Source organism: Flavobacterium sp. (assembly GCF_036782315.1).
Taxonomy (GTDB): domain Bacteria; phylum Bacteroidota; class Bacteroidia; order Flavobacteriales; family Flavobacteriaceae; genus Flavobacterium.
Map to the genome: position 1 here is coordinate 1 of NZ_DAIPZK010000002.1, position 57671 is coordinate 57671.

47 protein-coding genes (1 of these 47 running past the window's edge) are annotated in these 57671 nt (G+C 32.1%); 25 read left to right on the forward strand and 22 right to left on the reverse strand.

Annotated features, from left to right (window positions below; translation table 11 throughout):
- Positions 1–164: 164 nt before the first annotated feature.
- Together V7P59_RS01840 and V7P59_RS01845 are read right to left on the reverse strand one after the other, a co-directional pair.
- Positions 165–3182 (reverse strand): gliding motility-associated C-terminal domain-containing protein, encoded by a 3018-nt coding sequence (locus tag V7P59_RS01840; protein ID WP_333808113.1) that lies wholly within the window; start codon positions 3180–3182, stop codon positions 165–167.
- 7 nt (positions 3183–3189) lie between these two features.
- The gene (locus V7P59_RS01845; protein ID WP_333808115.1) at positions 3190–3603 is read right to left on the reverse strand and encodes a hypothetical protein; all 414 of its coding nucleotides are present in this window, start codon (positions 3601–3603) and stop codon (positions 3190–3192) included.
- A 157-nt stretch (positions 3604–3760) separates the two neighbouring features.
- On the opposite strand from V7P59_RS01845, the gene folE reads away from it, so the two are divergent.
- The 4 genes from folE (at position 3761) to lgt (ending at position 7669) form a co-directional block, all read left to right on the forward strand.
- Positions 3761–4432, forward strand: coding sequence for a GTP cyclohydrolase I FolE (gene folE / locus V7P59_RS01850; RefSeq protein WP_333808117.1), 672 nt, complete (start codon positions 3761–3763; stop codon positions 4430–4432).
- 347 nt (positions 4433–4779) lie between these two features.
- Positions 4780–6264 (forward strand): cysteine--tRNA ligase, encoded by a 1485-nt coding sequence (gene cysS / locus V7P59_RS01855; RefSeq protein ID WP_333808119.1) that lies wholly within the window; start codon positions 4780–4782, stop codon positions 6262–6264.
- Between the two features lie 46 nt (positions 6265–6310).
- Positions 6311–6568: a membrane protein insertion efficiency factor YidD gene (gene yidD / locus V7P59_RS01860; protein ID WP_333808121.1), complete on the forward strand. Its 258-nt coding sequence runs from the start codon at positions 6311–6313 to the stop codon at positions 6566–6568.
- A 168-nt stretch (positions 6569–6736) separates the two neighbouring features.
- On the forward strand, positions 6737–7669 hold the full coding sequence (lgt, locus tag V7P59_RS01865) for a prolipoprotein diacylglyceryl transferase (RefSeq protein WP_333808123.1): 933 nt from the start codon (positions 6737–6739) through the stop codon (positions 7667–7669).
- 46 nt (positions 7670–7715) lie between these two features.
- On the opposite strand, the gene V7P59_RS01870 is transcribed toward lgt, so the two are convergent.
- The 11 genes from V7P59_RS01870 to V7P59_RS01920 all read right to left on the reverse strand — a co-directional run bounded on the left by V7P59_RS01870 (position 7716) and on the right by V7P59_RS01920 (position 23482).
- On the reverse strand, positions 7716–7967 hold the full coding sequence (locus V7P59_RS01870) for a hypothetical protein (RefSeq protein ID WP_333808125.1): 252 nt from the start codon (positions 7965–7967) through the stop codon (positions 7716–7718).
- Positions 7936–8175, reverse strand: coding sequence for a hypothetical protein (locus V7P59_RS01875; RefSeq protein WP_333808126.1), 240 nt, complete (start codon positions 8173–8175; stop codon positions 7936–7938). Before V7P59_RS01875 ends, V7P59_RS01870 begins: the two co-directional genes overlap by 32 nt.
- Positions 8176–8255: 80 nt before the next feature.
- Positions 8256–11183: a protein translocase subunit SecDF gene (gene secDF / locus V7P59_RS01880; RefSeq protein ID WP_333808128.1), complete on the reverse strand. Its 2928-nt coding sequence runs from the start codon at positions 11181–11183 to the stop codon at positions 8256–8258.
- 301 nt (positions 11184–11484) lie between these two features.
- The gene (gene mdh, locus V7P59_RS01885) at positions 11485–12417 is read right to left on the reverse strand and encodes a malate dehydrogenase (protein ID WP_333808130.1); all 933 of its coding nucleotides are present in this window, start codon (positions 12415–12417) and stop codon (positions 11485–11487) included.
- Positions 12418–12444: 27 nt separating this feature from the next.
- Complete coding sequence (locus tag V7P59_RS01890; protein WP_333808131.1) at positions 12445–13452, reverse strand: DUF6588 family protein; 1008 nt, start codon at positions 13450–13452, stop codon at positions 12445–12447.
- The gene (gene gyrB / locus V7P59_RS01895) at positions 13445–15385 is read right to left on the reverse strand and encodes a DNA topoisomerase (ATP-hydrolyzing) subunit B (RefSeq protein WP_333808133.1); all 1941 of its coding nucleotides are present in this window, start codon (positions 15383–15385) and stop codon (positions 13445–13447) included. The genes V7P59_RS01890 and gyrB overlap by 8 nt, the downstream gene beginning before the upstream one ends.
- Positions 15386–15645: 260 nt before the next feature.
- On the reverse strand, positions 15646–17262 hold the full coding sequence (gene asnB / locus V7P59_RS01900) for an asparagine synthase B (protein WP_333808135.1): 1617 nt from the start codon (positions 17260–17262) through the stop codon (positions 15646–15648).
- Between the two features lie 234 nt (positions 17263–17496).
- Positions 17497–17946 carry a hypothetical protein gene (locus tag V7P59_RS01905; protein ID WP_333808137.1) on the reverse strand — a complete coding sequence of 150 codons (450 nt, stop codon included), beginning with the start codon at positions 17944–17946 and terminating at the stop codon, positions 17497–17499.
- Between the two features lie 102 nt (positions 17947–18048).
- Complete coding sequence (locus V7P59_RS01910; protein ID WP_333808138.1) at positions 18049–18588, reverse strand: hypothetical protein; 540 nt, start codon at positions 18586–18588, stop codon at positions 18049–18051.
- Positions 18589–18658: 70 nt separating this feature from the next.
- Positions 18659–20416, reverse strand: a complete 1758-nt coding sequence (locus V7P59_RS01915; protein ID WP_333808140.1) for a TonB-dependent receptor — start codon at positions 20414–20416, stop codon at positions 18659–18661.
- Positions 20417–20470: 54 nt separating this feature from the next.
- Positions 20471–23482, reverse strand: a complete 3012-nt coding sequence (locus tag V7P59_RS01920) for a tetratricopeptide repeat protein (RefSeq protein ID WP_333808142.1) — start codon at positions 23480–23482, stop codon at positions 20471–20473.
- A gap of 188 nt (positions 23483–23670) precedes the next feature.
- Here V7P59_RS01920 and V7P59_RS01925 point away from each other — a divergent pair, with 188 nt between their 5' ends.
- Genes V7P59_RS01925 through V7P59_RS01940 form a run of 4 tightly spaced genes read left to right on the forward strand, consistent with a single transcriptional unit; the run spans position 23671 to position 26912 of the window.
- Entirely contained in the window at positions 23671–24354 is a 684-nt protein-coding gene (locus V7P59_RS01925) for a cell division ATP-binding protein FtsE (RefSeq protein ID WP_333808143.1), read from the forward strand.
- Positions 24354–25250, forward strand: a complete 897-nt coding sequence (locus tag V7P59_RS01930; RefSeq protein WP_333808145.1) for a glycosyltransferase family 2 protein — start codon at positions 24354–24356, stop codon at positions 25248–25250. The genes V7P59_RS01925 and V7P59_RS01930 overlap by 1 nt, the downstream gene beginning before the upstream one ends.
- Positions 25243–25974 carry a class I SAM-dependent methyltransferase gene (locus V7P59_RS01935; RefSeq protein WP_333808147.1) on the forward strand — a complete coding sequence of 244 codons (732 nt, stop codon included), beginning with the start codon at positions 25243–25245 and terminating at the stop codon, positions 25972–25974. Before V7P59_RS01930 ends, V7P59_RS01935 begins: the two co-directional genes overlap by 8 nt.
- Positions 25975–25976: 2 nt before the next feature.
- The gene (locus tag V7P59_RS01940; RefSeq protein ID WP_333808149.1) at positions 25977–26912 is read left to right on the forward strand and encodes a glycosyltransferase family 2 protein; all 936 of its coding nucleotides are present in this window, start codon (positions 25977–25979) and stop codon (positions 26910–26912) included.
- On the opposite strand, the gene V7P59_RS01945 is transcribed toward V7P59_RS01940, so the two are convergent.
- From V7P59_RS01945 to V7P59_RS01955, 3 genes are all read right to left on the reverse strand, one after another.
- Positions 26903–27775 carry a class I SAM-dependent methyltransferase gene (locus tag V7P59_RS01945; RefSeq protein ID WP_333808151.1) on the reverse strand — a complete coding sequence of 291 codons (873 nt, stop codon included), beginning with the start codon at positions 27773–27775 and terminating at the stop codon, positions 26903–26905. The genes V7P59_RS01940 and V7P59_RS01945 overlap by 10 nt on opposite strands.
- A gap of 113 nt (positions 27776–27888) precedes the next feature.
- The gene (locus V7P59_RS01950; protein WP_333808153.1) at positions 27889–28293 is read right to left on the reverse strand and encodes a sugar 3,4-ketoisomerase; all 405 of its coding nucleotides are present in this window, start codon (positions 28291–28293) and stop codon (positions 27889–27891) included.
- Positions 28271–29089 carry a glycosyltransferase family 2 protein gene (locus V7P59_RS01955; protein ID WP_333808155.1) on the reverse strand — a complete coding sequence of 273 codons (819 nt, stop codon included), beginning with the start codon at positions 29087–29089 and terminating at the stop codon, positions 28271–28273. The genes V7P59_RS01950 and V7P59_RS01955 overlap by 23 nt, the downstream gene beginning before the upstream one ends.
- Positions 29090–29161: 72 nt before the next feature.
- Between V7P59_RS01955 and V7P59_RS01960 the strand changes: the two genes are divergently transcribed.
- Complete coding sequence (locus V7P59_RS01960) at positions 29162–30325, forward strand: glycosyltransferase family protein (protein WP_333808157.1); 1164 nt, start codon at positions 29162–29164, stop codon at positions 30323–30325.
- On the opposite strand, the gene V7P59_RS01965 is transcribed toward V7P59_RS01960, so the two are convergent.
- Genes V7P59_RS01965 through V7P59_RS01980 form a run of 4 tightly spaced genes read right to left on the reverse strand, consistent with a single transcriptional unit; the run spans position 30284 to position 34221 of the window.
- Positions 30284–31555 carry an O-antigen translocase gene (locus tag V7P59_RS01965; RefSeq protein WP_333808159.1) on the reverse strand — a complete coding sequence of 424 codons (1272 nt, stop codon included), beginning with the start codon at positions 31553–31555 and terminating at the stop codon, positions 30284–30286. The genes V7P59_RS01960 and V7P59_RS01965 overlap by 42 nt on opposite strands.
- A complete protein-coding gene (locus tag V7P59_RS01970; protein ID WP_333808161.1) occupies positions 31556–32128 on the reverse strand; it encodes an acyltransferase in 573 nt (190 codons plus the stop codon). It lies immediately after the preceding gene.
- On the reverse strand, positions 32129–33247 hold the full coding sequence (locus V7P59_RS01975) for a DegT/DnrJ/EryC1/StrS family aminotransferase (protein WP_333808162.1): 1119 nt from the start codon (positions 33245–33247) through the stop codon (positions 32129–32131). It abuts the gene before it with no gap.
- Positions 33244–34221, reverse strand: coding sequence for a GNAT family N-acetyltransferase (locus V7P59_RS01980; protein ID WP_333808164.1), 978 nt, complete (start codon positions 34219–34221; stop codon positions 33244–33246). The genes V7P59_RS01975 and V7P59_RS01980 overlap by 4 nt, the downstream gene beginning before the upstream one ends.
- A 110-nt stretch (positions 34222–34331) precedes the next feature.
- Between V7P59_RS01980 and V7P59_RS01985 the strand changes: the two genes are divergently transcribed.
- The 16 genes from V7P59_RS01985 to V7P59_RS02060 all read left to right on the forward strand — a co-directional run bounded on the left by V7P59_RS01985 (position 34332) and on the right by V7P59_RS02060 (position 57190).
- A complete protein-coding gene (locus V7P59_RS01985; RefSeq protein WP_333808166.1) occupies positions 34332–36119 on the forward strand; it encodes a gliding motility-associated C-terminal domain-containing protein in 1788 nt (595 codons plus the stop codon).
- A 98-nt stretch (positions 36120–36217) separates the two neighbouring features.
- Positions 36218–39241 carry an amidohydrolase family protein gene (locus tag V7P59_RS01990; protein WP_333808168.1) on the forward strand — a complete coding sequence of 1008 codons (3024 nt, stop codon included), beginning with the start codon at positions 36218–36220 and terminating at the stop codon, positions 39239–39241.
- Positions 39242–39243: 2 nt separating this feature from the next.
- Positions 39244–40536 (forward strand): amidohydrolase family protein, encoded by a 1293-nt coding sequence (locus V7P59_RS01995; RefSeq protein ID WP_333808170.1) that lies wholly within the window; start codon positions 39244–39246, stop codon positions 40534–40536.
- 63 nt (positions 40537–40599) lie between these two features.
- Positions 40600–41391 (forward strand): TrmH family RNA methyltransferase, encoded by a 792-nt coding sequence (locus tag V7P59_RS02000; protein WP_333808172.1) that lies wholly within the window; start codon positions 40600–40602, stop codon positions 41389–41391.
- A gap of 84 nt (positions 41392–41475) precedes the next feature.
- Positions 41476–43695: a RelA/SpoT family protein gene (locus V7P59_RS02005; protein ID WP_333808174.1), complete on the forward strand. Its 2220-nt coding sequence runs from the start codon at positions 41476–41478 to the stop codon at positions 43693–43695.
- A gap of 91 nt (positions 43696–43786) precedes the next feature.
- Positions 43787–44974, forward strand: coding sequence for an erythromycin esterase family protein (locus tag V7P59_RS02010; RefSeq protein WP_333808175.1), 1188 nt, complete (start codon positions 43787–43789; stop codon positions 44972–44974).
- A gap of 134 nt (positions 44975–45108) precedes the next feature.
- On the forward strand, positions 45109–45546 hold the full coding sequence (locus V7P59_RS02015) for a Fur family transcriptional regulator (protein WP_194094624.1): 438 nt from the start codon (positions 45109–45111) through the stop codon (positions 45544–45546).
- 31 nt (positions 45547–45577) lie between these two features.
- On the forward strand, positions 45578–46849 hold the full coding sequence (locus V7P59_RS02020) for an adenylosuccinate synthase (protein ID WP_333808178.1): 1272 nt from the start codon (positions 45578–45580) through the stop codon (positions 46847–46849).
- A gap of 117 nt (positions 46850–46966) precedes the next feature.
- Positions 46967–48661, forward strand: coding sequence for an OstA-like protein (locus V7P59_RS02025; RefSeq protein ID WP_442902408.1), 1695 nt, complete (start codon positions 46967–46969; stop codon positions 48659–48661).
- Positions 48662–48671: 10 nt separating this feature from the next.
- Positions 48672–49862 carry an aspartate aminotransferase family protein gene (locus tag V7P59_RS02030; RefSeq protein ID WP_333808183.1) on the forward strand — a complete coding sequence of 397 codons (1191 nt, stop codon included), beginning with the start codon at positions 48672–48674 and terminating at the stop codon, positions 49860–49862.
- A 165-nt stretch (positions 49863–50027) separates the two neighbouring features.
- On the forward strand, positions 50028–51422 hold the full coding sequence (locus V7P59_RS02035) for a tetratricopeptide repeat protein (protein WP_333808185.1): 1395 nt from the start codon (positions 50028–50030) through the stop codon (positions 51420–51422).
- A 57-nt stretch (positions 51423–51479) separates the two neighbouring features.
- Positions 51480–52448, forward strand: coding sequence for a DUF368 domain-containing protein (locus V7P59_RS02040; protein WP_333808187.1), 969 nt, complete (start codon positions 51480–51482; stop codon positions 52446–52448).
- An 86-nt stretch (positions 52449–52534) separates the two neighbouring features.
- The gene (locus V7P59_RS02045) at positions 52535–53290 is read left to right on the forward strand and encodes a shikimate dehydrogenase family protein (RefSeq protein ID WP_333808189.1); all 756 of its coding nucleotides are present in this window, start codon (positions 52535–52537) and stop codon (positions 53288–53290) included.
- A gap of 406 nt (positions 53291–53696) precedes the next feature.
- Positions 53697–55580 carry a DUF349 domain-containing protein gene (locus V7P59_RS02050; RefSeq protein WP_333808191.1) on the forward strand — a complete coding sequence of 628 codons (1884 nt, stop codon included), beginning with the start codon at positions 53697–53699 and terminating at the stop codon, positions 55578–55580.
- A gap of 162 nt (positions 55581–55742) precedes the next feature.
- Complete coding sequence (locus tag V7P59_RS02055) at positions 55743–56396, forward strand: hypothetical protein (RefSeq protein WP_333808193.1); 654 nt, start codon at positions 55743–55745, stop codon at positions 56394–56396.
- Between the two features lie 167 nt (positions 56397–56563).
- Positions 56564–57190 carry a hypothetical protein gene (locus V7P59_RS02060; RefSeq protein ID WP_333808194.1) on the forward strand — a complete coding sequence of 209 codons (627 nt, stop codon included), beginning with the start codon at positions 56564–56566 and terminating at the stop codon, positions 57188–57190.
- A gap of 12 nt (positions 57191–57202) precedes the next feature.
- On the opposite strand, the gene V7P59_RS02065 is transcribed toward V7P59_RS02060, so the two are convergent.
- Together V7P59_RS02065 and mazG are read right to left on the reverse strand one after the other, a co-directional pair.
- Positions 57203–57490, reverse strand: a complete 288-nt coding sequence (locus V7P59_RS02065) for an antibiotic biosynthesis monooxygenase family protein (protein ID WP_333808196.1) — start codon at positions 57488–57490, stop codon at positions 57203–57205.
- 177 nt (positions 57491–57667) lie between these two features.
- Positions 57668–57671 carry the final stretch of a nucleoside triphosphate pyrophosphohydrolase gene (gene mazG, locus V7P59_RS02070; RefSeq protein ID WP_333808198.1) on the reverse strand. The gene runs 770 nt beyond the window's last position, so 4 of the gene's 774 nt are visible here — the last part of the coding sequence; its start codon lies beyond the right edge, outside the window — the gene reads right to left on this strand; it ends in the stop codon at positions 57668–57670.

Here is a 57671-nt window from a genome sequence, read left to right on the forward strand (position 1 = left end):
ATTCATAACACTCATGTTATACATATATTGCGTATAATGTGGATCTTGCTGGGCATGTAAATCAACCGAAAAGGCTATTGCTCCTAAAGCTACTAAAAATAGTTTCTTCATTATATTTATTTTTTAAAACAAGCTAGGCTTATTAACTCTTTATTTTACTTTTATTAATGTTCTCTATTAATGTAAATCCAACCCGTTTTGGTTTCTAAGTCAGTGAAATCAATTACATAATAATAGGTTCCGTCTGGCAATTCATTTCCACTATCAGACTGACCACGCCACTCATTTTCATAGTTAGATTTAGAATATACTTTGGTTCCGTATCTATTAAAAATTTCAACTTTTTTAATGTTGTAATTTGATAAGTCCCAAGTATCATTTTTTCCATCACCATTTGGAGAAATTCCTTTAGGAATAGAGCAAAGTTGAACATTTACATTAGCAGTATCAGAAAGAGCTAATGAACAATTTCCATTACTTATATTAGTCAATTCAATTGAAACAGTAGAGTTTGAACTTACTGATTGTACACTTGCTAAACCTTGTGCATTTAATGTTACCGTTTGAACACTTCCTCCATTAATAGTATAAGATACAACATTATTAGCAGCTCCATTAATTTGGAAAATTGCTGTTTCACCAGAACAAATAGGAGAATTAGCAACTGATAAAGTTGGTGCGACTGGACTAGTCAATACATTAGAATTAGAGAAAGAAGCTGATGCAACAGATGTACATGTACCATTAAAAGAAGTTACAGTGTAAGAGGTACCTATTGTCATACCCGAAATTACACCACCTGCACCAACCGTTGGTCCAGCTGGATTAAAAGTATAAGTGTAAGTTCCATTATAATTAGATATTGTAGAACTTCCAGCCACAAGACAAGTAGGAGCTACAGAAGTAATAGTTGGTGTAGCAGGTACAGCTAACATTGCATTAATGGTAAATGAACTTGAATTTGCAGAAGCACAACTTCCATTACTTGCAGCCACAACATAATTTACTCCCACTGTCATACCTGAAACAACACCACTAGTATTAACTGTTGGACCCGAAGGAGTAAACACATAAGTTAAACCAGCAACGTAATTAGATATAGTTGCCACACCATTTGAAGAACATGTAGGTGAAGCAATAGAAACTGTTGGAACAGCAGGAAGTGATAAAACTGCAGCGTTACTGAAACTAGCAGAAGATGCAGAAGAACATGTCCCATTATTTGAAACTACTGTATAATTAGTGCCTGTAATCATTCCTGTAATTGCACCACCTGCACCAACAGAAGGTCCAGCTGGAGTAAAAGTATATACTAAACTTGCATTATAATTAGAAATAGTACTCGATCCATCTACTGAACATGTAGGTCCTACAGTGGTAATGGTTGGAGTTGCTGGAGTTGGCAACATTGCATTTATACTAAATGTAGCAGAAGCAGTTGAAGAACAATTACCATTAGATGCTACAACCGTATAGCTAGTTCCAACTGTCATTCCTGAAATAACTCCTGAGCTATTAACAGTAGGTCCTGTAGGTGTAAAAACATACGATAAGCCAGCATTGTAGTTTGTAATTGTAGCCACCCCGTTAGAAGTACATGTTTCTGCAGAAACTGAAACCGTAGGAGTAGTTGGCGTAACCAACATTACGTTATTAACAAAACTTGACGATGAAGCTGAAGAACAAGTTCCATTAGTTGCAACTACGGTATAGCTTGTTCCAACTACCATTCCGGAAATTTCACCACCTGAGATCACTCCTGGTCCTGATGGGGTAAATACATAAGTAACTCCACTATTATAATTTGAAATTACACTTGAACCATCAGCAGAACAAGTTGGTGCAATTGAAGCAATTGTTGGAACTGCAGGAACTGCAACCACATTAATAGTACCTACTTGATTTGCATTCACGGTACAACCCTCTGTTGTTACTGTGTAATTAAAACTTCCAGTTTGAGTAGGTGTACCACTAATTGTAAAAGTATTTGAAGCATAATTTGTGGTCAAACCTGTTGGTAAACCAGTAACTGTAACACCAGTTGCGCTTCCACTTGTTGTGTAAACTATATTTGTTATAGGTGAGCCTTGACAAATTATCTGATTATTTGTTCCTGAAGCAGAAGTAAGTGTTAATGAACAAGTAGGTGGTGTACAACTTACAATTATATCAATTGTATCAAAGTTACCACATGCTCCAACACTAATCTCAACTCCTATAGTAGTACTAGAATTAGTAGTGTAAGCTGAAGGATTTGTAATTACATTACCAAGACTATCATAGTATGTAAAAGTATAACTTGTAGGATCATAAGGTGCTACTAAAGCAGCCTGATATGATGTTAAATCGAAAACGGGATTACACTGACCAGCAGGGCTACTTATTGGACCTACGGGATTAAAGGGCACAGAAACTCCAAATTGCACTTCAACGTCATCAATTGCAATATCAGAACATCCTGGCCTAGTTACGCTAACTCTCCAAGTACCACTTTGATTAACTACAGTTGTATTTGTTGATGTTGTGTATTGAAAAACACCATTTCTAAACCAAGAATAAACTGGTGATCCTGGTACAGAAGGTGCTTGTAAGAAATTTGCTGTCAAAGTAACATTGGTTGCAGCACCACACAAGATTCTATCAGGGCCTAAATTAACACCACAAACAATACTACAACTTAAGGCTCCTGTACCCCCTGTTTGATTTAAGGTATATGTTCCTACCTGACCTGAGAAATTTGTTACTAATAACATGTAGTACTGACCAGCTACCGCATTTGGAATTGTAAAATTCTCAATAGCAGCGGTTGAATAACTACATGCTACAACATTATTTGCTCCCGTATAACCAGGAGAATACAATGCTAAATTGTTACAAATACCATTTAGAGAGTTAAAAGGACCCCATAAAATGAAATCAACATCAATTCCTGCTCCAGTACTAGTTCTAATTTGTGATAATTGAAAATTCATATTTCCAGAAGTACCAACTTGCATGTAAAACCACGCTGGATTAGGAGTACTCCCAAGACAGCCCAAGCTACCAAAACTTGCCACACCAGTAGTATTATTAAATGGCCCTTGATTACCTGAACACATTGCAGCTGCATTGGCACAAGTAGAAGATTGACCAAAAGAATAACCAAAACTTAATATAAAGATTATTTTTAATAGTAATTTCATGATTCCACTATTTTAGAAATGAGAAGTAAGACCAATTAGAAACTTTTGTTTCGTTATTTTCTGTAACAACTAATCTCCATTTGAAACATTTTGCTCCAACTTGAACGTGAATTAAATCACGAGTACCTTTAGTTGTAAAGTTTTCTTTGTTTAAAACCTTAATAGTTTCTTTAAAATCAGATGCATTTTCACCATTGAAGCAATCATATATGGTAACCACTTCAATAGAAACATTTTTTTTATTTAAATTAAGAGTTGAAAAATCCCAAGTGATTTTGGCATTATTAATAAAACTTAATTTGGAATCTTGAACACTCTCAACCTTGATTCCTTTTAAAATAGGGGATTTGTCATCTATTTTGGACTGTGAAAATCCAAAATGGAACAAAAACATAATACTTAAAAGTAAAAATTTTTTCATTTTTATAGTTTGATAATTAATTAATAGAATCACAAATTTAACAAAAATTTAAAGCTGTGCACTTTTTTTTTAATAATTAACATTTACAAATTATTTTTAAAGTTTATTATTTATCTTTGCATCACTTTTAAAATTGCTATCAAAACTAATTAGTAAAATGACACAAAACGAGGATTTTCAGGACGAAATAGGAAACGATCATATTGCAACAAGTGCACAAACTCCATTGAGAGAAGATGCGTTTGCTATTTCTGATGATGAAAAAATTGAATTGATTAAAAAAGATGTTGAACATATATTAAACACTTTAGGTTTAGATTTAACCGATGACAGTTTGAAAGGTACCCCTAATCGTGTTGCTAAAATGTTTGTTAAAGAAATATTTGGAGGTTTAAATCCAAATAAAAAACCTGGTTCGTCTACTTTTGATAATAAATATAAGTATGGCGAAATGTTAGTTGAAAAAAACATTGTAGTGTATTCAACTTGTGAGCATCATTTATTACCTATTGTAGGTCGCGCTCATGTGGCTTATATTTCTAATGGGACAGTTGTAGGTTTATCTAAAATGAACCGAATTGTAGATTACTATGCAAAACGTCCTCAAGTACAAGAGCGTTTGAATATTCAAATTGTTCAAGAACTTCAAAAAGTTTTAGGAACTGAAGATGTAGCTTGTGTGATTGATGCAAAACACTTATGTGTAAACTCTAGAGGAATTCGCGATATTGAAAGTAGTACAGTTACTGCTGAATTTGGTGGAAAATTCAAAGAAGATAAAGTAAGAAGAGAGTTTTTGGATTATATTAAATTGGATACGCAGTTTTAGGCTGGATGTTGGATGCTGGAAGATGGAAGTTTTGGATAAACTTTGTTTAGAGATTGCCTAGGATTAGGAGATTCCTTGCAAGCTCGGAATGACAATCCCGAAGCTTCGGGACAGAAAACTTGAAACCTGAAACTTAAAACAATACAATAATCGACAACTGAAAACTGAGACTGTCAACTCAAAACTAAAAATAGCCCTGATAGTAATGAAAAGCCCACAGCAATAAAAATATAGTTTTTGTTGTTTTAAAAATGCGACCCAAGAAGCACTTTTTAAAACTTATAAAAACAGATTTTTTTGCGAGGACTTGTAATGAATAACAGGAATAGCTTCAAAAAAATAGCATAATGGAATTATACAAAAATCAAACGTTAAAAATATACAACACGCTTTCGGGTGAGAAAGAAACCTTTACTCCTATTCATGAGGGAAATATTGGAATGTATGTTTGCGGACCAACGGTTTACAGCAATGTGCACTTAGGAAACGTACGTACGTTTATGAGTTTTGATGTGATTTTTCGTTATTTACAACATTTAGATTATAAAGTAAGATACGTTAGAAACATTACCGATGCAGGACACTTAACCGATGATGGTGATGTGGATAACGACCGTTTTGTGAAACAATCGCGCTTGGAGAAATTAGAACCTATGGAAATCGTACAAAAATATACGGTGGATTTTCATAAGGTTTTGGATACGTTTAATTTTCTTCCGCCTACGATTGAACCAACAGCAACGGGACATATTTTAGAGCAAATTGAATTAACTCAAAAATTGATTGATACTGGATTTGCATACGAAAGCAACGGTTCGGTTTATTTTGACGTATTTGCTTACAACCAAAAAGGGATGAATTATGGCGAATTGAGTAACCGTAACATCGAAGAACTTTTTGCCAATACGCGCGACTTAGACGGCCAAAACGAAAAGAAAAATCCGCAAGATTTTGCCCTGTGGAAAAATGCATCTCCAGCACACATTATGCGTTGGAACTCCCCTTGGGGTGAAGGTTTTCCAGGTTGGCATTTAGAGTGTACAGCAATGAGCACGAAATACTTAGGCGAAACATTTGATATTCATGGTGGTGGAATGGATTTGAAATTCCCGCATCATGAGTGTGAAGTAGCGCAAGGAAAAGCTTGTAACGGACATTCACCAGTGAATTTTTGGATGCATACCAATATGCTAACCATGAATGGTTTGCGCATGAGTAAATCGACAGGAAACTATATTCTTCCAATGGAATTGGTTACAGGTGAAAACACGTTTTTTGAGAAACCATTCCAACCGAATATTGTACGTTTTTGTTTCTTACAAGCGCATTACAGAAGTGTTTTAGATATTTCGAACGATGCGATGTTAGCAAGTGAAAAAGGCTATTCTCGTTTAATGGAATCGTACAAATTAATTCCGATGTTGAAAGCTAGTACTATTTCTACTTTAGATATTGCAAGTTGGAAACAAAGTTGTTATGATGCGATGAACGACGATTTTAACACGCCTATTTTAATTGCACAATTATTTGAAGGTGCGCGTTTCATCAATTTGGTTAACGACGGAAAAGAATCGTTAACTGCGGAAGACATTCGACTTTTAGAAAAAACGATTTCAAGTTTCTTGTTTGATGTATTAGGAATTAGTAATGAAGGGTCAGGAAATTCAAATACCACTGAAAAATTAAGTGGTGTTGTTGAAATGTTAATTGGCATGCGAAACGAAGCAAGAGCGAACAAAAACTTTGCTTTATCGGATCAAATTCGTGACCAATTGTTAGCGTTAGGTATTCAATTAAAAGACGGAAAAGAAGGAACTAGTTTTACCTTTTAACAATACAAAGAATCTCAATTGAGGTTCTTTTTTTTAATCATTTTTTATGTGTAGCCAACATCAATCGAAATATCCGAAAACTCTAAAACAATGGTTTGTTTATCCATTTGTTTTATTGGTTCGATTTTATCAGGTTGGGATTTCACCTTTTACACCGGCTACTTGCCGTTTTGAACCTACGTGTTCTACTTATACCACTCAGGCGCTGCAGAAACATGGTTTGTTTAAAGGCGGTTGGTTGGCTTTGAAACGTATTTTTAGTTGTCATCCTTGGGGAAGAAGTGGGTATGATCCTGTGCCTTGATTCCTTCAATCTGTGTTCCTGATTATTTGCTTCAGCTTTCAAGTTTGACGTTGAATTTTGTCCCGAAGCTTCGGGATTGATATTGTTTTTGAAAAATTTCTTATCGGAATTTTAACAAGTTTCCCAATAATAATATTTATTTTTACACTTTAATCAGAAACAAAAATTATGATTCACGCACTCAATATGGTTTGGAATCCTTCAGAAGGAATTGATTTAGGATTTTTCATGTTACGTTTTTATAGCCTTTCTTGGGTATTGGCTTTTGGATTAGGTTGGTACGTTATGAAACCTATTTTCGTAAGAGAAAACGAATCAATCGAATCTTTAGATAAATTATTTGTATACACTTTGGTAGCAACAATGCTTGGCGCAAGATTAGGACATGTTTTATTTTATCAATCTGAATTATTTCACGAAGACCCATTAAGTATTTTATTGCCAATTAGTACAAAACCAACTTTACATTTTACAGGCTTTGCTGGATTAGCAAGTCATGGAGCAGCAATTGGAATCATCATCACCATGTTTTACATCCAAAGAAGAGTTATCAAACGTTCGTTTTTATGGATTTTAGACCGAATTGTAATTCCTGTTTCTTTAGGTGCGATTTTTATTCGTTTAGGGAATTTCTTTAACTCTGAAATCGTAGGAACTGAAACTACATCTGCTTTTGGAATTAAATTTTTAAGAGACAAATACAGTCCGAATGATGCGATGCAATTAACACAAATAGGAGATAAAAATGAAGCTTATCAAGCGATTGCTACAAACCCACAATTTGCAGAATATTTAGCTGCTGTAACACCAAAACATCCAGCGCAATTGTACGAAGCCATTTGTTATGTTTTTGTTTTTGCTATTTTAATGTTTTTATATTGGAAAACCGAAGCAAGAAACAAAGCGGGTTACTTATTTGGGTTGTTCTTAATCTTACTTTGGTCGATTCGTTTTGTGGTAGAATTTGTTAAGGAAAGTCAAGGCGGTTTTGAGCAATATACCCTATTTAATGCACTTTCAACAGGGCAATGGTTGAGTATTCCGTTTATTCTTATTGGATTTTACTTTGTATGGAAAGCGAAAGTGGTTAAAGAGGCTTAATTAGATTTATATATATCTAAAGCGGTTAGAAATTCTAACCGCTTTTTTATTTTTGTTTTTCAAAAACAATTCCTACTCCTAGAATATTTGGCAAATAAGGTCCCGCAAAATTGCTTTTAACTGCGACTTTATATTTTCCTTTTTCTAGCTTTTCAAATGTTTTTACGGTTTGAAAAAGATCGCAAATATCACCCGAACAATCACCAATATCTTTTCCAGATTCATCAGTAAATTTCATTGTTACAGATAGCTTTTCCGAATTACCATCAGGAGTTGTAATTTCGACTTCTAAAGGCACTTCGTTGAATTGAAAACCCCGAGTGTCCCAAGTGAAGTTTCAACTCACAAACGTCTTCAGATTGCTTGTTTTCGAACTCAAATGATTTCACATCGCTAGCTTCCCAACGATTATCTGAAAAATCACGATTGAACTCATCGTATAATGCATTCATATTACAAGAAGTTAGAGCCAACACAAGAGCAATTAAAATCAGTTTAGCTTTCATAAGTTATCATTTTAGAAATATAAATATAAAAAAAGTCCTGACATAAATCAGGACTTTCTTATATCATGTAAACTAATTGATTAGTCTTCTTTTTTGAATTCAGCCATTTTACGACCTTCTTTTTCACCAATTGCATCAGCCATAACCGGAGTTGCCACAAATAATGAAGAATAAGTTCCTACTAAAATACCTACTAAAATAGCAAATACGAATCCTCTAATAGTTTCTCCACCAAAGATGAAGATAGCAATTAACACAACCAATGTTGTTGCAGAAGTATTAATCGTTCTACTTAAAGTAGTATTTAATGCTTTATTTACTAATCCTTTGAAATCTGGTGATGAGTTATAATCTAAGTATTCACGAACTCTATCGAAAACAATTACGGTATCATTCAACGAGTATCCAATTACAGTTAAGATTGCAGCAATAAATGCTTGGTCAATTTCCATATTGAATGGTAAGAATGAATATCCGAAAGAGAAAATTCCTAATACAATAATTACGTCATGAGCAACCGCTGCCACAGCACCAAAACCAAACTGCCATCTACGGAAACTAATCATTAAATAAACAAACACCACAAATAATGATCCTAAAACAGCCCATAAAGAGTTTGTTTTAATATCTTTTGAAATCGTTCCTGTTACTTTTGCAGATGATAAAATACCAATTTGTTTTCCTTCATATAAGTTAGCAAACTTGTCATAAGATAAATCAGCAGGTAAATATTTCTTTAAACCTTCATATAACTTTTGGTTTACTTCTTTATCTACTCCTTCAGCTTCGTCTTCAATTTTATATTTAGTAGTAATTTTTAACTGATTATTATTACCATAAATTTTAGCTTCAGCGCTACCAAAAACAGCTACTAAATCTTTTGTAACTTCTGGAGCAGAAACCGCTTTATCAAAACGTACTTGGTAAGTTCTACCTCCAACGAAGTCAACACCTTGGTTCAATCCTTTTGTTACTAATGAGAAAATACTCAATACTATTAAAAGACCTGAAACTACATAAGCTATTTTCTTTTTACCTAAGAAATCGATGTTTAAGTTTTTGAACCAGTTTTTAGTTAATGATGTTGAATAAGCTAATTTTTCATTTTTACTTAAACTCCAATCTAAGAACATTCTTGTTACAAAAACTGCTGTAATTACAGAAGTAAAAATACCAATTAATAATGTTGTTGCAAAACCTTGAATTGGTCCAGTTCCAAACACTAATAAAATGATTGCAGTAATTGCTGTAGTAACGTTAGCATCAATAATTGATGACATTGCCCCTTTCCAAGTAAATGCATAATCAGTAGCTTCTTGTACTGATTTACCATTATCTAACTCTTCTTTTGCTCTTTCAAAAATAATTACGTTAGCATCTACCGCCATACCAATTGTTAATACGATACCTGCGATACCTGGTAATGTTAATACAGCACCAAAACTTGCTAAAGTTCCAAAAATAAACAAGATGTTTACTAATAACGCTAAATTAGCATAGAAACCAGTTTTACCATAGTAAACTACCATCCATAATAATACTAAAGAGAATCCGATAATGAACGATAACATACCATTATCAATTGCTTCTTGACCTAATGATGGTCCTACTACTTCCGACTGAACAATTTCAGCAGCAGCGGGTAATTTACCTGCTCTTAAAATGTTTGCTAAGTCTTTAGTTTCTTCAATTGTAAAGTTTCCAGAAATTTCTGATCTTCCACCTGTAATTGCTCCTCTACTTACACCTGGTGCAGAGTAAACGATATTGTCTAATACAATTGCAATTGCGTTTCCTTGTTGAGAAACAGCTCCTGTAATTTGTTCCCATTTTCTTGCTCCATTACCGTTCATTTGCATTGAAACAGCTGGTTTACCTAACTGATCAAAAGTATCTGTTGCATCAACAATTACACCTCCACTTAAAGGTGCTACATTGTCTCTTGTTCCTTTTAATGCATATAAATCTGTAATATCTGGGTTTTTCTCATTGGTTTTACCCCAAGCAAATCTAATGTTAGTTAAATTAGCAGGTAATAAAGCTTTGATATCAGCTCTTTTTAAGTATCCGTTAATAACAGCAGTATCTTTAGTAGCAAATGTTCCAATGTGTGGAGCACCTTGCTGACCTGGCGCTAACATTTTACCTAAAAAAGGACTGTTTTTTGATGCAGTTGTATCTGCTTTGTCTGTTAACAAAGAATCAATTGAATTTGTTTTTGCAGGAGCAACTTTAGCAGCAACTTCTGTTTTCTTTAATGCATCTTCAACAGACATTAAATATTGTCCAACTTCTTCAATTTTATAAGTTTCCCAAAACTCTAACTGAGCTGTACTTTGTAGTAATTTTTTAATACGATCAACATCTTTAGCACCTGGTAATTCTACTAAAATTCTTCCAGAATTTCCTAGTAATTGAATATTAGGTTGCGTAACTCCAAACTTATCAATACGCTCTCTTAATACTTTGAAAGCACTTTCTACTGATTCTTGAACTTTTTTCTTGATAATTGGCTCAACTTGTTTGTTGGTCATATCAAATTTGATAACCTCATCTAAGTTTCTGTTTCCAAAAACATCTGCATCAGCTAATTTTAAATTTGCAGCATTAGCAGCTTCAAAAAAAGCATCAATGAAATCTTGATTTCCTTTTTGATTTGTTTTTGCATCAGCAAGCGCTTTGTTGAAAGCTGGGTTTTTAGAATTATTAGCCAATCCTTTTAAAACATCTTTAACTGAAATTTGAAGAATTACGTTTAATCCTCCCTCTAAGTCAAGACCTTTGTTGATTTGTTGTTCTCTAACTTTGTTATAAGTAAATCCAAATATTGGATAAACTTCTTCTTTCCCGATAGAATCTAAATAACGTAGTTCTTTAGCGGTATCACCTTTTGCAAAAGCTTTTGCATCAGAAACTACACTATTCGCTACGAATGTAAAAGAAAGCTGGTATGCACATACCAAAGCAAAGATAATTGCGAAAAATTTAATAAGTCCTCTATTCTGCATTATTCTAAAATTTATTTATTCTATTTTATAAAAACGGACAAATATATAATTTACAATAGGATTAAGCAATTTTATTTTGGATTAAAATAGCCTTTTTGTAGAAGTTTCATCAGAAAACCTTATTAAACACTAATAATGAATCACTTGTAAGTGCGTATTCCATTTCAAATTCTAATAATTAATTAGTAAAAAATCATAAAAACAGCCTTGAAAATCATCTTTAAACCATTTTTAAAAAATAGCAATAACAAAAAAAAACTGCCAATTTCTTGACAGTTTTTTAATTTTATTTGGATTAAAATTATAACACCGATTTTAAATCAGCATTCATATTACGAACTGCATCTGCACTTTTTGCAAATAATGCTTTTTCAGCATCATTTAATTGTACATCAACAATTTTCTCAACACCATTTTTACCAATAATACACGGTACTCCCATACAAATATCTTCTTGCCCGTACTCACCTTCTAAGAATACTGAACAAGGAATCATACGTTTTTGATCGTTTAAGATACTATCTACTAAATAAGCAACAGAAGCTCCAGGTGCATACCAAGCAGAAGTTCCTAATAAACCAGTTAAAGTAGCACCACCTACCATAGTATCAGCAGCTACTTTATCTAACTCAGCTTGAGATAAGAAATTTGAAACTGGAACTCCGTTGTAAGATGCTAAACGCGTTAATGGAATCATAGTTGTATCACCGTGACCACCAATCACCATCCCTTGGACGTCATTAGCTGGTTTGTTTAATGCTTTTGATAAATAGTATTTGAAACGTGAACTATCTAAAGCACCACCCATTCCAATTACTCTATTTTTAGGTAATCCAGTTGCTTTTAAAGTTAAGTAAGTCATAGTATCCATTGGGTTAGATACTACTACAATAATTGCATTTGGAGAATGAGTTAATACATTATCTGCTACCGATTTAACAATACCTGCATTGATTCCGATTAATTCTTCACGAGTCATTCCTGGTTTTCTTGGAATACCTGATGTAATTACTACTACATCACTTCCAGCTGTTTTAGAATAATCTCCTGTTGTTCCGCTTAATTGTGTGTTGAATACAGTTGTTGTAGCACATTGCATGATATCCATCGCTTTACCTTCAGCAAAACCTTCTTTGATGTCTACTAATACTACTTCGCTTGCGATTCCTCTGTACGAAATAACATCTGCACATGTTGCACCTACGTTACCCGCACCAACTATTGTTACTTTCATTTTGTTGTGTATATTAAAATTGTTAAATTAAAATTGATATTGTACTCCAATATTTCCGTTGACAAATTTACCAAAAGCAATTGAACTTTGCAGATAAATTTTGCTTATTTGGTATCTACCTGAAATTTCTCCTAAGACATTGGTTTTATCTTTTGCAATTCGCTCTAAAAGTCCATTAATTACATTTTGAATTGGAATTACCTCTTCTATCGACCCTTTTTCGCCACTAACTACATATTCAAATGAACTGTGATTTACAATAAAATTCCCTATCAACTCAAAACGCTTGAATTCTTTTGAAGCACTAAGTTGAAAATGAAAGGTATCTACCAATCCATTCAAATTATTGATTCCTAAATTCCCGTAAGCTGTATTAATATCTAGAAAATCAAAACTGATATCTTCTTTAGAATAGATAGCAGCAGCTGAAAAATAAATATTTTTAGCTTCAACCTTTGGAAGATACTGACTAAAATTATGTTTTAAACCGAAACCATAGACTTGGTAATTACCTTTTTTCAATTTGGTTTTTGTAGAATATCGAGCGATAAATTCAAATCCGTAAGGCAATTCGATTCCACCTTGCAGATACGGATAAATTACCGTTTCTTGATTAATACCTTCAGGAGTTTTCAAACGAATTTGTTCCCCTCCTAATTCTCCAACCAAATACACTTGATTATCATTTCCTAGAGCCGTTGGTACAGTCGCAGAAGTTGCCCCTTCAATCTCAAAAAATTGAAAATCGGAATTTTGAATTTGAAACGTTCTATCCGCTTTTGGAACAAAAAAAACATTCGTATGTAAACCCAAATTCACATCCCATTTTTTTCGTTTCTTAGGCGACATCACCCAAGCCGCTGATGCTTGATAAACGGCTGCATCTGTAGCCGGAACTATGTATTGTTCGGAATACAAAAGGGCATCTGACAACAGATACCCTATTTGTTCAATTTCTTGAGGCGTTTGAGCCTTACTTTTTTGCGTAAAAAAGAAAGCTGCAACGAATCCTATTATAACAACTGATTTACGCATCAATTTTAGCGTAAGCAGCATTTTTCTCAATAAATTCTCTACGAGGTGGTACTTCATCACCCATTAACATAGAGAAAATTCTATCCGCTTCTGATAAGCTATCGATAGTTACTTGGCGTAACGTTCTGAAATCAGGATTCATGGTAGTTTCCCATAATTGCTCTGCGTTCATCTCTCCAAGACCTTTATAACGTTGAATTGCAGCACTTCCACCCATTCTTTCGTTAGCTAAATCACGTTGATCGTCACTCCAAGCGTATTCTTTTTTGTTTCCTTTCTTCACCATATATAAAGGTGGAGTTGCAATATAAACGTGTCCGTTTTCAATTAACTCTTTCATATATCTAAAGAAGAACGTTAAAATCAAAGTAGCAATGTGAGAACCATCAACATCGGCATCACACATGATAACTACTTTATGATATCTTAATTTTGATAAATTTAAAGCTTTACTATCTTCTTCTGTTCCAACTGTTACTCCTAAAGCGGTGAAAATATTACGAATCTCTTCATTTTCAAATACTTTATGTTGCATCGCTTTTTCTACATTCAAAATCTTACCACGTAATGGTAAAATTGCTTGAAACGCTCTATCACGCCCTTGTTTTGCAGTTCCACCTGCCGAATCTCCCTCGACAAGGAAAATCTCACATCTTGCTGGATCTTGTTCCGAACAATCCGATAATTTACCAGGTAAACCTCCACCGCCCATAACGGTTTTACGTTGTACCATTTCACGCGCTTTCTTAGCCGCATGACGAGCTTGAGCTGCCAAAATTACTTTTTGAACAATGATTTTTGCGTCGTTTGGATTTTCTTCCAAATAATTTTCAAGCATTTCAGCTACCGCTTGTGAAACCGGAGAAACTACTTCTCTATTTCCCAATTTGGTTTTTGTTTGACCTTCGAATTGAGGCTCTGCTACTTTTACCGAAATAATCGCAGTTAAACCTTCACGGAAATCGTCACCCGAAATTTCGAATTTCAATTTATCTAACAATCCAGAAGCATCGGCATATTTTTTCAACGTACGAGTTAATCCCATACGGAAACCTTGCAAGTGTGTTCCTCCTTCGTGCGTATTGATATTATTTACATACGAGAAAATGTTCTCTGTATAACTTTCGTTATAAATCAAAGCTACCTCAACTGGAATTTCGCCTTTGTCGTTTTCCATTGAAATTACGTGACCAATAATTGGCACACGATTTCCATCTAAAAACTTAACGAATTCTTTTAAACCTTCTTTTGAATGAAAAGTTTCAGTTCTTGGTTGTCCTTTATCATCTATATCACGTTTATCTGTTAGCGTGATAGTAATTCCTTTATTTAAGAAAGAAAGTTCACGTAAACGAGCTGCTAATGTATCGTAAGAATACTCTAAAGTTTGTGTAAAGATAGTTCCATCAGGTTTGAAAGTAACGATTGTTCCTCTCTTATCTGTAGTACCAATTTGCTTCACTGGGTAAAGCGCTTTTCCTCTTTCGTATTCTTGTTCGTAGATTTTACCTTCTCTGTGAACCGTAGCTCTTAAATGGTCAGAAAGTGCGTTAACACACGATACCCCAACCCCGTGAAGACCTCCAGAAACTTTATAAGAATCTTTATCAAACTTACCTCCTGCTCCAATTTTAGTCATTACAACCTCAAGAGCCGAGACACCTTCTTTTTTGTGAATATCTACTGGAATTCCACGCCCGTTATCTTCAACAGAAATAGAATTATCCTCATTAATAGCGACATAAATAGTATCACAATGTCCGGCTAAAGCCTCATCAATTGAGTTATCTACAACTTCATAAACTAAATGATGTAATCCACGAACTCCAGTATCTCCAATATACATGGAAGGACGCATTCTTACGTGCTCCATTCCCTCTAACGCCTGAATACTGTCGGCCGAATAACTACCTTTTTTATTTTCTTCACTCATAATATTTGTGCTAAATAAAGTATTTTTACATCAACAAATATATATAATTAGATAAAAAGAATAAATAAAAACCACTGCAACTATTGGTTAAGTTATTAACATTTGTTAATTTTAAACAAAAGTGTCTTAAAACGTATAAAAACAGCTTTATTTTCAATTTTTGATGATTTTTTAATTTCCTCAAAACAGAAGAAGTAAAAAAAACCTCTTTAAAACGCAATTAAAGAGGTCTTTCAAAACAACAAACCTAATAAAAAACACTAAACTATTACTTTTTCTACTGCAATAGACACATCTGCTTTAACATGAGCTGCATTAGCCCTTCCGCTTGGATCTTGGTTTTCTTGCCATTTTGGAATCCATTTGCGAACCGTTTGTGCTGCACTTTCTTGTGGAAAATGCTTGTGAAATATCCTTCTGTAATAAAACGCTTCTTTTGTAACTGGCGTGTTATAGGGAAAGAACAGTTTTGCTTTTTCAAATTCTTCATCCGTTACTTGGCTTGAACAATACTCGATTAAAGTATCAATCCAGTTGTAACCTACTCCATCAGAAAACTGTTCTTTCTGTCTCCATAAAATTTCTTCGGGCAAAAAAGGTCTTTCGGGTGTATCGAATGCTTTTCGTAAAATATATTTTTCAATTCCGTCATAGGTTTTTGGCATTTTTTCTTCGGGTTGAATTTTAATTGCTAAATCCAAAAATGCTTTATCTAAAAAAGGAACTCGAGCTTCTAAACCGTGTGCCATAGTTGATTTATCCGCACGAAGTAAATCGGCAGTAAATAATTTTTGAACACGTTCAATGGTTTCTTTTTGGAAATCTAACACGGATGGTGCATTTCGAAAATACAAATAACCTCCGAAAATTTCATCAGCACCTTCTCCTGACAACACCATTTTGATTCCTTTATCCGTAATTGCTTTTGACAAGAAATACATCGGCGTGCTGGCACGAATTGACGTTACATCATAGGTTTCCAAATGCCAAATTAACTTATCTAAAATTTCGATTCCTTGTTCAACAGTGAAATGAATTTCGTGATGTGTAGTTCCAATAAAATCCGCCACTTTTTTTGCAGCTACTAAATCGGGAGCCGAAGCATCTAATCCAATTGAAAACGAATGCAATTCTTGTCCGGTTCCTTGTAACAATCTTGACGTGATTGACGCTATTAATGACGAATCCAATCCTCCTGAAAGTAATACTCCAAAAGGCACATCGCACATTAATCGTTTTTCAACCGCTTGGGTTAATGTTTTGTTTAAAGATTGTAAATCTAATTTTTCTACTGCTTTTTCGTGTGCTTCCCATTCTGGTTTGTAGTATTTTACGAAACCTGTTTTTTCGGTGTAATAATGTCCTGGAGGAAAAGTGGAAAATGATTTACATTGGTCGGCAATCGCTTTCATTTCAGACGCAAAATACAAACGACCTCTTTCATCCATTCCGTAATACAAAGGTTTAACTCCAAGCGGGTCGCGAGCAACGATGTAATCATCACCATCAATAACGACTAGAGCAAAAATTCCGTCCAACATATCACAGAAATCGTAACCAAATTCTTCATACAAATACACAATAACTTCTGAATCCGATGTAGTTCTGAACGTGTGATGTTTCAACGTAGTTTCTCTTAACTTTTTGTGATTGTATATTTCACCATTATGCACCATCCAAGCGGAATCCGTTCCTTGAATAGGTTGTTTTCCCGTGTGTAAATCGACAATTGACAAACGTTCGTGAGCCAAAATATGACCTTTCTCTGTTACATGAATATCACTTTCATCTGGACCACGATGGCTCATTCTTTTTGATAATTGTTGCACTAAAGCTTCTTCTTTTCCTTTTCCTATAATGGCTAATATTCCGCACATACCTTTTTAGTTTAAATGTTTAAGAGTTGATAAGTTTAAGTAAAATTTTAGATTCACTTAATTTGATGAAGCAAAATTGAATATATAAGTTTAAAAAATAAACCTTAAAATAAATTTTAATTATAATTTAAAACTAAAAAACGATTTTTTAATTAAATCAGAAACTTTAAAAGTGGTTTTGAGTTTGTTTTGGTTACAAATCATAAAAAAAACCACTCAAGTGAGTGTTTTTTTTTATTCGATGGATTTAATTTCGAATCGATTTTTGTTGATTTCAACCTCATCTCCGAGACTTTTTCCCATTAATTGACTTCCTAAAGGTGATTGTGGTGAAACGGGGATAATCGTTTTATTTTCGAGTTGGATTTTTGGCAAAGCGGCGCTGATATAAAACAGCATTTCGTTGGTTTGAACTAAACTTCCAAGAGCAACTTTAGAGTGAATTTGATCTACATCAATTTTATCCACAACGTTTTTTTGAGCAATAATTTCAGCTAACTTTTGATTGAGTTTTTCTTGTTCTAAATGCATCATCGACAAAGCGGTTTCATGCTTATCACCAGCCGAACCTTTCGCATCGTTTTGTGCATCTTGAGCCAAATCGGAAATCATAAAACGCAATTCGTTTATTTTCTCCGATAATAGATTTTGGTAATGGGATTTTATTTTTTGTTTGAATGTCATGGTGAAGAGATTAACTACAAAGAAAGCACTAAGGGTAAAAAATAGCTAATTTTCAAAATTTTGTAAACTTCATTATTCAAAAAATATCTCTAAGGATTAATCTTAATCATATTGCTCACCTTCTTGAACTAAAATAAATTTTTCTGGAAAGAAAATTCTGCTTTTCTCAGAATTATTAATTTTATCAACTATTTCTTTTATTAAATAATTAGTTTTAAAAGTAGTATTGTTTACTAATTCTAAACTCATAAAGGGTTTTCCTATATACTTTTTATTAATTTTATTAATTGCTTTTACAATTTCAAAATCATATTTAGTATCAATATTTACATCCCAATAAACAACTATTTTTTCTCCTTCTAATTTATAATTGAAAAACATCCAACATTCCGGAGAATAAGAAATATCTAAAGTATCTTTGCTTTGAAAGTGAAGAGCCAATGAAAAATTATCTCCTTCTTGATTAACCCAATTAGAAGTGCAACTATCATTAACTATTTCAGAAATATTTTTAAATGTAATTCTTTTCTTTGAATCATAATTATCTACAATATCTGAAGAATTATTCAAGTTAGCATTTGACGATTCTTTAATCTCTTTACAACTTATAAATAAAACTAAAACAATTAAATACTTTTTCATGATTTAATATTTCAGAGATGTTTTAACCTCTAATAGAACACAAAAAACCCTGCGTCTTTGCGGTTATATTTTAAAAATCAAATTTATAGTTTGCACCTAACAACACCTGAATGCCTTGTACTGGGAAATTTGCCCAACGGTTGTATTGTTGATTTGCTAAGTTGTTTCCTTTTAAGAAAGCGGTTAATCTTGTATTGTATTTAAATCCTACATGCGCATTCAAATCGAAATAACTATCTAAGCTTACAGTTTTAGTTGAAAAAGTGCCTGGATTAATTGTTAGATCATCTTGAACAGAAATTAAATCTTTTCTTTCGCCTACAAAAAATACATTCGCACCTGCATACCATTTTTCGTTTATATCAAAATCAACTGTTGAACCAATTTTCAATTGTGGTAAGTTCCACGCTTCTGCTTGTAAATCTGTTGAATAATTGTTGTAGGTTCCGTTGATTCCGAAAGTTACATTTTTAGAAAAATCGGCTTTCAATTCTCCGAAAATACTTAGTGTATTCAAATCGTCATATACTACTCCAAATGAGTTTCCGTAAGCATAACCATTCGTATTTCCGTTAGCTGGATCGTATTCATTACTTACAAACAACGCTCTGTCGCCTTGATTTTTATTAGAAAGTCTTACATTAAACGCTACCGAATTGGCAAGTTTCCCTTTCATCCCAACATACAAATCATATTTATTATCGGTTGGCGCAATAAACATTGTTGGAGAAACAAATGGATTTTGATCTACGAAATCCGCATACGAATTTTGTTCTAAATCGCCTTCAGCACCTGCATAAGCCACCAAGATATCTCCTACTAATTTATATGACGCTTTAATGTTTGGGTAAACAAAAATTCTCCCATCGCTTTCACCATCTAATTTAACTGTCGCATAGTAAAGTCCGGCACCAATTTGAACTGATAAATCGTCTTTTTGGTATAAAATACTTGGTTTTGTTCCTGCTATGATAGCACTATATTTAAGTTCTGAATCAACATCATACATTCTGTCAAAAGTTCCACCTACATAATCTACTACAAAATCGGCTTTAATTTTTTGACTCATTACATCAAAACTAAAATTAGGTTTTATAAAAAAACGATTTTCACCCGAATCCAATCCATCAGAAAAACGTTTGAATTGTAGGCTAGCGTCTTTAAAGAAACTATCTTTAAAACTCATTTTTCCACCTAATGCAATTGTATTGTAGGTTTGTTTTGAATCAATTCCGGCAATTGTAGCATCATCAAAGAAAATTGATTTTGTAGGCAAACCATACCAATTATAGATTTGGTTTTTCACGCCTAAATCAACGTTCCAACTCATATCGCGTTCACGAACTCCGTAAGTAAGATCTAAACTGGTGTTATAGAATTTGTCATCTAAAACTAAGTCTTTAATTCCTCCTTGAGACGATAAATGACGCAGCATTCCACCCACATAATTACTTCTACTTAGGTTTTGAGTTATAAATAATTCAGCATTAACTGTTGAATAATTACCAAAACCTAAGGTTGCATAATTATTGTATAATTTTTCTTTTTCAGTTTTATCCACTCCAGCTGCTTTACCTTTTGCTGGTGTAAAGGTAGATGCTACAGGAAAAGAGAAAATATTATATTGAATAGCTTCCTTTTTTTGTTCTTCTTCATCTTCTAAAACGGGCGTTTCTTTCACTTTGAAAGCATCTGAAATAGTTGGTGTATAAGGCTTCACAATGTTTACCACTTCTGAACCAATGTTTTCATCTTTCTTTTGAGAAAAAGAAAATTGGATTGCAGCTAGAAAAACAAAAACTGTTATATATAAATTGAATTTATTCATATTCATAATTTTTAGATGCTGAAATAAATTCAGCATGACAATTAGATGTGATTATTATTTTGTGATTGATGAATTACGTTTTGCTTCTTCTCCTTTGATGAAATCGAGTTCTTTTTGAGCTTCTTCGATTACATCTTTATATTCTTTGAAGTTTTCAATTACACTTTCTAAAATGTATGTTGCTTGAAAACTATCTTTTAATCCGTAGAAGTTTTTCGCCATAATTATTAAACTTTTCGCACCAAAATATTTGTATCCTGAATAATCTTTAGCGATTTTTTGTACTACAACATTCGAAGGTTCAAACTTACCTTCCTTGTTTTTGAAATAAGCATCGTAATACAAAGCTTCGGCTGCTAATTCTCCTTTTGCTATTTTTTGCAATTTAGCATAAGCCTCTTTCGCTTTAGCTTCATCATTTGTTTTGATGGCCGAACGCGCTACGATAATTTGAGCATCACTCTTAATTCTGTCGTCGATTTTATCGTTTTTCAATACTTTATCAGCATATACAACAGCATTCACAAAATCTTGTTTTTCGTAATACGATTTCATTAAGTTTGATTGTGCATAGGTAATGTTTTGTGGAAAATCAGCTTCGGTTTCCAGACGTTTTAAAACTGGAATTGCGCTATCGTAATTTTTTGCTTTCAAATGCACTTGACACAAACGCGCTAATGCTTGTTCGGTAAATTCATTTCTTGGTTTAGCAACCACAAACTCATAATGTTTTACTGAATTTGCTTCTAAATTATCAGCAAAATACAATTGGGCCAAGTAAAAATTCGCTTTCAATGCATGTAATCCATTTGGAAACTTACTTACATAACTTGTAAATCCTGAAATGGCTTGTTTGTTGTTATTTTGCAAATATTGTTTTTCGGCAGATTCGTAAGTATCATTTTCTAAATCAGCATTAGTAACTTCAACAAAAGACAAAGTTTTTACCCAATTTGCATATTCATCTACTTGACCTTTATCTACATAAATTAAACGTGCTGTTGAAACCGCTTCAATTGATTCTGGTGAATTTGGGTATTCAGCTACTACTTTTTTGAATTTCGATAACGCTAAATCTTCTTTGTTTGAATTGTAGTAAATCAAACCTTGTTTTAAAATTGCTTTTGCTACATACGAACTCGATTTGTATCCATTAATTAATCTATCGTAAGTTGCAATTCCTTTTTCATTTTGGTTTTGATTCACATAAGTATTTCCTAATTCATACAAAGCATCATCTGCATATTGCGAATTTGGAAACGTTTTTGAGAATTTCTCTAAATCTTCAATTTTACGATCGGGTTTACTTACAAATCCGTAGCTGATTCCTTTTTGAAATGCCGCATAATCTGCGTCGACACTTTTCATGTCAATCGCTTTGTTGTACGCATCCATTGCTGGCCAATATTTTGCTGCCATGAAATTACAATCTCCTAATCTCAAATATGCATCGGTTAAACGAACTTTATCATCTTTAGATGACTTTGTGTAAGCATCGAAATATTGAATGGCATTTTCATATTCTTTCAATTTGAAATACGAATATGCTAAGTTGTAATTTGCATTCTTGAATTCAGGCGTATTTGATGCTTCAGATGAATTTAAAAACTGTTTAAAACTCAATTTTGCTTCTTCAAATTGGTCTAAATTGTATTCTGTTTCGGCTTTCCAAAAAGTAGCTCTTGCTGTGAATTTTGGATCTTTATTTTCGGCTAACGATTTTTTAAATAAACCATAAGCCCCTTTATAATCACCATCGGTGTACAATTCCAAACCTCTGTAAAACGTTACTTTTTGATACGCCAATTTGTTTTCTGGAGATTTACTTTTTTCTAATAAAACTAAAGCTTCTTTATAATTTTTTGAGGTGATATACGAACTAATTAACAACGTATTAATTTCTGATTTATATGGTGTATTTGGATATTTCGCCAAATAGGCATTCATCACTTCTGGTACCGATTTATATGGATTTCCGATTTCATAACTCAATTTAGCATAATTCAAATACGCATCTTCTTGAATTTTCAAATCAAATTCCATTTCGGAAGCCGTTTTGAACGCATTTAAGGCTTGTTGCTTCTTATCGGTTTTTAAATAACTTTCTGCTAAATGATAGTAAGCATTTTGTGCTACCGCATCATTTCCACCAATTATTTTATTGAATTGTGAAATGGCGTTTTCGTAGTCTTTTTGTTGGTAGTAGGTATATCCTAATTGGTAAAAATCGGTGTTATTCCATTTTCCTTTTTTACCATTGTAAGCCAATAAATAAGGAAGCGCTTTGTCGTATTTTTTCAAATTGAAATAACTTTCGCCAATGATTTTAGACAATTCACTTTTCTCTTCACCTTTTGATTTTGGCAATTGTTCTAAACCTAAATCGATAGCTTTTTGGAAATTTCCAAGCTTGAAATTCATATCTGCCTGAAAATAACCCATTTTTTCTTTGTATTTATCTTGGTCCGAAACTTGTTCAAAATATTGATTTGCGCTTTTATAATCATCCGTTTCATATGACATATAACCTAAATAATATTTCGCCTGACTTCCGAAAGTCTTCGAATTTACTACTTGATTGAAGTATTTTGTAGCTTCTTTAGTGTTTTTTGCAGTGAAATACGCATATCCTTTTTGGAAATTATATTTTTCTCTATCTGCTTGCGACATATTATTCGAATCCGCTTTATCAAACCATTCTAATGCTTTTGGATAATTTCCTTCATCAAAATAAAAATGTGCCACTTCAATATAGGCTTGATTTGTTTTTGTACTCGTTGGATAATCTTCCACAAAACTTTCTACTAAAACGTCAGCTCCCATTTGATTCAAACGAATTGCACAATTAGCAATATAGTAAGCACAATCCGATTCCACTTCCGAGTTATCAGCTTTAGACTTGACTTTATCAAACAGAATTTGAGCCGCTTGGTATTGTTTATCCTTGTACAATTCAAGTGCTCTATTAAACTCTGTTAAATCATGAGTATAAACAGAAGATTGTTGGGCTAAAAGTGTTCCTGAAAGAAACATTACTAGAAAAGAAAGTTTTAAATACTTTATCATTTGATTCGTTATTTATAAGTTCCAAATATAAGGCTTATTGATAGTATTAACGAAGGTTATTAACATAATATTGTACAATTTTTGAACATAGTTTTTAACTAAACACACTATTTTTAATCGAAATTGGTTTAAAATTTTGAAACAGAACCATAAGTTATTACTTTTACATTTTAAAATCCATTAAAACTATGTCACAATCAGTTCTATCTTTAAAAAACGTAACTATTTATCAAGATAAAAATCCGGTTTTAACCGATGTAAACATCGATGTAAAGCATGGAGAATTCATTTATTTAATTGGTAGAACAGGTTCAGGAAAAAGTAGTTTTTTAAAAACACTTTATGCTGATTTAGCCTTAACAGACGGAGAAGGAAGTATTGTTGATTATGATTTAAGAACTCTAAAAGAGAGTGATATTCCTTATTTAAGAAGAAAATTAGGAGTAGTTTTTCAAGATTTTAAATTACTCTCTGACCGAAGCGTTAAAGAGAATCTTCTATTTGTTTTAAAAGCAACTGGCTGGTCAGAACAAGAAGAAATGGATGTTAAAATTGAAGAAGTTTTGGACAAAGTTGGAATGAAAGGTTTTGCTTTTAAAATGCCACATCAGCTTTCTGGTGGTGAACAACAACGTGTTGGTATTGCAAGAGCTTTACTAAATGATCCAGAAATTATTTTAGCAGATGAACCAACAGGTAACTTAGATCCACAAACTAGCGTAGAAGTCATGGAAGTATTACGAAAAATCAATGAAAATGGAAAAACCATTTTAATGGCAACTCATGATTACGCTTTAGTTTTAAAATACCCTTCAAAAACATTGAAATTTGAAGGCGGAAAAATGTTTGAAGTAGTTCAAAGAACGGTGTAATGTTATCGATTTTAATTCCTACATATAACTACAATGTTTATCCATTAGTTACGGAATTAAAATATCAAGCAGATAAATTGGATATTGCTTATGAAATCTTAGTTCAGGATGATGCGAGTACAACTTTTTTAGAAGAAAATACCGAAATCAATCTTTTACAACATTGCTCCTACACATTAAATCATGAGAATTTAGGTCGGGGAAACAACATCAACCTACTAAATAATCGAGCGCAATTTGACTATGTACTCATTATGGAAGCCGATGCTTTTCCTGAAAAAAAAACTTACTTACAAAATCTAATTGCTTCGATTAATCAAGAAACACAAGTGTTGTTTGGTGGCGTAACCTATCCGAACGAAAAACCTGAAAAAGATAAATTACTTCGTTGGAAATATGGTAATGAACGCGAAAGCATTCCGTTATCAGAACGATTGAAAAATCAATATCATTTTGTTTTTACTTGGAATTTAGTACTCAAAAAAGAGTTGCTTTCCAACTATCATTTTCCATACAATGTAAAAGATTATGGATATGAAGATGTAGTTTTTATCAACCAATTAAAAAAGAATAACATTCCTATTCAACATATTGAAAACAGATTAATACACTTGAATACTGAGTCGAGTGCAACTTTTATTGAAAAAACAGAAAGAGCAACAACTACTTTAAATCAATTGATTAAAAACAATAAATTAGATTTAAAAGATACTAAAATTGGAAAAGTTTACCGCAAAATTCAGTTTTGGCAACTTAATATCGTAATTTGTTTCTTGTTTAAAAAACTTGCTAAAGAAATGATTGCCAACCTGACGTCTTCTAATCCTAGTTTGATTGTGTTGGATTTATACAAATTAGGTTACTTTTGTTTACTCAATCAAAAAAAGCATGTATAGTTCGTTAAAAAATAGTCTAACCCGATTTATTCCTAAAAAATTGCTCTTTAGAATTGAGCCTATTTTACGAAAATGCTTTGCAATTTTTAAAAGAGGAAACCATCACACATGTGTAATTTGTGATTTCAAAGCTTCAGATTGGGTGCATTTGCAAAATCACGACTTACTTTGTCCGAATTGTGGAAGTCTTGCCAGAGATAGACGTTTATGGAAAATTTTAAAAGAGCAATACATTAAAACTAACATTGATATTTTAGACTTCTCTCCTTCTCGATCTCTATTTCGTAAATGGAAAAAAGAACAGAATGTAAACCATATAGCTTCTGATTTATCTGGAGATTTCATAGCTGATGTTACTTATGATATCACTCAAATTCCGGAAAAAGAAAACACATTTGATTTGATTATTTGTTATCATATTCTAGAACATGTTATTGAAGATGTAAAAGCAATGAGCGAATTGCATCGTATTTTAAAACCAAATGGAACCATTATAATTCAAACACCTTTTAAAGAAGGAGAAATTTATGAAGATTATAGCATTACTTCAGAAGCCGATCGATTATTACATTTTGGTCAAGAAGATCATGTGAGAATTTATTCTGTTGAAGGATTAAAAAAACGATTAGAATCTGTTGGATTTACTGTTAATATTCAACAATTTCAAAAAGACAATTATTTAGGTTTTTCGGATAAAGAAATTACATTTTTTGCTACTAAATAACTATGCCAAAAATATCTGTTGTCATACCGCTTTATAATAAAGATTTCATTATTTCTGAAACCTTGAATTCCGTATTAGCGCAAACTTTTACTGACTTTGAAGTGATTATTGTAAACGATGGTTCAACGGACAATAGTTTGGAAGTTGTTTCGCAATATACTGATGATCGAATTCGCCTTTATAATCAAGAAAATAGTGGTGTTTCAAAAACTAGAAATGTAGGCATTGAGTATGCTAAAGGGGAATTAATCGCCTTTTTAGATGCAGATGATTATTGGTATCCTAATCATCTAGAAGAATTATATCAACTTTACATTGATTTTCCGAATTGTGGAATTTATTGTAATCGTTATATAATAAAAACTACAACCAAACATTTTCAAAAGCCAATATTTAATGGGATTGATGATAATTTCAGAGGAATTGTTCCGAATTACTTTTATTCAAATAAACCATTTAGAATAACATGGACATCAGCTTTAATGATTGAGAAAATGATTTTGAAAAAACTAGGAGGTTTTAATGAAAATGTTGAAGTAGTTGAAGACATAGAACTTTGGATAAAAATAGGTCTTTTATACCCTGTTGCAATAACAAATAAACTAACTGCATTGTATAATTTTAACTCCCCAAATAGCTTAACAAAAAGAAAAATTTGTGAAATGAAACTTTTTGACTTTTCACAATTTGAAAGAGCTGAAGAAAACAACATCTATCTAAAAGAACTGTTAGATTTACATCGCTTTTTTTATGCTATTCAATACAAATCAATTGGTGATACAGAAAATGCTTTATTTTATTACACAAAAATAGCTCCCAAAAACTTAACTTTTACAAACAAAATACTATTTAATTTACCAAGTTTTGTTTTACAACTACTTTATAAAATAAAGCATCTTTTAAAAAAGATTGGAATTGAATTTTCAACTTATAATTGATTACACTTTTTGTAAACTCCGAAAATAGCATTATTCTCATTTGTTTCATTAATATATTTTGCTTCTTCATCTAAAATAAAACGAATCCACCTTTTAGTTTCAGGTTTATCATTTACAAAATGATGTGCAATATTTTTAAATAAAGGTTGAATGATAGTCCAACCTAATTCTACTTCCTCAACTATCTCGAAATTTTGATGTAGTGCCTTTTGTAAATTTTCAGAATCAGGAGCTTCCGATGGATCCACTAAAAACATTCTTAAAATTCCGGGACGATAAGCTTTTCTTTTTATCCAATTGGTATTTGGTAATTTTCTGTAATTTTCTGGCAAATCAGTCAAAATTTGATTTACTTTTCTCAATTGAGAAGATCTCCACTGTAATCTATTTGGGCCACAAAACTCAAACACAACCACAATTCCGTCATCATTTAATAACGGCTGAATAGTTGTTTTTAAAAAAGAAGTAATAGCACTAAAATGATGCAAACTAGAATCAAATAAAATGACATCAAACTTCTGGTTTTTAAAATTCATTTTAGTGAAATCTCCAGCTTGATAATCAATATTTAATTCTTCCAATTTAGCATAATCTTTAGCCTTTTTAATACTTTCTTTAGAAATGTCAATTCCAACAATTTTAGAAAATGGAAATTGTTTAGCAAAGTTTCTTTCATGCAAACCTTCGCCACATCCGATGGAAAGCAAGGCAATTTTAGAATTTGAACTGAAGTATTTTTTAGCAATATATTCTTCGTAGGTAACATTTGAGTCTCCAGAAATCTTAAAATTCCAATCGGCTTTTACTTCAGGAATTACCCAAAAATCGGATTCTGTTTGAAAATTATCCCATTTAGATGCCACTCGGTTTTGATTTGATAATTTAAACAACTTACAGATCAAAAACAAAAAACCTTTCTGCTTTAATTTTAAATAAAAATCGACAAAATCTCCTAAAGTTATCAATAGAAAAAAAATTAAGATTTAGTGGTCAAAAACTCCTCAAACTCTCTTATGTAATCTTCTTCTGAAAATACATCAGAAGCTATTACTAAACAAACGGCACCCGAAGAAAAATTTTTTAATTCACGCCAAATTCCATTCGTTATTAAAAGACCTTCAAAAGGTTTGTTAAGTGTTACCGTTTTTTGTTGATTTCCATCATTCAAAATTACATCAAAACTTCCAGATAGTGCTACTAAAAATTCTTTCTGCTCTTTATGGGAATGTCCACCACGCTCAGCACCACTTGGAACATCATACAAATAATAAACGCGTTTTATTTCAAAAGGAATTACATTATTTTCAATTACTGACAAGTTTCCTCTTGGATCTTCAATTTTTGGAAGGGATAGTATTTTACAATTTTGTAGCGTTGACATAAGCTTTTTTTCCTTTAAGCGCTTGCGTGAGTAAATAATAAACTTGAGTAATCTTAATTTTATTTTGTTTTAAATCGAAAAATAATTTCAAAGCTACCCAAAATAAATACATTTTACCAAAAATGCGATAAAAAACAGCACTTTGTACAAAATATAATTCTGAACTACTTGTTTTTTCTCCTGTTGATAGATCAGCATGAAGTAAAATGGTTTGAGGCATAAAACCTATATTCAAGCCCTTTCTAATAGCATCTGAAACAAAAACAGCTTCTTCTCCCATATAAAATGTAGATCCTAAGCCGAAATTCTCATCAAAAATTAAATCCTTTGTTTTTATACTTTCCGTTTTAAAAACCAATTCAACTGAAGATGAATTTAATATTTCAAAATGAGAAAGTTTTTGTAGAAATCTTTTTGGATATTTTTTAGGAAAAATTCCATTTTCATTTTCATACTGAAATCGGAAACCATCATGTTTTATATTAGAATTGAATGCATTCAATATAAAATCTTCAAATCCCAATTGAAAAACAACATCATCATCTGTTAACACAATTATTTTTTTTGTCGCCATTTTTAGCGCCAAATTTCTGCTTTTAGACAACCCTTTCTCAAAAGAATTAATTACTTCAACATTTTCAAAATCAGATTGTAATAATTTATCGGGAGTCGTTTGATTGATTACCAGTAAATTAAAATTGGAAAAATCAGAAAATACAAACATTGTTCTCAAAAAATCGAAATTCGTTCGATTCATCGTCGCAATTAAAATTTGAATATCCGATTTTTGATACATATTTAGCAATTGTACTATATTTACACAAAGATATAAATTTACAATTTAGAAGTCAGCATTTAAAACCATCGCATGAAAATACTTTTGTTAGGTGAATACAGTCGTTTACACAATTCTTTAAAAGAAGGATTAGAAGCGCTTGGACATGAAGTAACAATTGTAGGTTGCGGTGATAAATTTAAAAGATTTCCTGTTGATTATTCTATTTACACTAAAATATGTAACGATACCAGTATTGGAAATTTTATATTTAAAAGTGTTCGAAAAATCATTAGTTTAGATTTAGAAAAAATTGAAAAAGCCATTCGTTTTTATTTGCTTTTAAATAAGTTTAGCGATTTTCATCATGTACAATTAATCAATTCTGATGCCTTAGAAACATATCCATTTTTATCACGATTTTTATATAAAAAACTATTCCAAAAAATTAAGAACAGAAGTTTATTAATTTGTGGTGATGAAACTCCGATTGTGGATTATTGGTTTCAAAATGAATTAAAATATTCGGTTTTAACACCTTACTTTGAAGACAAATCATTAGAAAATCAATTTCAATTTCCATTAAAATATCGAAAAGAAAATTATCGAAAAACGTTTCATTGGCTGAAAGAAAACTGTCAAAAATTGATTACTTCCGATTTAGATTATGAAATTCCGATGCAAAAAATGGGATTTTCAACTACGTTTATCCCTAATCCAATAAATACAGATGTAATTGCTTTTCAACCATTAGAAAACACTCCTAAAATCGTAATTTTCTTAGGCATTAACCGTTTAAGTTCTATAAAAAAAGGAATTGTATATTTTGAAAAAGCATTAGAAATTATTCGAGAAAAATATGCTGATAAAGTAGAAATAATCGTAACTAAAAACCTTCCGTACAGTGAGTATATTTTAGCTTACAATAAAGCGCACATCGTTTTGGATCAAGTTTTTGCATACGATCAAGGTTACAATGCTTTAGAAGCTATGGCAAAAGGAAAAATAGTTTTTACGGGTGCTGAAACAGAATTTTTAAAGTATTACAAGATAAATGAAGATGAAGTTGCCATTAATGCGTTACCAAATGTAGACTACCTTGTTAGTAAACTATCATTTTTAATAGACAATCCAAACGAAATAATTAGAATATCTAAAAATGCTCGAAGTTTCATAGAAAAAGAGCATGATTATAAAATTATTGCAGAAAAGTATTTAAATTGTTGGTTTATAAATCAACTTTCTAAAAAAGAATAAAACCACGAGAAAAGTTATCACATTGGCATAAAAATAAGCCATAACAGCACCTTCCACCGAAAATTGTCTCAATAAAAACAAAACTCCAAAGTAAAACAGGAGATTAAATAGAATTTCTACAATTAAATACTTATTAACCATTGCTTTTACGAGAATTTGATATCCAAAGGCTAAAGTCATGATCTTAAATAAATCGCCTAATAATTGCCAAATTAAAAGTGATTTCACCAATTGAAATTTGGAAGCTAATACATAATCAATAATCCAATTTTTAGCTACAAATACGAAAAATAAAACCAAAATAAATAACGGAACTAATGTTTTAAAATAATATCTAAGTTCCTTTTTAAACTCATCATCTGTATTTAACTCTGAAAGTTTTGGAAGGTAATACATAGATAAGCCTGCACTAAAAAACATCATGTAAAATCCTGAAATTCGATTCACGGCTTCCCAATTTCCAGCAGCATCAAGAGAAATTTCTGAAATGATTGAATTTCGAATTAATAAAGAAGTTAATGGAATAATAATAGCGCTAATCAAAGCCATTAATAAAAATTTATTAATACTTTTTAAATACGTAAAATCAATATTCTTTAAAGTATTAAAATAGTGAAAGGCTTTATTTTTATGTAAAAAGAACAACGTACAAATTAGCAAAACAACATCTGAAACAACTAAAGCAAAAATCGCTCCATCCAATTGATTTTGAATTGTATAATAAGTTGTAAAAGCAAAAATCACTACAGAACTCACCAATTGTAAACCAATTAATTTCTTGAAAAATTGTTGGGCATTTAATAAGGTTGCTAAAAAAGATTGGAATGTAAAAAAAGGAAGTAACAATCCAAATAAAATCAAATAGTTGGAATAAATATCTGTCTGAAATAATAGTTTACTCCAAATGGCAGCAAAAACAATGATTACTAAAGAACTAACAAGAGTAATAATTCCAAAAAAAGTTAGGAAAGTTGAAAATATTTTTTCCCTTTGCTCGGTTTCTTTATTTTCAATAAATAATTTTATAAAACCTTCTTTCAGTCCAATAATACTAATCGATTTGAAAATACTTGTAAAGTTTCTCAAATTTCCTATCAAAGCCATTCCAGTAGAACCTAAATACACTGAAACAATATTAACAGAAACTAAACCTAATATAAATTGTACTAAAACAGCAATCGCATTAAGCGACAAGACTTTCAATAAAATATGTCGGTTAAAAAATGACATTTATTTGATATCTTTTACTATTTGAGCAGGATTTCCTGCAACAATAACATTCGATGGAACTTTTTTAGTTACAACTGAACCATTTCCGACAACTGAATTCTCACCAATTATTACTCCTTTTAAGACAGTAACATTATCGCCAATAAAAACATTTTTCTCTATTACAATTTCAGCCGATTTTGGTGTTCCAAAAAGTCGATCATCTTTTTCTAATGAATGTCCATCATTATCTAAAATAGAACAATTAACACCTATCAAAACATTATCTTGAATAGTAATTTTAGATAATGCTTCAATAGTACAATGATTATTTATGTAAACATTATTCCCTATGATAATTTCACTTTCTAAACTTCTTGCTTCAAAATAAGAATAATGCGAATAGTAATTAGGCGAATTTACAACTCCAATTTGAACATTTTCACCAAACGAAATCTTTCCTTTTCCATTCAAAAGTAAAGGATGATATAATTTGGGCTGACCCGAAACTTGTTTACAGGAAGACAGATATTTATATTTCAAAATGCGAAGCTTTACAAAAGCAAATTGTTTTAATTGATGTAAAATTCCCATTTAGTAGTTATTTAAAGTTGAAATAATATGCTGTAATTCTGAGGCTTTTAAACCCGAATTCAATGGAATACTCAACACTTCATTATGAATCTTTTCGGTAATTGGAAAAGATAAATTATTCCAATTGGACAAAGCTTTTTGTTTATGCGGCGGAATTGGGTAATGAATCATGGTTTCAATTCCGTTTTCTTTTAAATAGTTTTGTAAATCTATTCGGTTTGAAGTTCGGATGACAAATAGATGAAATACGTGATTTTGAGATAAATCCCAACTTGGCATTACAATTTTATCGTTTTTAATTTCCGAAAGATAGCGCTTTGCCATACTTCGGCGAAATTCATTTTCCGAATCTAATTGTTTTAACTTTATACTTAAAAAAGCGGCTTGTAATTCATCTAATCTTGAATTAAAGCCTATTATTTCATTTTCATATTTTACCTTAGAACCATAATTTCGCATTGAAAACAAAACTTCTGCTAATGCATCATCATTGGTTGTAATGGCTCCTGCGTCACCTAGAGCACCTAAATTTTTACCTGGATAAAAGCTAAAACCAGCTGCATGACTTAAATTCCCAGCTCTTGCTTTTTCCAGCTTCTGGCTACCAACTTCTAACTTACCTCCATGAGCTTGAGCTGCGTCTTCAACAACTAATAAATTATGTTTTTGAGCAATTTCATTAATCACATTCATTTCACACAATTGACCGTATAAATGAACAGGTAAAATAGCTTTTGTTTTCGCAGTAATCTTAGCTTCAATCGCTTCTGGATTGATATTGAAAGTCTCTAATCTTGGCTCTACTAAAACTGGAACTAAATCGGTTTGTAAAACGGCTATAATGCTAGCAATGTAAGTGTTAGCAGGAACAATAACTTCATCTCCTTTTTGTAATTTACCTAAATGAATATACCCTTTTAAGATTAATACCAAGGCATCTAATCCGTTTCCTACACCTATACAATGTTTTGTACCACAATAAGTAGCAAAATCAGATTCAAATTGTTTTACCTCATTTCCTAAAATATACCAACCGCCTTCAAGAAATTGCTTCATTTTTTTCTGAAAAGCAGCTTCAAAAGGTTGGTTCAGTTTTTTTAAATTTAGGAAATGTATCATAGTAAAACGTTATCTAAAAGTTGGTAGTTTTTGGTCTCAATCTCATAAAAATTTTGAACAATTGTTCGTGCTCCAAAACCTTCTTTCCAAAACAATAATCCTTGATTTATATTTTTACCTTGATTTTCATTAGAAATTCCGAAATCAAAATATTTTTTATTACGAAACGTAGAGGTTATCAAATGATTGTGTAAAAAATCTAAACTTCCCGTTATATTTTTTGAATCATCTGCCGAAATATATTGCGAATGTGCTACAAAATCACTTTCAAAAATAGTTGTTCCCGCAATAATTTTTCCTTCTTTATAAACGTTAAACTGTCTAATATTATTGGGGAATTTGGATTTTAAAAATGTTATTTCTTCTAGTGAATGCACTGGTTTGGTTTGATGTTTTTGAGCTAAATTAGGAATTAATATTTCATTCCAAAAAGAAGTAAAATCATTCTCTTCTTTACATTGTAAACCCAAATCTCTTCCTCTTTTTATTCCTTCTGCTCTGCTGCTACTAAATTCGAAATCTGTTTCTAAATTAATAACTGACAAACTATCTCTTCTCACTAATTTTGCATTTAAAATAAAACTTAAATACTCCATTTCATCAGAAGGTGATTCATGATAAATAGCGGGTAATTGCTTTAATTGTAAAGATGAAATATTATTTTCATTTAAAAATACTAACAATGTATGCATCATCTCCATTACATCTTGCAATTTTGATTTTTGATTTAAAATCAGTCCACCATATGTTAATCCTTGATGGGAATACAATGTATTGCCCACTTTATTTGCTGGTAAAATGGCCTTTAATTTTTTCTTATCATCAAAAATAAGGAGCGAAAAATCATCAAATCGATCTTGATGATATTCCATAAAATCGCGATGAAATAGAAATGTAGCATTTTTAGCATGGGCTACAAATTGATTCCATTCTTTATGATGTTCGCCTGAATACTTTTGAATTTCGTACTTCATTTAACCCTTTAAATAATTTGGAAAATTACTAATTTTTTACATTATCTGAATTCAATATATCGTTTTTTAAAAAAAATATAGTAATTTGGAACCAAATTAATGGTTCTCAAATGATTAAAAAAACTACTTTTCTACTAATTATTGGGTTTCTTTTAACGCCTTTTTTATTCTTTGGGCAAAATATTTCATTATACACTCAAGTTAATGGAAGATATGATTTTACTTTTGTTGGTAATACAATGAATATTGCTGAAAATAATCCGAGTAATTTTTATGTTACCAATACATCTTCATCTGCAACTTTAAATTTAGGACCAAATGATACCGTGGTTAAAGCCTATTTATATTGGGCAGGAAGCGGTGATGGTGATTTTCAAGTAGATTTAAACGGGACAAGTATAACTCCAGATAGGACTTTTTCACATTCTCGTTTTTTTAACCCAGATACATTTACCTATTTTAGCGCTTTCAAAGACATAACTTCTTTTGTTCAAACAACAGGAAACGGAACTTATACTTTGTCTGATCTTGATATTTCTCCATTTGAAGCACTACATTATTCTAGAAAAACAAATTTTGCTGGTTGGGCCATATTAATAGTTTATGAAAACCCTACTTTGCCTTTAAATCAATTAAATATTTATGATGGTTTACAAGGAGTTCCTGATGCCTTACAAATAAATTTGACCAATTTATACGTGTTAAACAATGCTAATGCCAAAGCTGGGTTTATTGCATGGGAAGGAGATTCACAGTTACCCACTGAAACTTTTACAGTTAATGGCACTATAATTAGCAATCCTTTTAATCCACCCAATAATGTATTTAATAGTACAAATTCTGTAACAGGTTCCAATCAATTGTATAATATGGATTTGGATATTTATGATATTGATAGCTACATCTCCATTGGAGACACTAATGCTTCTATTGCACTTACCTCATACCAAGATTTCATCATGATAAACACGGTAATAACCAAACTTAATAGTCAATTACCAGACGCTACTATTGTACTAAACAATCCAATTTCCACATGCGATTCGAGAGAAGTCAACCTTAATTTTACTGTTTCAAATGTAAATAGTACTGAATTTTTACAAGCAAATACACCCATAACTTTTTATGTAGGAACTCAAGCTATTGGAACCACTTACACGCAAAATATAATTCCTATTGGAGGTAGTGAAAATGGAAATATTACACTAACTGTTCCCAATTCAATATCAAATAGTTTTACACTTTTAGCAGTAGTTGATGATAGTGGAAATGGCAATGGTATAGTTACAGAATTAGCAGAAAACAATAATACTTATCAAATTGATATTGAACTAACGGTCTCTCCAAATTTCAATGTTTTGTCATCATTAACGAGCTGCAATTTAGGATTAACACGAGGAATTTTTGATTTTTCTAGTTATACAGAACTAGTTCGAACTAATCCTAATCACATTGTATCATTTCACGAAACATACAATGATGCATTTCTAAATACAAATCCAATTACTATAATTTCAAATTACGAAGCTATTATAACTCCAAAAGAAATTTTTGTTCGAATTGATAATGGTTGCTTCTCAATAACTTCTTTTACATTATTAACAGAAAACTGTCCACCTATTGTTTACAATGCAGTTTCTCCTAATGGAGACCAATCCAATGATACTTTTTTTATTGATGGTCTTCGAGATATTTTTGTAAACTTCGAATTACAAATTTACAATCGCTGGGGCAAACATTTATGGACAGGAAATAACAACAAACCCGATTGGAATGGATATGTAGAAGATGGTGTAGGGAGCACTTTAGCTCCTGCCGGAACTTATTACTACATTCTTTATTTAAACGATCCTAATTATAAAGAACCTTTAACAGGTTATTTATACATAAACAAGTAGTTTTCTTTTAACAAAAGTTAAAATTTATCAAATAATATTCTTACATTATTAAAATCAAAGATAATTTTTATCTTTAGCCTTTACTAAACCAAAAAAACATGAGATACTTATCGTTATTGTTAGTATTCTTATTGACTCTATCTAGTCAGGCACAAGAATACTTTCCAAAAAATGATGGCGTAAAACAAAGCTTTAAAAACTTCACTGCTTTTACAAATGCCACTATTTACGTATCAGCAACGCTAAAAATTGAAAAGGCAACGCTGTTAATCAAAGAAAACAAAATTGTAGAAGTAGGCACTAATGTTACAATTCCAAAAGGAACTAACATTATTGATGCTACAGGAAAAACAATTTATCCTTCTTTCATCGAATTGTATAGCGAATTTGGAATTAGCAAACCTATGCCAAGACCAAATGGAAATTTCACGCCTCAATACGATACCAATCGCGAAGGGTATTACTGGAACGATCACATCAAACCAGAATATAATGCGTATGAGAATCTAAGCTATGACACTAAAATTGCTGGTAATTTAAGAGAAGCTGGATTTGGAACCGTTTTAAGTCATCATAATGATGGTGTTATCGCAGGAACAGGCTTACTTTGGACATTAAACGACTTCGGTACAAATGCTGATAGAATATTAAAAGATAAAGTATCACAACATTTTACATTCAGTAGAAGTAAATTTACTAAACAAAGTTATCCTTCCTCTTTAATGGGAAGCATGGCTTTAATTCGACAAGTATATCATGATGCCAAATGGTACACTCAAGGAAACGCTACTACGAAAGATTTATCCTTAGAAGCCTTCAATTCAAATAAATCTTTACTTCAAATCTTCAATGCTGGAGATAAGTTAAACGCTTTAAGAGCGGCAAAAATTGGAAATGAATTTGGTGTAAAATATCTAATAAAAGGTAGCGGAAACGAATTTGAACGTATTGACGAAATCAAAAAAGCGGGTGCTACGTTTATCATTCCTTTAAATTTCCCAGATGCCTACGATGTTTCTGATCCATATTTAGCACAACAAGTGAGTTTAAGCGATATGAAATTTTGGAACCAAGCGCCATTTAATTTAAAAATATTAGCAGAGAACAATGTTTCATTTATCTTAACTTCTTCAGATTTAAAAGAAACAAAATCGTTCTTATCCAATTTAAGAAAAGCGGTTTTATATGGTTTACCAAAAGATAGAGCGTTATTAGCTTTAACAGAAACCCCAGCCAAACTAGTTAATCAATTTGACAAAGTAGGTTCTATTGCCAAAGGAAAACTAGCGAATTTCATTATTGTTTCAGGTGATATTTTTGAAGATAAAAGCAACATTTTAGAAAACTGGGTTCAAGGAAATAGAAACATCATCGATAAAATTAATCCTACCGATATTAAAGGAACTTATGATTTAGTTTTTGACAACAATAAATTTGAACTAAAAATTGAAGGTGAAGCACCTAAATTTGAAGCTAAAGCAGTTAAAGATAGCATCAACTTTGGAACAAAAATCCAATTCAATGATCCTTGGGTAAATTTGGTAATCAAAAATCAAGATACTACAAAAGCAAATTTTGTTAGACTTTCTGGAACTTTCGTTAAAGATATGATGCAAGGAAAAGCCGTTTTAGAAAACGGAAATGAAACATCTTGGATAGCAACAAAAAGACCAACAGAAGTTAAAGAAGATAAAAAGAAAGACAGTAAAAAAGACGAGCCAAAAGTTCCTTCCATGTACGCGGTAATGTATCCAAATATATCTTTTGGAACTGCTCAAAAACCGAAACAAGAAACTATTCTATTCAAAAACGTAACGGTTTGGACAGGTGAAAAAGAAGGAAATCTTAAAGAAACTGACGTATTAATACAAAACGGAAAAATTGCAAAAATTGGTAAAAACTTACCCACAACTGGAGCAAAAGTTATTGATGGAACAGGAAAACACTTAACCGCTGGAATCATTGATGAACATTCACACATTGCCATTTCAAACGGAGTTAACGAAGGCGGACAAAATTCATCAGCAGAAGTTACAATTGAAGATGTGGTAAATTCAGAAGATATTAATATTTACAGAAATTTAGCAGGTGGTGTTACTTCGGCTAACTTATTACATGGTTCTGCAAATCCTATTGGGGGTCGTGCGGCATTCATCAAATTAAAATGGGGTTATTCACCTGATGAAATGTTAGTAAAAGATGCTCCAAAATACATCAAATTTGCTTTGGGTGAAAACGTAAAACAATCAAATTGGGGTGATTTTGCTAGAAATCGTTTTCCGCAATCACGCATGGGGGTAGAACAAGTTTATGAAGATTATTTCACCAGAGCTATTGAATACAAAAATGAGTGGGAAGCCTACAAATCAGGTAAGAATAAAAAAATGCCAAGATTTGATATCGAAATGGAAGTTTTAGGTGAAATTTTAGCTAAGAAACGTTTCATCACTTGTCATTCTTATGTGCAATCAGAAATCAATATGTTAATGAAACTAGCAGAGCGTTATGGTTTTAAAATTCAAACGTTTACGCATATTTTAGAAGGATACAAATTAGCAGATAAAATGTCAGCTCATGGCGTTGCTGGTTCAACCTTTGCCGATTGGTGGGCGTACAAATATGAAGTTAATGATGCTATTCCATACAATGCAGCTATTATGATGAATGAAGGTGTAAAAGTTTCCATCAACTCAGATGATGCTGAAATGTCCAGACGTTTGAATCAAGAAGCGGCTAAAACGGTTAAATACGGAAACGTAACAGAAGAAGAAGCTTGGAATTTCGTAACCTTAAATCCAGCAAAAATTCTTCAAGTAGATAACAAAGTAGGAAGTATTAAAGTAGGTAAAGATGCTGATGTAGTTCTTTGGTCGGATAGTCCGCTTTCAATTTATACAAGAGCTGAAAAAACTTTAGTAGACGGAATCATTTTCTATGATTTAGAAAAAGAAAAAGAAGTAATGAGCGAAATCCAAAAAGAAAGAGCTGAATTAATTAACTTTATGTTAGACGCTAAAAACAAAGGAATGAAAACGCAATTACCTAAGAAAAAAGAAAACGGTCATTACCATTGTGATACTTTAGGGGAATATTGCAAAGAGTCGCATTATAAATACAATTAATCATGAAAAAATATATAGTTCTTTTATTAATTTCTTTGTTTGGTTTTGCCCAACAAACGCCAGCGCCAAAACAAAGCAAATCGATTTTAATCTTAGGTGCCAAAGCGCATTTAGGAAACGGAAAAGTTATTGAAAACAGCTTGATTTCAATTATTGATGGAAAAATTGCAAACATTGGCGATGCTACTATAATGAAACCAGCCAAACACGACATTGTGATTGAAGCTTCTGGAAAACATGTTTATCCTGGATTCATTGCCCCAAATTCAACATTAGGTTTAGTTGAAATCGATGCCGTAAGAGCATCGGATGACGAAAGTGAAATTGGAGAATTCAACCCACACGTAAGAAGTATTATTGCCTACAATGCCGAATCAAAATTAGTGGAAACAACACGCCCGAACGGTGTTTTATTAGCGCAAATTACTCCTAGAGGCGGTAGAATTCCCGGTACTTCATCAATCGTTCAATTAGATGCTTGGAACTGGGAAGATGCTTCTATTAAAACAGATGATGGTGTTCACTTAAACTGGCCAAGAAGTTATTCTAGAGCGGGTTGGTGGGCTGAGCCTGGAGGCATCGAAATGAATAAAAATTACGATCCACAAGTAAAAGCGATCCAAGATTATTTTGATAATGCATTTGCTTATTTGGGAAGTAAAAATGCAAAAAAAGATATTCCTTATGAAGCGATGAAAGGATTACAATCAGGTGAAAAAACCTTATATGTAAACGCAAATGGTGAAAAAGAAATTATTGATGCGGTTTTGTTTAAAAAGAAAAACAACATCAAAAAAATGGTAATTGTGGGTGGATATTACGCCTTTAAAGTAGCCAATTTACTAAAAGAAAACGATGTCGCTGTTCTTTTAAATCGTGTGCATAGTTTGCCTTTATTAGAAGATGAAGATGTAAATCTACCATATAAAAATGCTAAATTATTAGTAGATGGAGGTGTTTTAGTTGGTTTACAAAATGCGGGTGATATGGAGCGTATGCAAACCAGAAACCTTCCTTTTTATGCAGGAACTTGTGCTGCTTGGGGATTAACCAAAGAACAGGCGTTACAACTAATCACTGGGAATTCTGCAAAAATATTAGGAATAGACAAACAATATGGAACTTTAGAATCTGGTAAAAGCGCCACTTTATTTATTTCCGAAGGTGATGCTTTAGACATGAAAACCAATGTAATTTCATTAGCGTTTATTGATGGAAGACAAATCAGTTTGGAAAGTCACCACACCGAATTGTACCAACGTTACAAAGGAAAATTCGAACAACAAAAAAAATAAGACCAAAAGCCTTTCAGTAAATGAGAGGCTTTTTTTGTACTTTTGCTCTATAATTTCTTATTCATGAAACAAATCACCTCGGTTCAAAATCCGTTTATCAAATCGTTAGTACAATTGCAAGAAAAAACAAAAGTTCGTAAGCAAACAGGCACTTTTTTAATTGAAGGAAAACGCGAAATTGAATTGGCATTAAAAGGCGGATATGAATTGGAAACCATTCTATTTCTACCTGAAATCATTTCGGAAAAAGAAATAAAAAACCTTGTCAAATCGAGCGAAGCTGAGCTAATCGAAATTTCAAAAGAAGTCTATCAAAAGTTAGCGTACCGCGATACTACCGAAGGAATTTTAGCTATTGCTAAAACCAAATCATTAGCCTTATCTGATTTAAAACTATCTAAAAATCCTTTAATTTTAGTTGGTGAATCATTAGAAAAACCAGGAAATGTTGGTGCCATTTTAAGAACAGCCGATGCTGCCAATATTGACGCAGTCATTATCGCCAATCCAAAAAGCGATTTATACAATCCAAATATCGTTCGCTCTAGTGTTGGCTGTTTGTTTACTAGACAAATTGCAGTTGGTACCACAGAAGAAGTTATAGCTTATTTAAGAGCAAATAAAATCAATATTTATTCGGCAACCTTACAAGATTCAACGGAATACCATACCCAAGATTACACTACTCCTACTGCTTTAGTCGTGGGAACAGAAGCGACTGGTTTGTCCGAAAAATGGCGAACTGAAAGCACAAAAAATATCATCATTCCAATGCAAGGTGAAATCGATTCAATGAATGTTTCGGTTGCAGCAGCTATTTTGCTATTCGAAGCTAAAAGACAACGCGGTTTCTAGTCTTTTTTCTTTGCTCTTTTTTCTATTTTCTACATTTGCACAATTAGAAAAAATAGCTTACTTTTAATTGGTTAAAGAAAATGTATGACAGAGTTAGAATTAGAAGCCGAAAACAAAGCCATTGCGCAAGAATATAAAGAATTACTTCGCATCAGTTATCAAACCCTTACTGATGAAGACAAAAAAATCATCCGTAAAGCATTTGATGTAGCTGTTGATGCACATAAAGACCAAAGAAGAAAATCGGGAGAAGCGTATATTTTCCATCCTATAGCTGTAGCTAAAATTGTAGCTAGAGATATCGGTTTGGGAGCCACTTCTATTGCTGCTGCCTTGATGCATGATGTTGTGGAAGATACCGATATTACGGTTCAGGACATTGAAAAAATGTTCAATCCTAAAATTGCACAATTGGTTGAAGGCTTAACCAAAATAGCAAAAGTTAAAACCGATCAAGAAATTTCAATTCAGGCGGAAAACTTCCGTAAAATGCTATTAACCTTGAACGATGATGTTCGAGTTATTCTAATTAAAATTGCCGATAGATTGCACAATATGCAAACTATGGGGAGTATGGTGGACTACAAACAAGCCAAAATTGCTTCTGAAACCTTATACATTTATGCGCCACTTGCTCATCGCTTAGGTTTATATAACATCAAAACTCAATTGGAAGACTTAGGATTAAAGTACACTGAACCAGAAGTTTACAATGATATCGTAAGTAAAATTAAAGAAACTAAGGAGGAACAAGACGAATATATCAAATATATTTCCGATGTTTTAAGCAAATCGCTACAAGAAGAAGGAATTGAATTTACTATCAAAGGACGACCAAAATCGATTTATTCTATTCGTAGAAAAATGAAAGTTCAGGGTGTTACTTTTGATGAAGTATATGACAAATTTGCTCTACGTATTATTTACAAAGCCAATCAACACGACGAAAAATTTATTGCCTGGAAAATATATTCTGTCGTTACTGATCATTATCGCCCTTCTCCAAGTAGATTACGTGATTGGATTTCTTCTCCAAAATCTACAGGATATGAAGCTTTGCACATTACGGTAATGGGACCAAAAGGTCGATGGGTTGAGATACAAGTACGAAGTGAACGCATGGACGAAATTGCCGAAAAAGGTTATGCTGCTCATTACAAATACAAAAATGGTGCTACCGAAGAGCACGGACTTGAAATTTGGTTGAACCAACTAAAAGAAGCTCTTGAAAGTTCGGCAAGTAATGCTGTTGATTTCGTAGAAGACTTCAAACTTAATCTATATTCTAAAGAAATTTATGTTTTTACTCCAAAAGGAGAAATTAAATCACTTCCAAAAGGAGCTACTTCATTAGATTTTGCTTTTAGTATTCATTCCGAAATTGGAGTAAAAACTAGAGGTACTAGAGTGAATGGTAAATTAGTTCCTCTTAACCATGTTTTAAATAGTGGCGATCAGGTTGAAATTATTACATCGGCTAATCAAAAACCTACTTCACAATGGTTAGATTTTGTAACAACATCGCGAGCTAAAAACAAAATCAAAAATGTTTTAAACGAAAACACTAAAAAGATTGCTGAGGAAGGAAAAGAAATCCTAACCCGAAAACTACGCCATTTAAAAATTACTTTAAACGAAAATACCACTAACGAACTTGTCAATTTCTTTAAATTACAAACAAGTTTAGATTTATTTTATAGAGCTGGAATTGGAGCTATTGAAAACCAACAACTGAAAGATTATGCAGCTCAAAAAAGCAACACTTTGGTTAACTTCTTCAAGAAAACCATCAAGCGTTCCCCTTCTACTCATACCGAACAAATTAATAAAAACGAAATCAGTAAAAAATACGATTTATTAGTATTTGGAACTGAACAAGATAAATTAGATTATAAACTTTCAACCTGTTGTAACCCTATTCCAGGTGATGAAGTTTTTGGTTTTGTTACTATAAACGAAGGAATTAAAGTACATCGAAAAGACTGTCCGAATGCCATTAGCATGCAATCCAACTACGCTTACCGAATTATTCCAGCCAAATGGATTGACTCTTCACAAGAAGAATTCAAAGCCGTTTTAAAAATAACAGGAATGGATATTTTAGGATTAACGAATGAACTTACTAAAGTAATTTCAAATCAAATGCACGTAAACATTCAAAGCATTTCACTTAACACCGAAGCAGGAATTTTCTATGGACAAGTAGCCGTGGTAGTTCAAAACAACACTATCCTAAAAAAACTTATCGAAAACATCAAAAAAGTAGATGGAATTGATAAGGTAACAAGAGTTTATAATAACTAGATTATTTTCAATGAGAAAAATTTTATTATCTCTCATCTTTTTATCCTTGCTTTCATGCAATAAGAAGATAACTACTGAACTTTCAAAAAGAATGATAGATCTTAAAACGAAAAATGAATTACCTGGTGATTTAAAAACAATAGCTAGATTTATCGAAAATAAAGAAATTATTCTTCTTGGTGAAGCCGCACATGGTGAAGGCAAAACTTTTGAAGTTAAAACTCAAATTGTAAAATACTTAGTAGAAGAAAAAGGATTTAACACAATTGCCTTAGAAGGCATGGATTTCCTTGAAATGGAATTTATCAATGGAAGAAATACTCTAAAAGATAATTTAGTTGATAATTTCGAAAATGAATGGTATAATTATTGGAATCCTTGGCACCCAGCAAAACAATTAATTCCTTTTGAAAACTTCATAAAAAAAGAAAAGTTGTCTTTTGTAGGAATTGAAACCTACAAAAAAATTAATGCTATAATAAATATTGACTTTATCAAGAATGAATTAGAAAAAAGTAAATGGTCAAATTTAAATCAAGAACAATGGTTAAAACTAGCACCAATTTTTGACAAAATAAACAACTCTCAAAATAATAAACTTTCAATTGAAGAATTTGAATATTTAACAACTCAATTACAAAAAGTAATTGATCAAAAAGAAACCATTTTTTTTCATGATGATTTTTTTCTACAGATGCTAGAAAATCTTATAACATATGTGAATATAAAAATGAATCCAAAAAATTTTGATAATGAAGATGATCAATTAGCATATGAAGTGAATCAAAGAGACTTGCAAATGGCACGAAATTTAATTCACTTTAAAGAACGAAATCCAAATGCAAAAATCATAGTGTGGTTAGCAAATTTTCATGGAGCCTTAAACATAAAAGAAGTTGCATTTGCTGGTAATGATTCGAACATATATAACAAACTTACATTGTTTGGTGAACATATTAAAAACAAATATTCTGATAAAGTTTACAGTATTGCAATAACTTCATCAGAAGGTTTTTCAAAAATGCCTTACAACATTTCAAGTATAAAAGAAACAAAAATTATATCACCAGAAAAATCATTAGAATTTGAATTAAACAAGGGAAATATAAATTTTGGGTTTATCGATTTTAATGAAGTTATGCAAAAAAGTTCTAAAAACAAAGATCAAACATTCAGCAGTATTATGCTAGGGCATTCTAATCAGGAAGGAAAATGGTTGAAAGTTTTTGACGGATTATTTTATATAAAGAAAAACGAAATAGCATTACCAAAAGATTAAACTTTGATTGATAAAATTTTAACCTTATAGAAATTTTAAAAAAATCTTAATAACTCTGTTTAAAAAAACTTCTAACTCCTAACTTCTAACTTCTAACTTTCACTATCTTTGCCCATATTTCATTTATCAATACGATGGAAAACAAAAATCAAGAAATTGTAAAGAACGTTTTTACTAAATTTTTAGAGGAAAAAGCGCACCGTAAAACACCAGAACGCTATGCTATTCTTCAGGAGATTTATAATACTGCCGAACATTTTGATATCGAATCTTTGTATATTAAAATGAAAAACAAAAACTATCGCGTAAGTAGAGCAACTCTTTACAATACTATCGAACTTTTATTAGAATGTGGCTTGGTGCGTCGCCATCAGTTTGGACAAAATCAGGCACATTATGAAAAATCGTATTTCGATAAACAACACGATCACATTATTTTAACCGATTCTGGTGAGGTAATCGAATTTTGTGACCCAAGAATTCAGCAAATAAAACAAACCATGGAAGAAATGTTTGGAATTGATATTCAAAACCACTCGCTTTATTTCTATGGTACTAAAAAACAACAATAAACCTAACACATAAACAACAAACAACAATACAATGACTGTAGATTTACTACTTGGATTACAATGGGGCGACGAAGGAAAAGGAAAAATCGTTGACGTTCTTACCTCAAAATATGATATTATTGCACGTTTTCAAGGTGGACCAAATGCGGGTCACACTTTAGAATTTGACGGAATCAAACACGTTTTAAGAACTATTCCTTCTGGGATTTTTCATAAAAACGCTATTAATATCATTGGAAATGGAGTGGTAATCGACCCAGTAGTTTTCCAAAAAGAAATTGAAGGTTTAGCTAAATTCAATATGGATGTTACCGCTAAATTATTCATTTCTAGAAAAGCACACTTAATTTTACCAACACACCGTTTATTAGATGCCGCTTCTGAAGCATCAAAAGGAAAAGCAAAAATTGGTTCTACTTTGAAAGGAATTGGACCAACTTACATGGACAAAACTGGAAGGAATGGACTTAGAGTCGGCGATATTGAATTAGAAGATTTCAAAGAAAGATATAGAGCTCTAGCAGATAAACATGAAGCTATGATTGCTTTCTACGATGTAGAATTACAATACAACTTAAAAGAAATGGAAGATGAGTTTTTTGAAGCTGTAGAAGACTTGAAAAAATTAACTTTCATTGATAGCGAAGAATATTTAAACAAAGCCTTAAAAGAAGGAAAATCAATTTTAGCAGAAGGAGCGCAAGGTTCTTTATTAGATGTTGATTTTGGAACATATCCATTCGTAACTTCATCAAATACAACTGCTGCTGGTGCTTGTACAGGTTTAGGAATTGCTCCTAATAAAGTTAAAGACGTTTTCGGAATTTTCAAAGCATACACTACACGTGTAGGTAGCGGACCTTTCCCAACAGAAGATTTCGAAGAAGCTGGACAAACAATGGCTAAAGTGGGTAATGAATTTGGTTCTGTTACCGGACGTGCGCGTCGTTGTGGTTGGTTAGATTTAGTGGCTTTAAAATATGCGGTTCAAGTAAATGGTGTAACGCAATTATACATGATGAAAGGCGACGTACTTTCTGGATTTGATACGTTACAAGTTTGTACAGGTTACAACTACAAAGGACAAGCAATTCAACATTTACCATACAACATCGAACCTGAAAATGTAACTCCAATTTTCACCGAAATGAAAGGTTGGAAAGCAGATTTAACAGGAATGACAACGTATGATGAATTACCACAAGAATTAAAAACTTATATCGAATTCATTGAAAAAGAAGTCGAAGTGCCAATCAAAGTAATCTCAGTTGGACCAGACAGAAAACAAACGATAATGAAATAATCAATAAAAACGCTTTCAATTGAAAGCGTTTTTTTTATGCTCTTAAATGATAAAAAATTCTTAATTATCAGTGGCTTTTCGAGTTTTTACTTAAATTTGGCTCAAAATAAATTCAACTTGAAAAACACTTTTTTATATATCGCCTTTTTATTGCTAACGATAACTTTTTCGACAGCACAAGAAAAGAAAAAAATCATAATTGAAAACTCCGATTTCGTAGATATGAATCAGACCGAAATTCCGGGCGCTATTGTATTTACTGGAAATGTTCGCATTATACACAACGGAGTAAGAATGTTTTGCAACAAAGCGTATCATTTTAAAGATGAAAATTATGTAAAAGCATTCGGAAATGTTCAAATGAACCAAGGCGACACCATTACCATGAATAGCCGCTATGCGGAATATAATGGTGATAAAGAATTTGCTTTTGCTACTGGAGATGTTGTTTTACGCTCACCAGAATCAACTTTAACTACAGACACCGTTTATTTTGACAAGAAAAATCAACAAGCATTTTATAATACTTATGGAACTATTCGCAATAAAGAAAATACGTTGAGAAGTAAATCAGGCCGTTATTTTGTTGACCAAAAGAAGTATAAATTTACCACTGCCGTAACGGTTACAAATCCAGAAAGCACAATCAAAACTAACAATTTAGATTATTACGAAAATTCAGGTCACGCTTATGTTTTTGGGCCTTCAACTATAACTAGTAAAGAAAATGTTATTTACACCGAAAACGGATTTTACGACACCACAAACAATATTGGAAAACTCTCCAAAAATTCAAAAATAACACTCGATAATAAGATTATTGAAGGTGATGATTTGTATTACGACCGAAAGAAAAATTATTCGAGAGGAATTAACAACGTAAAAATCACCGACACCATTAACAAGGTAATCGCAACAGGTCATTATGGAGAACTATACCGAAATGCAGCTACCAAAAAAGACTCGATGATTCTAACCAAAAGAGCTTTAGTAAAAACATTGGTAGAAAAAGATACTTTGTATATGCATGGTAAAAAAATCATTGTTTCAGGGCCGCAAGAAGATCGCGTTATTCGTGCTTTTAACAATGTTCGTTTTTACAAAAGTGATATGAGTGGAAAATGCGATTCGCTTCATTCCAACAATAAAACACAATTGACTAAAATGATTGGAAAACCTATTCTTTGGAACAACGAAAACCAAATGACAGGTGACATTATGCATTTAATTGGAAACAACAAAACTCAAAAATTAGATTCATTAAAAGTACTTAATAACGCTTTTATTATTCAAAAAGATAGTCTAAGTAAAAATGGCTATAACCAAATAAAAGGGCAAAACTTGTATGGAAAATTCGTAGATAGTAAACTCAAAGAAGTTGATGTTGTTAAGAATGCCGAAGTTATTTATTACATGTATAACGATGCCAATGAGTTTATAGGAATTAATAAAACGGTTTGTAGTAAAATCAATTTAGAATTAGAAGCTAATAAAATAAGTGCTATAACTTTTTTCACAAAAACCGATAGTCATATTTATCCAGAAGCCGATTTTCCAGAAAACGCACGAAAACTCAGAGGTTTCTTATGGCGTGGTGATGAGCGAATTTTATCTAAAAACGATATTTTTCCTGCTGAAGAAATAGCTTTAGATGATAAAATTCAAATAGAAGCAAAAAAGAAAGCTATAGCTGCTGAAATACCAATGGAAATTCAAAAAGAAACCTTGGAATACGACAGCAATAAAAAAGTTGAAGAAAAGAAAGCCACAAAAAAAGCAGAATCTAAAAAGAAAACAACCCCAAAAAAATAAATATCAATCCATGATTGAAGATTTTTTTAAATATCAGGCTCAAACCTCACCTCACCCTTTAGCTATGGAAATTTCTCATGCTAAGGGTTGTTATATTTACGATACCGATGGCAATGCTTATCTTGATATGGTTGCTGGAGTTTCAGCAAATACTTTAGGACATCAACCCCAACGCGTAAATGATGCCATCAAAAAACAATTAGATACTTATTCGCATGTGATGGTGTATGGTGAATATGCCCAACATCCAGCAACAGAATTATGTAAATTATTAGCCGAAAATCTTCCCTATCCACTTACGAAAACGTATTTGGTAAACTCAGGAACAGAAGCTATTGAAGGTGCTTTAAAATTAGCCAGAAGAGTTACTGGAAGAGGTCAATTGATTTCTTGTCACAATGCGTATCATGGCAACACCATGGGGAGTATGAGTGTTATGGGATTTGAAGAACGCAAGCAAATCTTTCGCCCTTTAATTCCTGATGTGGATTTTATCACCTTTAACAACGAAGCAGATTTAGAAAAAATTACCACCAGAACAGCTGGAGTTTTATTAGAAACCATTCAAGGCGGTGCAGGCTTTATTGAACCTCAAAATGATTTTCTTAAAAAAGTGCGCCAACGTTGTAATGAAGTAGGTGCCATCATGATATTAGACGAAATCCAACCCGGATTTGGTCGCACCGGAAAACTTTTCGGATTCCAAAACTACGATGTTATTCCGGATGTGGTAGTTATGGGAAAAGGAATGGGTGGCGGAATGCCTGTCGGTGCATTTACCGCATCAGCAGAAATGATGGATTTACTAAGTCACGATCCAAAATTAGGTCATATTACCACTTTTGGCGGACATCCTGTCATAGCGGCAGCGAGTTTAGCAACATTACAAGAAATTACGGAAACCAATTTAATGGCTGAAACTTTAGAAAAAGAACAACTTTTCAAAAAGCTTTTAGTGCATCCATTAATCAAAGAAATTCGTGGTCGAGGGCTTATGTTAGCTGCAATGACGGATTCACCTGAGATTACAAATGAAGTAATTTTACGTTGCCACAAAAGAGGTGTTATTTTATTTTGGCTCCTTTTTGAAGGTTGCGCTGTTCGAATTACACCGCCATTAACTATTAGTAATGAAGAAATTACAAAAGGTTGTGGCATTATTATTGAGGTATTAAATGAGATAGAAAAAGAAATGAAATGATGGATGATGGAAGTTTGATGATGAATGTTTTATCAGTTAAAATTGTTTTTTGAAATTGACATTGAAAATTGTTAATTAAATTGTTTAAAACAATTCAACCCCCAAACTACTACCCCAATATTATTCCTTAATTTTAGTAAGGATAAAATCATAAAACGAAGCGCTATGAATTTGAGTCACGAAGAAGAAGAAAACAGCTTGTCCTTATCTAAATTTGAATCGATGTTAAAAACCAACAAAGTTTTTTTCTTTGATTCAGAAGAGTTTGAAGATATTATTCTTCATTACATGGACACAGGCCGATTGAATTTGGCCAAAAGAGCGCTTAAATTAGGTTTAGAGCAACATCCTAAATCTACTGGATTAAAATTAGTTCAAGTAGAAATGTTGGTTTATGAAGACAAACTCGATATTGCTGAAAAGTTATTGAATGAGTTGTACGCAATTGAACCTACAAACGAAGAAATCTACATTCAAAAAGCCAATATACATTCTAAAAGAGACGAACACGAAAAGGCAATAGCGTTTCTAAAAATCGCTTTGAAATATACCGACGATTATGCTGATGTATATTCAATGATAGGAATGGAATACCTGTTCATGGATAATTTAGAAATGGCAAAGGAAAATTTTATCAAATGTTTAGATGAAGATACCGAAGATTATTCTGCTCTTTACAACGTGGTATATTGTTTTGATTTCTTAGATCAAAATGCAGAAGCAATTGTTTATCTTAACCGATTTATTGATAAAAATCCTTACAGCGAAGTCGCTTGGCATCAGTTAGGACGCCAATATTACGCATTGAAAAATTATGAAAAAGCCGTTTGGGCTTTCGATTATGCTACTTTGATTGACGAAAGTTTCTTAGGCGCCTACATGGAAAAAGCAAAATCGTATGAGAAACTAAAAAAATATCAAGAAGCAATTGATTGCTACAACGTTACGTTAGAATTAGATGATCCTTCTTCTTTTGTATTGCTTCGAGTAGCAAAATGTTATGAGCGATTAGGAAATACTGAATTTGCTCTGAATTACTATTTAAAAACAGTGCATGAAGATCCACTATTAGACAAAGGTTGGATTGCAATAACTGATTTTTACATTCGCCAAAAAAACTTCCAAAAAGCCTTGTACTATGTAAACAAAGCAATTGGAATTGATGGTGATAATTCGTTATACTGGAAACGTTTTGCTGCGGTAAACAGTGCTTTACATTTCTTTGAAGAAGCAGAATATGGCTACCGAAAAGCATTTGAATGTGGCGACATTAATTTAGATACGTTCACGCTTTGGACTGACGTTTTACAATATTTAGGAGAATTTGAAACTGCTATCGAAATTCTTTTAGAAGCCAGCAATGTATTACCAGATGAATACGAAATCGAATACCGTTTGGCTGGATTGTATTTTCTGATGGACGATGTTACTAAAGGAAATCTTCACCTAATAAACGGAATGAAATTAGAACCAAAACACCTAACTTTGTTTCAAGAATTATTCCCAGTTGTTTGGGAAAGAACAGAAGTTCAGAACACGATATTAAAGTTTAAAAAATAGAGAATTAACAACCCTTAACCTATTCCAAAGTAGCGATGCTTTGGAATTTTTATTGCAATGAGAAAACTATTCCCCGATTATTTGATTATTACGCTTAAAGGTTTAGCCATGGGTGCTGCCGATGTAGTTCCAGGTGTTTCTGGAGGAACTATTGCTTTTATTTCCGGAATTTATCAAGAATTGATTGACAGTATTAATAATGTAAATGTTTCTGCTTTAAAAACGCTAAAAAAAGAGGGGTTAAAAGCAGCTTGGGAACAAATAAATGGGAATTTTTTATTGGCTTTGGTAGTAGGAATTGGAATTAGTGTACTTACTTTTTCAAAAGTGATAACCCATTTATTAGAAACCCAACCCATTTTAGTTTGGTCTTTTTTCTTCGGATTAATTATTGCTAGTGTAACCTTGATTTGGAAAGAAATTACACATTGGAAATTAGTTGACATCCTATTTTTATTAATCGGAATTACTGTTTCGTATTACATTACCATTGCACGACCAGTAAGTTCTCCGGATAGTTATTGGTATTTATTTTTATCAGGATTTATTGCGATTATTGCGATGATTTTACCTGGGATTTCAGGAGCATTCATTTTACTTTTAATGGGTTCTTATGAAACCGTAATTGGAACCATCAATACTTTTAGAGAAGGCTTAACTACCGCCAATTCTGAAATTCTAATTTCAGCATTATTAAAATTAGGTGTATTTGCAATTGGAGCGTTAATTGGTTTAAAATCATTTTCTAGAATATTGCATTGGATGTTTGCCAATCATAAAAACACAACACTAACGTTATTAATTGGTTTTATGATAGGTTCATTAAATAAAGTGTGGCCTTGGAAAGAAGTTTTAGAAACCAGAATCAACAGTCATGGTGAAATTGTACCGTATATTGACAAAAGTATTTTACCACAAAATTTTAATGGCGAACCACAAATTGCATTGGCAATTATCTTAGTCATTTCAGGATTTGTGTTGATTTTTGGAATGGAAAAAATGGCAAGTAAATTGGGTAAAAAATAAAATTGTTTAAAAAAATAACATTCTTGTAACAAATAAAAACAAGAGTCTGATTATCTTTGAAAGATTGTAATTTTAACTCAATACCAATGAAAAAGAAATCAAAAAAACAGTTGAAATTTGGCTTAATTGGTCGAAACATAAGCTATTCTTTTTCAAAAAAGTATTTCAATGAGAAATTTGAAATTGGTCATTTTGACAATTGTGAATATAAAAATTACGACATTGAAAGCATCAAAGAATTTCCAAAAATAATTACCGAAATTAAAGGTTTAAGAGGTTTAAACGTAACTATTCCATACAAAGAAGAGATTATACCCTATTTAGACAAGTTATCTAAAACAGCAAAGAAAATTGGTGCAGTAAACTGTATTACTATTTCAAAAAAGAAAAAACTAAAAGGCTACAATACCGATTACCACGGATTCAAAAAATCGATTCAACCTTTATTGAAAGACCATCATAAAAAAGCGTTGATTTTAGGAACTGGTGGCGCTAGTAAAGCAATTGCTTATGCGTTACGAAGCTTAAAAATCGAATATGATTTTGTTTCGAGAACCGCAGATGAATTCCAATACAAATACGAAGAATTAGACGCTTCAATATTCGAAGAGTACACGATTATCATCAATACCACTCCAGTAGGAACACATCCTAATGTTGAGGAATGCCCGAATTTAGATTACAGTTTGTTTACCAAAAAACATATTGCTTACGACTTAATTTACAATCCAGAAGAAACCGCATTTTTAAGAAAAGCTAAAGCTCAAGGCGCCGTTACTAAAAACGGTTATGAAATGTTGGTTTTACAGGCGGAAAAGGCTTGGAAGATTTGGAATGAGTAGGTTTTCTTAAACGCAAAGACGCAAAGTTTTTCGCAAAGTTTTTTCCGTACAGTTTGTCATGCTGAAAGCATCTCTTTTATGTCATCTCTACGGGATTTTTTTCTTATTCATTTCATTAATTACCTGGATGTCATGCCTAACGGTATTTTAAGTTAGTCTAATGAAAAAACACAAAACCAAAACTGTTTTAAAAACCATTACCAAAAAAGCCTTTTGATGGCTATCTAACCCCGATAGAAGCGACATCCCGTCTTTAGCGGATATAGCGGATAGCGGGAAAATGGATTACAAGAAAGCCCAAAACAATCGTTTCAAAGAAAATAAGCGATAATTAGTCGATTTTTTTTGAATTTTCGTGGTGCTTTAGTATCTTCACACCTTATTAGTAACCTTAAGCATTTAAACAATGTCAGAAGCAACACATGATAACCTGCAGAACGCAGATGGACAAGACCAAATGGAACAATTAGGTGGTGTTACCATTATTAGTCAATCGGTATTAGAGGAAATAGACAATTCTAATGCAGAAGAAAACGAAGATGATTCGATAAAAGAAAAGCACGAAATTCCGGTATTGGATTACGATGCGATGTCGATGGAAGCCTTAACCGATGAGCTGGAAAAATTAGTCAACAACGAAAAAGTAATGGCGATTAAAGACCATGTTGAAGGCATTAGAAAAGCTTTTTCGGACAAATACCACCATTTTATAGACGAGAAAAAAGAGGAATTCTTAGCTCAAAACAACGAAGAAGGTTTAGATTTTGAGTATCACTTTCCTTTAAAAAATAAGTTTGATGGCATTTACAACGCGTACAAAGCGAGTAAGGCCAAACATTTCAAACAATTACAAAACAATTTAGAGCAAAACTTCGCCGTTCGTGAAAGCTTAATTGAAGAGTTGAAAAACTTAATTGATTCAGGTGATTCGAGCATTAGCGATATGTTCAAAAAAGTAAACGAAATTCGTGAACGTTGGAAAAATGCAGGTGCAATTCCAAGAGATAAATACAACATCTTGTGGAACAACTACCATTTTCACATGGAACGTTTTTACGACATCATGCATTTAGATAAAGAAGCGCGTGATTTAGATTTGAAACACAATTTAGAGCAAAAACAATTAATTATTGCCAAAGCCAAAGAATTGTTGAACGAAGCTGACGTAATGAAAGCGTTCCGTGAATTGCAATTATTACACCGCGTTTGGAAAGAAGAAATTGGACCAGTTGATCGTGAACACAGAGAAGCGATTTGGAACGAATTCAGCGAAATTACCAAACAAATGCACGATAAACGCGAAGGTTTATATGCTGAAGCAAGAGCAAAAGAATCAGACAACTTAGCGGTTAAAAACGAAATTATTTCGCAAATTATCGCATTAGGAAACGAGAAAATCGATTCGCACAGTGGATGGCAAGCGCAAATTCAGAAAATGGAAGCGTTGCGTGAAGCGTTCTTTAAAGCAGGAAAAGTGCCAGCGGAAGTAACAGAGGAAACTTGGGCCAACTTTAAAAATGCGGTTCGAGCGTTTAATGCGAATAAAAATGTTTTCTATAAAGATATCAAGCACGAGCAACACGAAAACTTAAATAAAAAGTTAGCCTTAGTAGAAAAAGCTAAATCGTTACAAGATAGTACGGATTTCGCTGCTACTACTCCAATTATGAAGAAAATTCAAGACGATTGGAAGAAAATTGGACATGTGCCTCGTAAATATTCCGATAGTGTTTGGAAAGACTTTAAAGATGCTTGTAATGCATATTTCGACAGAATGCATGAAGCAAGAAATGCCGAAACTAGTGAAGAAGTAGAAGCATTTGAAAAGAAAAAAGCATTCTTAGAAGAGTTAAAATCATTCACTTTAACGGGCGAGCACAAAGCGGATTTAGATGCGATAAAAGCTCATATTGCAACTTGGAAAACCTTTGGAAAAGTACCTTTTAACAGAAGACACATTGAAGGAAAATTCAATAAGATTTTAGATGCCTTGTTTGAAAAACTAAGCATGTCTAAAAAAGACACCGAAATGATGCGTTTTAACAATCGCTTGGAGCAATTAGCAGAAGGTGACGACCGCAGAGCTTTAGAACAAGAGCAATTCTTCATTAGAAAGAAAATCGACGAAGTACAAAGCGAAATTTTTCAATTAGAGAACAACATTCAGTTTATTAGCAGTAGTTCGAAAGGTGAAAATCCTTTTATTAAAGAAGTTCAAAAAAGCATTGAACGCCACAAAGACGACCTGAAATTGTGGAAAGAAAAGCTACAGCAAATTAAAAATATGTAAGATAGAATCCCGAGTTAAGGCTCGGGATTTTTTTTGTTCTTATTTTAAAATGTACAGAAAATCTGTAATTGAGTTTGTGGGAATTTGGGTATATTTGTGAAATAACTTTATGTTGTTTACTAATTCTCACAAGCTTAAAAAACTAATAACATAATTAATCAAATGGAAATAATCTTATCTATTATTGGTGGTTTTATACTTGGATACTTTACTTCATATTTTAATGAAAAAGGGAAAAACAAAGCAATAATTGAAGATACAGAGCAAATAACAGAAAAAAGGGAGAAAGTAACTTCTAAACATAATCTAGACATCACGAAACGGAAAATTCAATATGAGACTAAAAGCAACGCCTACATGAAGTATTTCAATTTACTTGATGAATTGTCTCAAAATGGTAATACTGAAGCTCAAGAAGAATTCTTACCTGCCTTGGCTAAGTTCAATTCAGATTATATACCAAATGCTGATAATGTAGAAAAAGCTTCTAAAGCAGCAGCAGAATTTTCAAATTCAATGCAAAAATTGATGTTTAAATCTCAAGAAAAATATTTAAAATTCAAAAACGAAACAAATGCTTTAAAAATAATTGCAGGAGATGATGTTTTAAAATTAATGACTGAAATAGATGAAATTTCTCAACTTTCATTTGATGTTTCAACTCAAATGATGAAAGATTTAGCAGAATCTATTGTCTCAAAAAATTTCACAAAATTAGATTCTCAAAAAAACACTCTCGAAAATCTCGCTAATCAAACTAACATATTAAAAGAAAAACTTACAATAGAAATTAGAAAAGAACTTTCAGAAATATAGAAAGCTAATACAAAAACTAGAGCGAGCGTCACGCTCGTGAATACAAAAAAAACACTAAAATCTCATAAGAGATGCTTAACAACATTACAAAATGGGTTTAATATGCTTCGTTACCTCAGCATAACAAAACAAATTAGATAAGAAAATTAACTAAAAATAAATCAATAATGAATATACAAAAACTTTTATTGCTCCTTTTAATGTTAATTGCTTGTAAAAATCAAACTTCAAATACTACCTATTCTCAAAAGGAAACTTCTAATTCAAAAATCGAGACGATAGATACTATTGAATATGATTTTAAAAAAATAGAAGTAATGCTTGAACAAGACATTTTATTTAATGGAAAACTAACGCGCTTTTTCGATTTAAAAGAATTTGAAAACGTCTTTGGAAAAGCGGATAGCTTGGTTTTAATGTCGAAAGAGGAACCCTGTTCGTATATTTTTGAAAATAGTGATGGAAGCAAAGATGAAAATGACAAATACATTTACAAAAAAGGCTCAAGATTTGAAAACTCTAAGAATCAAGTAGCCGTTGATAAATTTAGATTTACTGATGGTAATTTTATCATGTACAAAGGAACAAAATTATCAGCCGATACAACAATTGAAGATTTGAAAAAACTTTTTCCATATGCTATTCAAAACATGAATAAAATTGATGTGTACAATGAAGGAGAATTAGATTATATTAATTTGAGAGAAGATGCTGAAAATATTTCGGATGGTCATATCAATATTTTCTTCAAAAATGGCAAACTTTACTATATGCATTGGTGGTTTCCGTGCTAGATTTTATATAATCTAAAACTCATATTCCCTTTCTACTTTAGCAATTCTTACTTTGTAATTTTTGTACCAAGTGGTTTTACCTTTTTCTTGCGCTTCTAAATGTTCCATATTGGCTTTCCAGTTTTGTATGGCTTCCAAACTTTCCCAATACGAAACAGTAATTCCTATTTCGCTTCGTGCACTTTCCATACCTATAAATCCAGGTTGGGCTTTTGCTAATTCCACCATTTTAATTGCCATTTCGGCATAACCTTCTTCCACTTCGGTTCTAGTAGAGGTAAAAATTACTGCGTAGTACATGATTAAATTTTTAAATTATCGAATTGCTAATGTTTTCTATGCCAAGTGCAACGTCCGAAGCGTCGGACTAAAATCATAGACAAAGTATTTCTATTGTGACTATGTGTTTAAACAAGAGATGCTTTCAGCATGACAAACTAAGCGTTAAAACTGAACACTGAGACTGAACACTGAAAACTAC

Coding starts and splice junctions, on each gene's coding strand:
- V7P59_RS01970 (WP_333808161.1), bottom strand. CDS start 32,128: ATGGGAATTTTACATCAATTAAAACAATTTGCTTTTGTAAAGCTTCGC.
- V7P59_RS01890 (WP_333808131.1), bottom strand. CDS start 13,452: ATGCGTAAATCAGTTGTTATAATAGGATTCGTTGCAGCTTTCTTTTTT.
- mdh (WP_333808130.1), bottom strand. CDS start 12,417: ATGAAAGTAACAATAGTTGGTGCGGGTAACGTAGGTGCAACATGTGCA.
- V7P59_RS01940 (WP_333808149.1), top strand. CDS start 25,977: ATGCCAAAAATATCTGTTGTCATACCGCTTTATAATAAAGATTTCATT.
- V7P59_RS01995 (WP_333808170.1), top strand. CDS start 39,244: ATGAAAAAATATATAGTTCTTTTATTAATTTCTTTGTTTGGTTTTGCC.
- lgt (WP_333808123.1), top strand. CDS start 6,737: ATGATTCACGCACTCAATATGGTTTGGAATCCTTCAGAAGGAATTGAT.
- V7P59_RS01840 (WP_333808113.1), bottom strand. CDS start 3,182: ATGAAATTACTATTAAAAATAATCTTTATATTAAGTTTTGGTTATTCT.
- V7P59_RS01975 (WP_333808162.1), bottom strand. CDS start 33,247: ATGATACATTTCCTAAATTTAAAAAAACTGAACCAACCTTTTGAAGCT.
- V7P59_RS02045 (WP_333808189.1), top strand. CDS start 52,535: ATGAAAAAGAAATCAAAAAAACAGTTGAAATTTGGCTTAATTGGTCGA.
- V7P59_RS01980 (WP_333808164.1), bottom strand. CDS start 34,221: ATGAAGTACGAAATTCAAAAGTATTCAGGCGAACATCATAAAGAATGG.
- V7P59_RS01910 (WP_333808138.1), bottom strand. CDS start 18,588: ATGAAAAAGTATTTAATTGTTTTAGTTTTATTTATAAGTTGTAAAGAG.
- cysS (WP_333808119.1), top strand. CDS start 4,780: ATGGAATTATACAAAAATCAAACGTTAAAAATATACAACACGCTTTCG.
- V7P59_RS01845 (WP_333808115.1), bottom strand. CDS start 3,603: ATGAAAAAATTTTTACTTTTAAGTATTATGTTTTTGTTCCATTTTGGA.
- V7P59_RS02040 (WP_333808187.1), top strand. CDS start 51,480: ATGAGAAAACTATTCCCCGATTATTTGATTATTACGCTTAAAGGTTTA.
- V7P59_RS02010 (WP_333808175.1), top strand. CDS start 43,787: ATGATAGATCTTAAAACGAAAAATGAATTACCTGGTGATTTAAAAACA.
- V7P59_RS01965 (WP_333808159.1), bottom strand. CDS start 31,555: ATGTCATTTTTTAACCGACATATTTTATTGAAAGTCTTGTCGCTTAAT.
- V7P59_RS02030 (WP_333808183.1), top strand. CDS start 48,672: ATGATTGAAGATTTTTTTAAATATCAGGCTCAAACCTCACCTCACCCT.
- V7P59_RS01930 (WP_333808145.1), top strand. CDS start 24,354: ATGTTATCGATTTTAATTCCTACATATAACTACAATGTTTATCCATTA.
- V7P59_RS02035 (WP_333808185.1), top strand. CDS start 50,028: ATGAATTTGAGTCACGAAGAAGAAGAAAACAGCTTGTCCTTATCTAAA.
- V7P59_RS01955 (WP_333808155.1), bottom strand. CDS start 29,089: ATGTATCAAAAATCGGATATTCAAATTTTAATTGCGACGATGAATCGA.
- V7P59_RS02005 (WP_333808174.1), top strand. CDS start 41,476: ATGACAGAGTTAGAATTAGAAGCCGAAAACAAAGCCATTGCGCAAGAA.
- V7P59_RS01935 (WP_333808147.1), top strand. CDS start 25,243: ATGTATAGTTCGTTAAAAAATAGTCTAACCCGATTTATTCCTAAAAAA.
- V7P59_RS01950 (WP_333808153.1), bottom strand. CDS start 28,293: ATGTCAACGCTACAAAATTGTAAAATACTATCCCTTCCAAAAATTGAA.
- V7P59_RS01985 (WP_333808166.1), top strand. CDS start 34,332: ATGATTAAAAAAACTACTTTTCTACTAATTATTGGGTTTCTTTTAACG.
- V7P59_RS02055 (WP_333808193.1), top strand. CDS start 55,743: ATGGAAATAATCTTATCTATTATTGGTGGTTTTATACTTGGATACTTT.
- V7P59_RS01960 (WP_333808157.1), top strand. CDS start 29,162: ATGAAAATACTTTTGTTAGGTGAATACAGTCGTTTACACAATTCTTTA.
- folE (WP_333808117.1), top strand. CDS start 3,761: ATGACACAAAACGAGGATTTTCAGGACGAAATAGGAAACGATCATATT.
- V7P59_RS02050 (WP_333808191.1), top strand. CDS start 53,697: ATGTCAGAAGCAACACATGATAACCTGCAGAACGCAGATGGACAAGAC.
- yidD (WP_333808121.1), top strand. CDS start 6,311: ATGTGTAGCCAACATCAATCGAAATATCCGAAAACTCTAAAACAATGG.
- V7P59_RS02065 (WP_333808196.1), bottom strand. CDS start 57,490: ATGTACTACGCAGTAATTTTTACCTCTACTAGAACCGAAGTGGAAGAA.
- asnB (WP_333808135.1), bottom strand. CDS start 17,262: ATGTGCGGAATATTAGCCATTATAGGAAAAGGAAAAGAAGAAGCTTTA.
- V7P59_RS01920 (WP_333808142.1), bottom strand. CDS start 23,482: ATGATAAAGTATTTAAAACTTTCTTTTCTAGTAATGTTTCTTTCAGGA.
- V7P59_RS02020 (WP_333808178.1), top strand. CDS start 45,578: ATGACTGTAGATTTACTACTTGGATTACAATGGGGCGACGAAGGAAAA.
- V7P59_RS01990 (WP_333808168.1), top strand. CDS start 36,218: ATGAGATACTTATCGTTATTGTTAGTATTCTTATTGACTCTATCTAGT.
- secDF (WP_333808128.1), bottom strand. CDS start 11,183: ATGCAGAATAGAGGACTTATTAAATTTTTCGCAATTATCTTTGCTTTG.
- V7P59_RS02060 (WP_333808194.1), top strand. CDS start 56,564: ATGAATATACAAAAACTTTTATTGCTCCTTTTAATGTTAATTGCTTGT.
- V7P59_RS01905 (WP_333808137.1), bottom strand. CDS start 17,946: ATGACATTCAAACAAAAAATAAAATCCCATTACCAAAATCTATTATCG.
- V7P59_RS01915 (WP_333808140.1), bottom strand. CDS start 20,416: ATGAATAAATTCAATTTATATATAACAGTTTTTGTTTTTCTAGCTGCA.
- V7P59_RS02000 (WP_333808172.1), top strand. CDS start 40,600: ATGAAACAAATCACCTCGGTTCAAAATCCGTTTATCAAATCGTTAGTA.
- gyrB (WP_333808133.1), bottom strand. CDS start 15,385: ATGAGTGAAGAAAATAAAAAAGGTAGTTATTCGGCCGACAGTATTCAG.
- V7P59_RS02015 (WP_194094624.1), top strand. CDS start 45,109: ATGGAAAACAAAAATCAAGAAATTGTAAAGAACGTTTTTACTAAATTT.
- V7P59_RS01875 (WP_333808126.1), bottom strand. CDS start 8,175: ATGAAAGCTAAACTGATTTTAATTGCTCTTGTGTTGGCTCTAACTTCT.
- V7P59_RS01925 (WP_333808143.1), top strand. CDS start 23,671: ATGTCACAATCAGTTCTATCTTTAAAAAACGTAACTATTTATCAAGAT.